Here is a 57671-nt window from a genome sequence, read left to right as displayed (position 1 = left end):
AAATATGCCAGTATGAAAATAATTTCGAATTTAGAACAAATTGATTTAACCTCTGCTTTTGCGATTGAAAAAATGAGTCATGCTTTTCCCTGGAGTGAAAAAGTTTTTTACAGTAATCAAGGAAAGCAATATATTAATTTAAAAATCAGTGCGGAAAATCGACTAATTGGTTTCGCCATCACACAATATCTACTTGATGAAGCAACACTATTTAATATTGCTATTCATCCTGATTATCAAGGTCAAGGTTGTGGTAAGTATTTATTAAGCTATTTGATCGATCGTTTGGCAACTAAAAATATTCAAACTTTGTGGTTGGAAGTCAGGCAATCAAATTATGTGGCAATTCACCTATATGAAAAATTGGGTTTTCATATTGTCACAATAAGAAAAAATTATTATCCAGCGGCAAAAAAACGGGAAGATGCAGTGGTTATGGCGTTAACTATTTTGCCTGCTATATAAATTAGAAATACCTCAATTAAGTTAAAAAAATGGTTTATATTCGATAATAGTACCATTGATAGGCGCTATTAAGTGGTAATTTGCGTGTCAATATTAGCTTAATAGAGTCTATTTGTAATGAAACAACATAGAGAAATTATCCCACTTTTTTATAAAAAATTTAAATGCATTGGTGATCAGTGTCTATCTCATTGTTGCCGTGGCTGGACGATTAATGTTGATAAAAAGACGCATAAAAAATATAAAACCGTGCACCAAATTGAAATCAAAGAGATCACAGATAAACATCTAATTAAATATCCTAATAGTAGTGGTACTAACAATTATTCTTATATCTCAATGAATGAAGAAGGAAATTGTCCCTTTTTTGGGCATGATAAATTGTGTGGGATTTATAAAACATTAGGCCCTAGCGCATTAAGTCATACTTGCCAGACTTATCCACGATCAAAAACCCAACTGGATGGCTATACGCAACATTCCTTAAGTTTTTCTTGCCCTGAAGTGGTTCGTTTAGTGTTATTTCAACCAGATTCGATGAAATATGAAGAAAACACAGTGATTGAAAATGTTAAAATTACTGAAAAACGCGTGATTGATCAGAGTATAGCCGTCACGCAAGAACATCAGGTTATACAACTATTTTGTCGTCATTTGATTATGGCAGATAGCCCATTTATTGAGGATAATCTCTATGCACTTGCTCAATTTATGGTTTTTTTACAATCAATTGATTATCAAGTAGAGGCCAATTATAGCCAAGTAGAAAATATATTTATGTCGTTAGTGGAAAAATTAACTAACGGTGAAATATATCAACAAAGAAAACAAGTAACATCTACAGCCAGGCATCAATTAAAGTTTTCTTTATTACTCATTATGCTACGTTTTTTTACTACTACAGATCGCTCTAAACATTATTTATTACCGGCTTTTACCAATACCATGCACTTTTTTGGTTTAGAGTCAGAATCACTCAATGAGGATATGCTAGCTAATTGGAAAAAATTGGATGATGAATGGCAAAAGGTCTTATCAACCAGTTGTCTAGCTGAACCGCAGGTACTGAAAAACTATTTTCTTTATCGAATATATGACGAAAAATTTGGCTTATATAATTTGAAGCAGAGTTTACGATCACTTTATTATTGTTTTACTGATTATTTTTATATCAAAACATTACTGTCGGTTCAATCAGCTTATGATATTGAGGTATCGATGGAAAGTATTCAATTAATGTTTTGTCATTATTCGACCGTTACTCAACACTCCAATAATTTACGCCAGCAGCTGGATGAATTAATTGATAAACTTAATTTTGGTGATGATTTATCTTGTTTATTATTATTAAATTAGCGGATTTTTATTAGCAAAATTTTCCCATGCCATCTTTATTGATGGCATTTTTATATTATTCACTTTACTAAAGATAAATGATATTAATTTATTTATCAGAAAATTAATCAATTGAAATTGTTATATCAGTGAATTTAAGTTACTTGTTATATAATATTTTTTTGTTTACCTTTTATCAGTTTCAATTATCCCATTGTGAAAATCTCAACTTTATAATTAATGACTACTTATTAAAGTAGTCGGATTTGTTTTTAATATTTAATAAACTTACTAGGGAGAAATTATGCCGACAAAATATCCTATTATTTTAGTTCACGGATTATTTGGTTTTGATAAGATAGCTGGCTATCCATGTTTTTTTGCTATTGAAAATCGATTGAAAAAACAGGGCTATAATGTCTTTTCACCGATATTGTCTGGCGTTAATTCAAATGAAGTAAATGGAGAGCAATTATGGCTCTACATCGAGGAACTCAAGCGAAACATCGGTTGTGAGAAAGTGAACTTGATTGCTCATAGTCAAGGTGCTTTATTCGCACGCTATGTTGCTGCCAACTATTCAGCCAGTATTGCTTCAGTAACCTCGATGAATGGTGTTAATCATGGTTCTGAAATAGCGGATCTTGTTAGAAAAGTATTGATACCAGGTAAATTAACCGAAACAGTGGTTGTTACCGCTGCTGAAATATTTTTCACATTTATTTCTTTAATATCCTCAGGCACATTAAAACCGCAAGATGGTGTTGAAGCATTAAATTCATTGACAACAGAGGTCGTCAATGAATTTAATAAAAAATATCCACAAGGTTTGCCAAAAGAATGGCGAGGTGAAGGTGATGAAGTTGTTAATGGCGTGCATTATTATTCATTCGGTAGTTTTATTAAAAAATCATTAATTAATTCGGGAATAAATGCATTTGATGTTAGTCATACTTCATTGTTGCAATTAAGTAGTTTTTTTTCTAGAGAAAAAGAAAATGATGGGCTTGTTGGGCGTTATAGTATGCGATTAGGCAAATTAATCTGTGATGATTATGATATGGATCATCTGGATATCGTTAACCAAATTGCTGGCGTCGTTTCAAATCAATATGATATACCCAGTATTTATGTCAATCATGCACAGATGTTAGCAAAAAAAGGTTTATAATATTTTATGCAGTGAAAATAAAAAATAGTCAATTGTAATAAAATTATTAGTCGCTTATTTTATAAGTTATATTTTAAATATAAATCGTCTATCTTATAAGAATAATATGTTGATATTTAACCTATTTTGTAAAGCCAGTTTTTATTTATAGCTCTATTTATTCTAGTATGTATGGATATATACCTATATCGATCAAAATTTATAAGATAAGATGTATTTTAATTAAATAAATTATTTCTGGCTAAAAATAATTTTTTTGATCTTTTTTATATTTAATTTCGCTGACTAACTAAAAAATATTTTTTAGTTAGTCGGTAATTGTTTTCAAAATGGTTTTGTCAGTGTAGAATTTTTGCCAATTTTTATACATCACGATGTGTGTGCTGGGTAGTTATAATGAAAGAGAATAGTTTTTGTCAGAAAATAGCACAACGGAGAACCTTTGCTATTATTTCTCACCCTGATGCAGGGAAAACCACGATCACAGAAAAAGTGCTGTTGTTTGGTCAAGCTATTCAAAAAGCAGGCACAGTGAAAGGTCGTGGTTCGAATCAACATGCAAAATCTGACTGGATGGAAATGGAAAAGCAGCGGGGAATTTCGATTACCACTTCGGTAATGCAATTTCCTTATCAGGATTGTTTGATTAATTTGCTTGATACGCCAGGACATGAGGATTTTTCAGAAGATACCTATCGTACTTTAACGGCGGTCGATTGTTGTTTGATGGTCATTGATGCGGCTAAAGGTGTTGAAGATCGTACGCGTAAATTGATGGAAGTGACCCGGCTGCGTGATACGCCTATTTTAACCTTTATGAATAAATTAGATCGTGATATTCGCGATCCAATGGAATTAATGGATGAGGTTGAAAGTGAATTAAGTATTGCTTGTAGCCCGATTACATGGCCAGTTGGTTGTGGTAAGTTATTTAAAGGCGTTTATCATCTTTACCGTGATGAGACCATTTTATACCAAAGTGGACAAGGGCATACTATTCAAGAAGTCGTTATTATTAAAGGATTAAATAATACCGAATTGGACAAAATCATTGGTGATGACTTTGCTGCTCAGCTACGTGAAGAGCTTGAGTTAGTAAAAGGGGCTTCTCATGAATTTAATTTAGACGCTTTTTTGCAAGGCAAGTTAACACCGGTCTTTTTGGGTACCGCTTTGGGCAATTTTGGTGTTGATCATATGTTAGATGGTTTGGTCAATTGGGCTCCAACACCGATGCCGCGCCAGGCTGATAGTCGTATTGTTAATGCGCAAGAAGAGAAATTTTCGGGTTTTGTATTTAAAATACAAGCTAACATGGATCCAAAACATCGTGATCGGGTGGCTTTTTTACGCATTGTGTCTGGTAGCTATCAAAAAGGTATGAAACTTTATCAGGTACGAAACAAAAAAGAGGTAGTCATTTCAGACGCACTCACTTTTATGGCGGGAGATCGCTCCCATGTTGAAGAAGCGTTTCCAGGTGATATTATCGGCCTGCACAATCATGGCACTATTCAGATCGGTGATACCTTTACCCAGGGAGAAGCGTTAAAATTTACCGGTATTCCCAATTTTGCGCCCGAACTCTTCAAACGGATTCGTTTACGTGATCCGTTAAAACAAAAACAGTTACTTAAAGGGTTAGTTCAGTTATCCGAAGAGGGTGCTGTCCAGGTATTTCGTCCTTTAGCCAATAATGATCTTATTGTTGGTGCTGTAGGAGTGCTTCAGTTTGATGTGGTGGTGGCACGTTTGAAGAGTGAATACAACGTTGAAGCTATTTATGAGCCGGTAAATGTGTCAACCGCACGCTGGATCGAATGTGATGATGTGAAAAAATTAGAAGAATTCAAACGGAAAAATGAACAGAATCTAGCTTTAGATGGTGGTGACAACCTCAGTTATATTGCGCCAACGATGGTAAATCTTAATCTAACCAGCGAGCGATATCCTGAAATTCGGTTCTGTAAAACCCGTGAGCATTAATGAATTGCATATTGATTTTTTATTATATTACCCTCACTTGTTATTAGTGGGGGGTATGACTTTTTTAGTTGTTGTATTTATTTCTCCCAAACTTTTAAGGCGATAAAAATATCAGGATTAAACACAATAGTAGATATTGAATAGCAGATTGCATTTTAAGGGTCTACTATCAGTTTTAGGGGGAAAGCAATATGGGAAGATATATACCAATCACATTGGGGAATATTGAACCTTTAACCTTAGACGATAATGCATCTGCTCTTGGCAAAATAGCATTAGTCTGTGAGGGGGGTGGGCAGCGCGGTATTTTTACCGCAGGTGTATTGGATGAATTTCTCCGTGTTGGCTTCAATCCATTTGATATTATGGTAGGGACATCGGCCGGCGCGCAAAATTTATCGGCCTATCTTTGTCAACAACGCGGTTATGCCCGTAAAGTGATTACTGATTATACCACTAAATCTCAGTTTTTTAGTCCATTACGTTTTATTCGTGGTGGCCATATGATTGATTTAGATTGGCTAATTGATATCACTTCCCGTGAATTACCTCTTGATTTCTCTAAAGGATTGTCTTGCTTAAATAGCGGACGTCAATTTTTAATTAGTGCATGTTGCTATGAAGATTTTAGTCCGGTATATTTTCAACCCACGCAAGATAGCTGGTTAGATATTATTCGGGCGTCAAGTGCTATTCCCGGATTTTATCGCCAGGGGGCGGTATTTAATGGCCAGCTTTATCATGATGGTGGTATAACGGCTTCAATTCCTGTTGAGGAAGCTTATCGCCGTGGCGCAAAAACAATTGTAGTGATTAGAACAGTTCCTTCGGGAATTTATTATACCTCCGAATGGTTAAAAAGGATGACCCGCTGGTTGGAACACCGCAATATACGGCGGATGGCTAAGATGATCAAAGTACATATTAAAAGCTATCAACAGACCCAGAAATTTATTGCTGCGCCCCCGCCAGGTATCCAAATTTTTGAAATTTATCCACCGAAACCTTTAATGAGTTGTGCATTAGGTAGCCGTGCTGCAAATTTAAATAGTGATTATCATATTAGACGTCAATGTGGCCGCTATTTTTTAACTAGCTTAAGTGACTATTTTGCTGCTAATGATTTAGTATCTTACCCGTATTCTATTGAAAATAATCAAGTGGTTAATTCAGCATCTTTGTCAGCTGATGTGATTTCGAATCAACAAGATGAAGACCCTAAATCAGGTGATGAAGGATTAGTCATTGATGTTCGTTGACACTCATTGTCATTTTGATTTTCCTCCTTTTATCCATGATATTGAAGATAGCTTTTTGCATGCTGCAAAAGTTCGCGTGACCGATATCATTATCCCGTCAGTGGGTATTGAGAATTTAGAGCGAGTATATTTACTGGCACCGCAACATCCGCATTTATATGCTGCATTAGGCTTTCATCCTTTGTATATTGCCAATTATTTACCCGAGCATTTTACTGAATTAGTGGCATTACTGCAGGAAAACAGCAATAAATGTGTTGCTATTGGTGAAATAGGCTTAGATTATTTTGTTACTAATGCTGTGGTTAAGCAACAACAAACATTGCTGATCCAGCAATTAAAGTTGGCTAAACAATATGAGTTACCGGTTATTCTACATTCGCGTAAAAGCCATGATCAGCTAGCTGCTTTATTAAGACGATTTGATGTGCCAAAAAAGGGAGTTATTCATGGATTTTCGGGCAGTTTATCGCAAGCAAATGCTTTTATCCAGTTAGGTTATTTTATCGGTATTGGTGGTGTAATCACCTATGAGCTAGCTAAGAAAACGCGGGCCGTAGTTGCGCAATTGCCGCTAAGGTCATTAGTACTTGAAACTGATGCGCCTGATATGCCATTAGCCGGATTTCAGGGGCAGATTAATCGTCCGGAAAGAATACGTTTGGTTTTTGAAGCACTATGTAACCTTCGGCAAGAGTCAACAGAAGAAATTGCAGGGCAGCTTTATAATAATAGTTTGCAACTATTTAATATCAAAAAAGGCAGACATAATATGAGTTAATTAATCATACTAATAAATTATTTAATTATAATTATGTGTCTATTTAGATAATTTTTGCTGGCAATATCGCTTTTCGTAAGTGATATGTGTCGCAAAATTTATTTTTTCGTGATTTTTCGTTATGATTATTTGTGATACGGACTGCGAGTTATTAATGTGAAATCGTTATAATGTCTGCGCATTAAACTGACAGTTTATTCTTTAAACAATAGAAATTTTTCATTTGAAATAAAATACACAGGGATATTATTCATGCAACTCATTATGAGCCTGCTAGGGATGGTAGTATTGATTTTTATCGCTATCATTTTTTCCAGTAACCGTCGAGCAATTAAATTCCGTACCGTATTTGGTGCTTTTATTATTCAAATGACTATGGGAGCATTTGTTCTCTATGTTCCAGCTGGCCGCCGTACTTTGGAAACTGTATCTGATGCAGTCTCTAATGTGATTGGTTATGGACAAGTTGGCATGGATTTTATCTTTGGTGGTTTGGTCTCCAATAAAATGTTTGAACTGTTTGGCGGTAGTGGTTTTATTTTTGCCTTACGTGTTTTACCGGTCATTGTTTTCTTCTCCTCATTAATCGCCGTCCTTTATTATCTTGGTATTATGCAGTTTTTTATCAAAATATTAGGTGGACTTTTGCAATGGATATTAGGTACCTCACGCACCGAGTCGTTATCGGCAACCGCTAATATTTTTGTCGGCCATACAGAGGCGCCTTTAGTTGTCAGACCCTATATTGCCACAATGACTAACTCTGAACTATTTGCTGTTATGTGTGGTGGATTAGCTTCCGTTGCTGGCTCAGTATTGGCCGGCTATGCGCAAATGGGGGTGCCAATGGAATATCTGATCGCAGCATCTTTTATGGCGGCACCAGGGGGATTGTTATTTGCCAAATTGATGGTACCGGAAACAGAGAAAACCCATGATGCTGTTAATATGGTCAGTGTGGCGAGTGGCGAAGAGCGGCCAGTTAACATTATTGATGCCGCCGCCGCCGGTGCCTCTTCCGGTATGCAACTTGCTTTAAATGTCGGTGCGATGTTGCTGGCATTTGTTGCATTAATCGCTTTGCTTAATGGCATTTTGGCGGTGGTTGGAGGCTGGATCTATATACCAGGCTTATCATTAGAATTGATCTTAGGTTGGATCTTTGCGCCAATTGCCTATTTGATTGGTATACCCTGGCATGAAGCGACGATTGCCGGTTCGTTTATTGGACAAAAGTTAGTGGTCAATGAATTTGTTGCTTATATGCACTTTGGCGAATACTTAAAACCTGATAGCGAGGTGATTGCCGCAGGTAAGCAAGTACTTTCTGAGCACACTAAAGCCATAATCTCTTTTGCATTATGTGGGTTTGCTAATTTGGCTTCCGTAGCTATATTACTGGGTGGTTTAGGCGGGATTGCTCCAAATCGACGTAAAGATGTTGCTCGATTGGGTTTGAAAGCGGTATTAGCCGGTTCATTATCTAATTTGATGAGTGCCACTATTGCTGGCTTCTTTTTATCGTTAGCGGCAATGTAACCCAATAAGCTTGATATAATTAAACGGTTGTTTAAACACTGAAGCAATAATGTCATTAGTTTTAGAGAATTATATAATGGAATTAAAACTTGCTGCGCAACGCGCATTAAATTTGATGGATTTAACCCTATTAAATGATGACGATACTGATGAAAAAGTGAAGATATTATGCCATCAAGCAAAAACCGCCCGAGGAAATACCGCTGCGATATGTATTTATCCACGCTTTATTCCATTGGCACGTAAGATTTTAACTGAACAAAATACCCCGAATATTCGAATTGCAACCGTAACTAATTTTCCATTTGGCGGGCAGGATGTCGCGATGGCATTGACTGAAACACAAGCAGCTATTGCTTATGGAGCAGACGAAGTTGATGTTGTTTTTCCTTATCGAGCCTTAATAGCCGGTAATAAGCAAATTGGTTTTGAACAGGTTAAAGCGTGTAAAGAAATTTGCCGAACGAGTAGTGTTTTACTGAAAGTTATTATTGAAGCCGGTGAATTAAAGCAGGCTGATCTTATTCGTCAAGCGACAGAAATTGCCATTACTGCCGGCGCTGATTTTGTTAAAACTTCAACGGGTAAGGTAGCGATAAATGCCACCTTAGAGAATGTTGAAATTATGCTTAAGGTTATTCGAGATATAGGGGTTGCTAACCAGGTGGGTTGTAAGGTGGCAGGTGGCGTTCGCATAGTAGAGGATGCGGCGCAATATTTGGCATTAGCCGATCGCATCATGGGAAAGACGTGGGCGGATATTCGTCATTTTCGTTTTGGTGCATCAAGCTTATTGTCTAGTTTATTAAATACATTAGGATGCCAAATAGATAATTTTGCTGGCGACTATTAATTTTATTGATCTTTTTATTTCGTGTTTCAGTAATTATTGGTTGGCAAAAAAATGGAAATGTCTATTTTAATAATCTGTGTAAATCAACATTAATAAAGCAGTTTTTAAATAGTAGCATCGATGAATATTTTGTATTTATTGGCGCCAGTGAATAGTTATTGTGAACTCGGATTATTCTTTGTTTAATAATAAATTAATTGAATTTGAACTAACCAAGGGTAGTTATGAAACGTGTATTTATTATGGTTCTTGATTCTTTTGGTATCGGTGCTACACCTGACGCTGATAGATTTGGCGATGCTGGTGCGAATACGTTAGGGCATATTGCGGCCGCTTGTGCACAAGGGAAGGCGGATAAAGGTCGTAAAGGGAAACTCTATTTGCCTAATTTAACACGTTTAGGGTTAGGAAAAGCTGCTGAAGGATCATCAGGGACATTTCCAATCGGCCTGGATGAAGATGCTGAGATTATCGCTGCCTATGGTTATGCCAGTGAGTTATCTTCCGGCAAAGATACTCCATCAGGTCATTGGGAGATTGCCGGGGTACCAGTTTTATTTGAATGGGGATATTTTGCGCAGGAAAAAAATAGTTTTCCGCAACAATTATTGGATAAGCTAGTTGAAGCAGCCAATTTGCCCGGTTATCTGGGAAATTGCCACTCTTCTGGTACCGTGATCTTGGATCAATTAGGTGAAGAGCATATGAAAACAGGTAAGCCTATTTTCTATACTTCAGCCGATTCAGTGTTTCAGATAGCCTGCCATGAAGAGACTTTTGGGGTTAAAAATCTTTATCAGCTTTGTGAGATAGCGAGAAAGACGCTAGATGATGGCGCTTATAATATCGGGCGGGTTATTGCTCGACCTTTTATCGGCAATAAAGCGGGCTGTTTTCAGCGTACAGGTAATCGGCGGGATTATTCTGTTGAACCTCCGGCACCAACTGTCTTGAAAAAACTGGTTGAAGAAAAAGCTGGCGAGGTAGTTTCAATTGGCAAAATTGCTGATATTTATGCCAATGTAGGCATTACTAAGCAAGTAAAAGCGACCGGCATTGAAGCACTATTTGCAGCGAGCCTTGAAGAGATCAAAAAAGCCGCCGACAACACTATCGTATTTACTAATTTTGTTGATTTTGATTCTTCCTATGGACATCGGCGTGATGTTGCTGGTTATGCGGCTGGACTTGAGTTACTTGATCGCCGTTTACCTGAAATGTTGGAATTAATAAAAAATGATGATGTTTTAATTATTACCGCTGATCATGGTTGTGACCCGACCTGCCCAGGAACTGATCATACGCGAGAAAATATTCCTATTTTAATTTATGGTCCGAAAGTAAAACCGGGGGCATTAGGTCATCGACAAACCTTTGCTGATATTGGTCAAACCGTTGCGCAATATTTTGGTTTGTCGCCAATGGCATATGGCAAAACGCTATTTTAAGTATGATGGGGAATATTCATTTATATTCCCGATATTATTGATAAGAAATAAAAGGAAATTTATTTATGGCCACTGCACATATTAATGCTGAGATGGGCGATTTTGCTGATATTGTTTTGATGCCAGGTGATCCGCTACGTGCAAAACATATTGCAGAAAATTTTTTGACTGACAGCCATCAAGTAAATGATGTTCGTGGTATGTTAGGTTTTACTGGTAATTACCGAGGCCGAAGTATTTCTGTGATGGGACATGGAATGGGCATCCCCTCTTGTTCAATTTACATGACAGAGTTAATTACTGATTTTGGTGTTAAAACCATAATACGAGTTGGATCCTGTGGGGCGATTAGTCCTCAAGTAAAATTACGCGATATTATTATTGGCCTCGGCGCATGTACCGATTCTAAAGTTAATCGACTAAAGTTTGATGATAATGATTTTGCTGCTATTGCGGATTATAACTTGGTACATAATGCGGTTAGCGTGGCTAAAGCAAAGAACATTAATGTTCGGGTAGGTAATATTTTTTCTACTGATCTTTTTTATTCACCTCAAATGCAAGTTTTTGATACAATGGAAAAATATGGCATTTTGGGTGTAGAAATGGAAGCCGCTGGTATGTATAGCATAGCGGTTGAGTATGGTGTGAAAGCACTAACTATTTGTACCGTTTCTGATCATATTCGTCTTGGTGAAAAGACAACTTCAGCAGAACGGCAGACGACGTTTAATGAGATGGTTGAAATTGCGTTAGAATCAGTATTATTACTGGATTAAAAAATAGATCATTAAATTTAAATCAAGTAAAAAAGCAGATTTTAATCTGCTTTTTCTTTTTAGTAATTTTTATTTTTTTGCTGATTGCGACTATTGCTTGTTGATAAAAATGATAATTTTAGCCAACCTATTGGCATCGATCTTGATAAGATATTAGCCAGAATAAAACCGATAGCGAGTGCTAGCAATAACAAAATCTTTAATAAATTAGCCATATTATCTATTTGTTTAGATCCTATACTGAATTGATGAGTATCGATGGTTAAACGTAAAAAACCTTTTGGTTTTTCTGTATCAAAGATTGGAACAACCAATTGATAGTTTACATAGTTGTGGCATGAGGGTTGATTAAGAGATAACCGCTCTCGTAAAGCAACCTTTTCACCCGCATGCTGAATTTGGGTACCATCATTAAGATAAACGCTTGCATCAAGAATATGTTCATTAATTGTTAATTGATTAAGAATGGCAAGGATCTGTTCATTATTAAAACTCTTACCATTACTTTGAATATAATTGGATAAGCTAAAAGCGACTTGTTCAGCAAGGGTAACCACTAGTTCTTTAAACTGCTCAATTCTGATTTGCTGATGTGAACGACTAAAATAGGTAACTCCTTGGATTAGAATAACCAGTAAGGAGAAGCAAATTAAAATGATAACGGTTTTATGTAATCGAAACTTTAATTTCGTTTTAATCATAATCGGCTCTTTTAAACTTAGTTCATTATCATATTGCCAGAGGTTGAGATGATAGGGTAGTTTAAAAAGTTATTTTTTTGTTGGCTAATTGTCGCAATTGGATTACAGGAGTATGAATTAATGTCGACCAGTTTAACCTATTGTTATTTGCCTAATGAGATCCAAAAGTGGCCTGGATTACCACTTTCATTGAGTGGTGAAGAAATTATGCCATTGGATTATCGGGCTGGTGATAGTGGTTGGTTGCTTTATGGGCGAGGGCTTAATAAACAACGTATTAGTCACTTTCAACAGCGCTCTGGTAATGCTATTGTCATTGTTTCTTCTTGGCGAATTGATGATTATCAAGTCGTTCGTATTGCAGGTAGCTTAACTGCAAAAATAAAGAAAATAGCTGAAGAATGTAGTTTAGATGTTGTACCGCTGGGTAATATTCCTCGTTTACGTGCGCCAGGATTGTTGGTGATGGATATGGATTCAACAGCGATTCAAATTGAATGTATTGATGAAATTGCTCGTTTGGCCGGAGTTGGCAAGCAGGTTGCTGAAATTACTGAACGCGCCATGCTAGGGGAAATTGATTTTAGTGAAAGTCTAAAAGCCCGAGTAAAATTACTTGCTGGCACCGACATCCAAATTTTGCAAAATGTATTAGCGCATATGCCCCTGACACCAGGTTTAACGAGTCTTGTCCGTAAATTGCAGGCGTTTGATTGGCATGTTGTTATTGTTTCAGGTGGATTTAATTTTTTTACTCATTATTTAAAGGAAAAATTAAAATTAACCGCCGCGGTAGCCAACAAACTAGAAATTAAAGATAACAAATTGACCGGTAAAGTGAATGGCAATATCGTGGATGCAAAAGTTAAAGCACAAACCTTGATAAAATTAGCCAGACAATTCTCTATTCCAATCGAGCAAACCGTTGCTATTGGTGATGGCGCCAACGATGTAAAAATGATCCGTAAGGCGGGGCTGGGTATTGCTTATCATGCGAAACCTAAAGTACAGGCCAGAGCAAAAGTAGCGATTCAACATGCTGATTTGATGGGGGTACTTTGTGTGTTAAGTGGTGGTTTAAAGCATGAAGAACGTTAATTATTAGAACCATAAATAAGAGAGGCAATGGCGGTGGCAAAAGCAGTAAAAAGAGCATTTGTCTGTAATGAATGTGGTGCAGATTATCCACGTTGGCAAGGCCAGTGCATCGCTTGTCATACTTGGAATACAATCACAGAGGTAAGGTTAGCTGCCAGTTCTTCCTCACGAGCAGAACGCTTTAATGGTTATGCCGGCGGGGCTGGCGGTAATCAAGTACAGAAATTGTCTGCTATTAGTTTAGAAGCATTGCCACGTTTTTCTACCGATTTTAAAGAATTTGATCGCGTGCTGGGTGGTGGAGTAGTACCGGGTAGTGCAATCTTGATTGGTGGTAATCCAGGTGCAGGTAAAAGTACATTGCTGCTGCAAACTATGTGTCGGCTTTCATCACAAATGAAAACTTTATACGTTACCGGTGAGGAGTCTTTACAGCAGGTGGCGATGCGAGCTCACCGATTAGGGTTGCCGTCCGATAATCTCAATATGCTATCTGAGACCAGTATTGAGCAAATTTGTTTGCTAGCAGAGCAGGAACAGCCAAAATTGATGGTGATTGATTCTATTCAAGTCATGCATATGACGGATATACAATCATCACCGGGTAGTGTGGCACAAGTGCGAGAAACTGCCGCATATCTTACCCGATTTGCTAAAACACGAGGGATCGCCATTATCATGGTAGGGCATGTGACTAAAGATGGTTCTTTGGCCGGCCCAAAAGTGCTTGAACACTGTATTGACTGTTCAATAATGCTTGACGGTGAAGCAGACTCACGATTTCGTACTTTAAGAAGTCATAAAAACCGATTTGGTGCGGTTAATGAACTGGGTGTATTTGCCATGACGGAAAAAGGGTTAAAAGAAGTCAATAATCCTTCTGCTATTTTTCTTAGTCGGGCAGAAGAGATCACTTCGGGCAGTTCGGTGATGGTGGTTTGGGAAGGAACACGCCCATTGCTGGTGGAAATTCAGGCATTAGTGGATTATTCAATGTTAGCTAATCCACGGCGGGTTGCTGTCGGTTTAGAACAAAATAGATTAGCAATTTTGCTGGCTATTTTGCATCGGCATGGTGGATTACAGATGTCGGATCAAGATGTTTTTGTTAATGTTGTTGGTGGCGTTAAAGTAACGGAAACGAGTGCCGATCTTGCTTTGCTGTTTTCTTTAGTGTCAAGTTTCCGTAATCGTCCACTGCCGCGTGATGTTGTAGTTTTTGGTGAAGTCGGTTTGGCTGGTGAAATCCGTCCAGTACCGAGTGGCCAAGAGCGGATCATTGAGGCAGCAAAACATGGTTTTAAACGCGCGATTGTCCCTTATGCGAATGTACCCAAAAAACCATTACCTAATATGCAGTTATTTGGTGTGAAAAAACTGTCAGAGGCATTAACGGTTATGGAAGACTTTGATTAACCGGAGAGGCGATGAAACAGTTTGATTATTTGAAACAGGCAATTAAGCAAACGGGTTGTACTCTACAACAAATTGCTACAGCTTGCAGCATGACTAAAGGTTATTTAAGCCAATTAATTAATGGTAAAATTAACAATCCTAGCGCGCGAAAAATTGCCGCCTTACATCGTTTTTTAAATATTGAATATCCATTAAAGCCTAAACGGATTGGCGTAGTATTCGGTAAGTTTTACCCCTTACATACTGGCCATATTTATTTGATACAACGCGCATGCAGTCAAGTCGATGAATTATATGTCATTCTTTGTCATGATGAACCACGTGATCGAGCGCTTTTTATTGACAGTTCTATGTCACAGCAACCGACAGTAAGCGATCGGCTACGGTGGTTATTACAAACTTTCAAATACCAAAAAAATATTTATATCCATTCCTTTGATGAACAAGACATCGAGCCATACCCACATGGCTGGCAAGTATGGAGCGAAGGAATGAAGAAATTTTTAATGGCAAAAAATATTCAACCACAATTTATTTATTCAGGTGAAGTGGATGATATTGCGCATTATAAAAAATATCTTGGTGCAGAAGTGGTGCTGATTGATCCTGAGCGCACATTTATGAATATTAGTGGTCATCAAATTAGGCAAGCGCCATTTCGGTATTGGGAATATATTCCAACAGAAGTAAAACCTTTTTTTGTCCGTAAGGTAGCCATATTAGGAGGTGAGTCGAGTGGTAAATCGACTTTAGTTAACAAGCTGGCAAATATTTTTAATACCACCAGTGCCTGGGAATATGGTCGTGATTATGTTTTCTCTCATTTAGGGGGCGATGAGATGGCGTTACAATATTCTGACTATGACAAGATCGCATTGGGTCATGCAAAGTATATTGATTTTGCCGTTAAATATGCCAATAAAGTTGCGTTTATCGATACTGATTTCATTACCACCCAAGCTTTTTGTAAACGATATGAGGGGAAACCACATCCTTTTGTGCAAGCATTGATAGATGAATACCGTTTTGATCTGGTTATTTTACTAGAAAATAATATCCCATGGGTGGCTGATGGATTACGTAGTTTAGGGAGTGATGAGGAACGCAAAACATTTCAAAATTTATTGACTGAACTACTGGTTGAAAATCAAGTGCAGTTTGTGGTGGTTGATTCGCCTAATTATGATGAGCGTTTTTTACGTTGTATTGAGCTGGTTCAGCAATTACTTATGCTGGATGAAAAATCTCCGAGACTTTAAATGATAAGGCTCGCTTTAGCAAGCCTTATGCTATTAGGATTATTTATTTGCTCATCTTTTTATATTTGATGCGATGAGGTTCTAGCGCATCAGCGCCCAATGTCCGTTTTTTATAATCTTCATATTCGCTAAAATTACCTTCAAAGAAAGTGACTTTTCCTTCATCCTGATAATCAATAATATGAGTAGCAATCCGGTCAAGAAACCAGCGATCGTGGGAAATAACTAATGCACTGCCAGGAAATTCCAGTAATGCATTTTCTAACGCGCGTAATGTTTCGACATCCAAATCGTTGGTTGGCTCATCCAGTAGCAGCATATTTCCACCAACCTGGAGTAGTTTTGCCAAGTGTAAACGGCCACGTTCACCACCAGAAAGTTCGCCAACGCGCTTACCCTGGTCAACGCCTTTGAAATTAAAACGCCCGACGTAAGCTCTACTTGGAATTTCAAAATTACCGATGCGCATAATATCTTGCCCGCCGGATACCTCTTCCCATACTGTTTTATTATTGTCCATCGTGTCCCGGAATTGCTCAACCGAGGCTACTTTAACGGTTTCACCCAAAGTGATGGTGCCAGAGTCAGGCTGTTCTTGACCTGAAATCATCCGAAAAAGGGTTGATTTTCCTGCGCCATTTGGACCGATAATACCTACGATAGCCCCTTTAGGGATTGAGAAACTGAGGTTATCAATTAAAATTCGATCACCATAAGATTTACTGAGATTTTCAACCGTTAAAACTTTGTCACCAAGACGCGGTCCTGGCGGAATGAAGAGCTCACTAGTTTCATTACGCTTTTGATAGTCAACACTGTTTAACTCTTCAAAACGGGCTAAGCGGGCTTTTCCTTTTGCCTGACGACCTTTAGGATTTTGTCGGATCCACTCAAGTTCTTTTTCGATCGATTTGCGGCGAGCTGCTTCGCTGGAAGCCTCTTGTGCCAGGCGAGTCTCTTTTTGTTCCAACCAAGAAGAATAATTACCTTCCCATGGAATACCCTCTCCTCGATCAAGTTCCAGGATCCAACCGGCAACGTTATCTAGGAAGTAACGATCGTGAGTGATAGCAACAACGGTACCTTCGTAATCATGTAAAAACCGTTCTAACCAGGCAACGGATTCTGCATCCAAATGGTTAGTTGGCTCATCAAGTAATAGCATATCGGGTTTTTCCAGCAGTAGCCGACAAATCGCTACTCGACGTCGCTCTCCACCTGAAAGTTGTTCTATTTTTGTCTCCCAGGCTGGTAAGCGCAATGCATCGGCTGCACGCTCCAACTGGTTATCCAAATTATGACCGTCATGTGATTGCAAAATAGCTTCTAACTGACCCTGTTCTTTGGCCAATTTATCAAAGTCAGCATCAGGTTCAGCGTAGGCAGCATAAATTTCATCAAGGCGAGTAAGGGCATTTTTTATTTCACTAACTGCCTCTTCGACTGCTTCACGTACAGTATGATTAGGGTTAAGTTTTGGTTCCTGAGAAAGATAGCCAATTTTGATCCCTGGGTTAGGGCGTGCTTCACCTTCAATTTCAGTATCGATGCCAGCCATAATGCGAAGTAAGGTTGATTTACCCGCTCCATTAAGGCCTAGAACGCCAATTTTGGCACCTGGGAAGAAACTTAGAGAGATATTTTTTAAAATATGCCTTTTCGGTGGGACAATTTTTCCCACTCGATGCATGGAATAGACGAACTGTGCCAATTTATTCTACCTTTTTGCTTATTGAATAATTTTAGATATCAACGTGTTGCTTATCTCATTTGAAGAAATATATTCAGGCACTTAGTTAAATTCTGCCTAAATTGCGATTAATAATATTAATAAGATCTTAATCAAGATTTATTGCTGATTTTTAGCATAAAGTTTTGTTAAAATAAATGATTACCTTATCCATATTGTATTAAGCCATTTAATTGAGCGGGTAGATTGCTGAGTGCATATTATACACGATTCTATTTACTATCATTAGTAGTTTAGTTTTTAGCTAGGATATTAATTGTCAAGGGTACTGACAATCATTTTGCCATTCTATGGAATTGTATTTTTATGATCTATTTTTAATTATCTCAGTGATTATATCTGTTTTTGATAATAATATTTCTATATAGATATTGTTATCTTGAACAGGAGTCAACAGCGATGTCGAAAAAATGGTGGCAAGAGATAATATTGCTGATGATACTCTGGTTATCTTTCCATGCTCTGGGGGACTCATTAACTGCTCAACGTGAGCGTTATCAGGCAATTAAACAAGCCTGGGATGCTAATGATAACCAGCGAGTCTCAAGTTTGATGCCAACATTAACAGAATATCCGCTTTATCCCTATTTAGAATATCGGCGATTGACACAAGATCTTAATACAATCTCGATAGCGCAAGTTAAGAATTTTATTAATCGATATCCTTATTTTCCTCTCAATCAAAAATTATCTACCCTTTTTATCAATCAGCTTGCCGAGCGCAGCGAATGGCATAGCCTGCTAACTTTTAGCCCTACACCACCGAGCCCAGTTATGGCTCGTTGTAATTATTACTATGCCAAATGGCAAACGGGTAATAAGCAAGCGGCGTGGCAGGGAGCAAAACAGATTTGGTTACACGGTTATTCACTACCTAAAGCGTGCGATCAACTTTTTACCCTTTGGCAACAAGCGGGTCAATTAACGACTGAATTGATTTTGCAACGTATTTTTTTAGCTATAAAAAACAATGATGCTGCTCTGATCACCCGCTTAGTCAATCGTTTACCCGCTAAGGATCAAATTATCGGTCAACGCTTGGCTAAATTACAGCAAGATCCCACTTTAGTCCTGGAATTTGCTAGCAAGGTCAAGCCATCAGAGTTTAATCGACAAGTGATATTAGTGATCTTTAGCCGTTTTGCGCGTCAATCGGTAGAAAAAGCCAAGCTAGCGATCCCAATGATAACGCAAGCCCAGAAAATGAGCCATTTACAACAACAGCAATTAAAGGAGGATATCGCCTGGCAATTATTCGGTGATGTGACGCTAACACAAGCAAAGTGGCGCGATAGTGTTATTCAACATTCATCTTCCATTTCTTTGCGTGAACGGAGGGTACGTTTAGCGTTAGCAAGCAATGACATGCATTCGCTTGCGCAATGGTTAAAACGATTACCGAAAGAGAGCAGAAATAAGGAAGAGTGGCAATATTGGCAGGCGATCACCTTAATCGCTCAAGGCAAACATAGCCAAGGTAAAAAGATATTATTCAATTTGGTCAAGCGACGCGGATTTTATCCCATGGTTGCGGCACAAAAATTAAACATTCCGTATCCTATTAATATTGCGCTTGCCACTAAACCTGAAGAAGATATCGATTCATTGCCTGAAGTGCAGCGAATTGGCGAATTATTGTTTTGGCAAAAGGAAAATTTAGCTCGGACTGAATGGATCAATCTGCTTATCAGGCAGAAAAAAAACCACCAACAGCAACTAGCACGCTATGCATTTGAACATCGGTGGGCTGATTTGAGTGTACAGGCGACAATTATTGCCAAACTATGGGATCATTTAACAGAACGTTTTCCTATTGCCTGGTAACAGGAATTTGAGCGCTACACAAAAGATAAAAAAATTGATAAAAGTTTTGCTATGGCGATTGCCAGGCAAGAAAGTGGTTGGAATCCACAAGTGCGTTCCGCGGCGGGTGCGATTGGTTTGATGCAATTAATGCCACAGACAGCACAACAAGTGGCAAAATCTAATGGCATTTTAGATTATACCGATAGTCGTAAATTGATTGATCCAGCAAAAAATATTGAGCTTGGAACCGCATATTTAGAGAGCGTTTTTCAGCAATTTGGTTTTAATCGCGTATTAGCTTGTGCAGCTTATAATGCAGGTCCTGCCAGAGTGACACGTTGGTTGGCCGTAAGCGACGGAAAACTAAATGCTATCGCTTTTATTGAAAGTATTCCATTTTCTGAAACCCGACGTTATGTTAAAAATGTACTAGTCTACAATCTTTTTTATCAACATTTACTCGGCAAATCAATTAAACTATTGACAGAAAGTGAATGGCTGATGAACTATTAATGCTCTTTGTATCCATCACCGAGCCATTTATGTTATGCTATTGTACTAGTTAAATAGTATGGCGGTATATATTATGGAAAACTATCTTATTGATCCAGCCCTTCAACCTGAAGAAAATAGTGATTGGCAACGTTTTGTCGAATTATTACATAGTGCTTTTCAACATGAGTTACAACAACCCATTTTACAATTATTTTTAACCCCAGATGAACGTTTGGCGCTCGGGACAAGAGTGCGGATTATCCAGGCATTAATGGAAGGAGAAATGAGTCAGCGGGAGCTTAAAAGTGAGTTAGGAGTCGGGATTGCAACCATCACACGAGGTTCTAATAGTTTGAAGAGTGCGACTAAAGAAGTGAAAGTTTGGTTGGAACAGCAGTTACTCAAGCCATAAAAATGTTTTATTAATTGTCTAAATATACATCTTTAGCCAATCTTTATACGATTTGGTATAGATGACATGACTTAGTCGTCATGCATCATATTAAGTTCTTTATAAATTTCATGTTGGATAGGTGCTAATGCTAAAATAAGCGCTTGCTGGTAGACACTGGCACGGCTGAGTAAACCATTGGTAAAAAAACCAATTGCCCCTTCGTTATGTTTAATATTAGCCATACCAGTGATATTCGCCATTACATCGCCTAACTCGCTGCCTTGCTGGATGCTAAGCAGAATTTGCTCGGGCAACATAATACTGGCAGAACGCGATTCACCTCGAATTTGTTTATGCTCAATGCTAATCCAGGCAAAAGTCATTTCATCTTCGATGCCAGCTTCTATACCGACCCAAAAATCTGCTTCAGGTCGAACTTGGCGTAAGGCCATAACGCGCTGGCGTGCACCTGTGCGAGTTTCTATATTACCAATTGGTTGCTTGGCTACGTTACTACTCACATTGATGCTCTCGATTTTATAATTGTTTGTACCAAAAACCGCTTCGAATGCTAAGTGAATAGCGTTTATTTTGGCCGGATTTGCGGTTGCTGCGATTACTTTATACATTAATTAGTATCCTCTAGAATATTATTATGTGCAGTATAATGGAAAATTATTATGTTACAGGTCTATCTTGTTCGCCACGGAGAAACTGAATGGAACGTGGCTCGGCGTATTCAAGGACAATCTGACAGCCCACTCACTGAAGTTGGTATTAGACAAGCTAATTTGGTTGCTGAAAAAGTTAAATCAATAGGCATCACTCATATTGTATCCAGCGACTTAGGGCGCACACAGAAAACGGCAGAAATTATCGCGCAAGCTTGCCATTGTAACATTATTCTTGAGCCACGGTTAAGGGAATTGAACATGGGAATACTAGAAGGGAGGGCAATTAGTTCGTTAAGTGATGAAGAAGAGCGTTGGCGTCGTAGTTTGGTTAATGGATCTCCCGGGGCACGTATTCCCGATGGAGAATCTATGGGAGAGATAACTAAACGCATGTTTACTGCTCTAGAGGAGTGTCGTTCTTTGCCAGCGGGGAGTTTACCTTTATTGGTTAGTCATGGGATAGGGTTAGGTGCGCTTCTTAATCGCATACTGGGTGTACCGACTTACGCTGAAAGACGTTTACGTTTACGTTTACGTTTACGTAACTGCTCTATTTCAAAGGTAGATTTTCAGGAAACGCCTTGGTTGGCGAATGGTTGGGTAGTAGAAACCGCGGGGGATATATCTCATTTAATTGAACCTGCATTAGATGAACAGCAAATTTAACGTTAATAATTAAATAATGTAAGAATAATTTTGCCAAGGGAAAAATTCCCTTGGATTTGATCAACTAGCAACTATTATAATCAATTAGTTTTCAGTGGAGGGAGAAGTGTTCTTTTAATCGGCACAAAATAATCAAATGCGACCATATGGTTTTCCGGATTATCGTAGTTACATTCAGGGTTATTAGGATCTTTGAGGTGATAATGTTCTATATCATGTCCCGCGCGGCGGGTTAGATTGAGATTAGGCATATAAACACCATAAATCATATACAAAAACTGTTGTAGATCGCTTTTTGTTGGTTTTCCTTCAAAAGTAAACCGGGCATAATCACCGCCTTCGATGATAATTGAATGATATAAATTATTTTTATTATCAGCATATTGTGGTTCGACTGCAGTGATATATAAAACAGTTTGTTCCTCGTCCTTTTCTGAACTATGTACGACCCGATGTAATCCATAAACTTCATTAGGTATATTTTTTGCTTTATCTTGATAATATTGCCAGAAATGTTTGCGCATTTCGGCACATGCAGTAGACCACTCTTCTAATATATATGAACAAGTTTGTTCTATTCCCATTAAATGTTTGGGTGTCAGTGTGACAAAGGATACATTAGGTAATTTTTGTTCTTCTAAAGTAATGGGTGGTTGCATACCTGTAGCACACCAATCTTCACTACGACGATAGAGAGCCGGTGTAATGCCAAATTGTTTTTTAAACGCACGGGTAAAAGTTTGCTGTGAATCAAAACGGTATTGCAGTGCAATATCAAGAATTGGTCGACTAGTCAGCCTAAGAGCAACAGCTGCACGGGAAAGTCGGCGAGCACGGATATAAGAGCCAATTGCTTGCTGAGTAATGTTTTTAAACATCCGCTGTAAATGCCATTTTGAATAACCCGCTTTAGCCGCGACGTTATCAAGAAATAGTGGTTGATCTAGATGCGTGTCGATCCAATATAGTAAATCGCGGATAATATTGTTTTGATCCATAGAAGTACCTAGTTTAAATAATCATCTATAAATAGTATAAAGACTTTATAATAAACATCCATTTAATACTAAGTTGATTTATATTGCTATTTTATTATTTTTATAGATATTAATAATGTAAAAATAATTTTATTATTAAATGTGTATTAAGGAAAATTAATATCATGCGAGATTTATCAAAATTACTATCTATTTTAATAATATTTTTTCTACCAATTACCATATATGCAGAAGAAATCGGTTCTGTTGATACTGTATTTAAGCTCTTTGGTCCTGATAATAAAATTGTTATTGAAGCATTTGACGATCCGGATATTAACAATATAACTTGTTATCTAAGTCGAGCAAAAACAGGCGGTATTAAAGGGGGTCTTGGCCTGGCAGAAGATACTGCTGATTCGGCAATTTCTTGTCAGCAAGTTGGGCCAATAATTATAGATGACAAAATTAAATTAAATAATAAAAAGGGACAAGTTGTTTTCCAAAAACGTACTTCATTGATTTTCAAAAAACTACAGGTAGTACGTTTTTACGATAAGCAACGGAATGCACTTATTTATTTAACTTATTCAGACAAAATAATTGATGGCTCGCCTAAAAATGCGATTAGTGCCGTGCCAATTATGCCATGGCATTAAAATATATTAAAACCCCAATCTAAATAAAAGGGGTTTAATATTCTATATTTATTCTTCAATATCACCACAGAAACGATAACCTTCACCATGGATGGTGGCAATAATTTCGGGTGTGTCAGCTATCGATTCAAAGTGTTTACGAATACGGCGGATAGTCACATCAACCGTTCTATCATGTGGCTTTAATTCACGTCCGGTCATTTTTTTCAATAGTTCTGCACGTGTTTGAATTTTACTTGGATTTTCACAAAAATGTAACATAGCTCTGAATTCACTACGTGGTAATTTATATTGATCACCGATCGGGCTGATTAAAGAGCGACTATTAATATCCAGTTCCCAGCCGTTAAATTTATAACTTTCAACCTGACGGCGTTCGCCACTGATTTGGCAAAGATTCATGGTGCGCGAAAGCAAATTTCGGGCACGAATTGTTAATTCACGAGGATTGAAAGGCTTAGTTATATAATCATCAGCCCCAATTTCTAATCCTAATATCTTATCAACTTCATTATCACGCCCAGTAAGAAACATCAGCGCGACATGAGCTTGTTCACGTAATTCGCGTGCAAGTAGCAGACCATTTTTGCCTGGCAAATTAATATCCATAATGACCAGGTTAATATCATTATCAGATAAAATATTGTGCATTTCGGCACCATCAGTAGCTTCATGTACAATATAGCCTTCTGCTTCGAAAATGCTTTTTAAGGTATTGCGTGTGACAATCTCGTCTTCAACAATCAAAATATGTGGGGTTTGCATATGTGCTACCTAACTCTCTACAATATAAATTACCAGATTTACACACTAATGTTTCAAGAGCATGCTTTCTCTAATTTCGTTTTATAATACTAATGAAAGCTTAGCGAATATCATTAAAGTTCATATAAATTTTTTGTAACAAAAAAACAATTATGCCGAACCTAAAAGAAATTTACTAAACAATTCTTTTCTCATTTTATGTTAACAGCAATATAACAGCTAAAAGGTTATTTACCACCTAAAAAAATGACTTTTGTTGATACACGTCAAAATCGAAATAAAGCTATTATAAAGATTATTTCTTAAATTATATGATTTTTTGTGTCATAAAATATTGTATTTATATTAAATTAGGCGCTAATGTAATTTATTTGAAAAATATAAACGCAAAGCCTCGTATTATTATTTATCTGTTTACATACTAGCATTCGTGACGGCAAATAGATAAAAATTCTTATTTATTCGGTTATGGATGTTTTTTTATCTACTTAAAGTGAAATGTATTCTGTACGTGAAGTTACTTAACAAAGATATAAATATGTTTAATAGGTTTTAGTAATTAAAGAACAGATTATTTGACTTTGCATTAAAATTGCTTTAACCAGTATATAGCTAAACATTTTTTATAAAAAGTTAGGACTGTGATGCGTAAGACCAGCTTCAATACTACCACCATTACCACTACCGTAACCATTGGTTATGGGGCGGGCTGACGCATAACTAAAATCGAAATCGAACAGAAAGCCCGCATCCAAGCAAATGATGCGGGTTTTTTTTTAACCCAATTCCAGGAGGAAAAATCAATGCGTGTGCTCAAATTTGGTGGAACGTCGGTTGCCAATGATAATAAAATGCTTAACGTTGCTAATATTGTTGCGGATAAATTTACAGCAGGGCCGGTGGCGTTAGTTTTGTCAGCACCTGCTAAGATCACGGATTATCTTATTGCTATGATCGATGCAGCGACGTCGGGCGCTGATATTACTCCACATATCAAAGGGGCTAATGAAATTTTTTCTGCGTTGATCTCCGGTTTGCAAGAAAAGCAATCTGATTTTGCCTATGAAAAAGTCAGGCAAATGATTGAAAATGAGTTTATTCAAATTCAGCAAATATTGCAGGGTATTGAGCTATTAGGTTTGGGGCAATGTCCAGCAAGTCTCTATGCTGGATTAATATGCCGTGGTGAAAAAATGTCAATTACGATTATGGCATCGATACTGCGTGCACGTGGTTACCTAGTAACGATTATTGATCCAGTAAAAAATTTATTCGCTGAAGGTCCTTATCTTGGTGCGACAGTCGATATACGTGAATCTAGCCAGCGCATTAGTGCTTTGAATATACCTAAAGATCATCTTATTTTATTGGCGGGATTTACTGCCGGTAATGGGCAAAATGAACCGGTAATATTGGGGCGTAATGGCTCTGATTACTCAGCGGATGTTCTAGCCGCTTGCTTACGGGCAGATTATTGTGAAATTTGGACCGATGTCGCTGGGGTTTATACTTGTGATCCTCGTATCGTGCCAGAAGCTCAGTTGCTAACAGAAATATCTTATCAAGAAGCGATGGAACTCTCCTATTTTGGAGCTAAAGTCCTGCATCCTCGAACAATTGCTCCGATTGCCCAATTTCAGATCCCTTGTTTAATTAAAAATTCCTCCGCGCCTGAGGGTAAGGGTACTTTAATTGGTAATATTGAAAATAGTGAATGTATGCCAATTAAAGGGATCACTAGCCTAAATAATATGGCGATGATTAATGTCTCAGGACCTGGCATGAAGGGTATGGTAGGTATGGCTGCTCGCGTCTTTTCCGCGCTGTCCCAAAAAGGGATTTCAATTATATTAATCACGCAATCTTCTTCTGAGTACAGCATTAGTTTTTGTGTATATCAGGAACAGTTATCACAGTCATATCAGGCACTGAATGAAGAGTTTTATTTGGAATTAAAAGAAGGTTTACTTGGTTCATTAGATATCATCGAGCAGTTAGCGATTATCTCAGTAGTTGGTGATGGTATGCGGACTTGCAAGGGAATATCGGCCCGTTTTTTTGCTGCCTTAACGCGTGGTAATATTAACATTGTCGCTATTGCACAAGGCTCTTCAGAGCGCTCAATCTCTGCCGTGATTGATAATAATATGAGCACCATTGCGGTGCAGTTATGTCACCAAATGTTGTTTAATACCGATCAAATTATCAATGTTTTTGTTGTTGGTGTTGTTGGCAATGCTTTACTTGAACAAATTTATCGGCAACAAAATTGGTTGAAAAAGCAACAGATTGATCTGCGAGTTTGTGCAATTGCTAATTCGCGGGTGATGTTAACGGATATTACAGGATTAACGTTGGATAATTGGCAAATAGCGTTATCACAATCTAAACGATCTTTTAGTTTACGTGATGTGTGCCAATTACAAGATAAACATTGTTTTCTAAATCCCGTTATCGTTGATTGTACCGCTGATCAGCAAATAGCGAAGCACTATGTTTTTTTGCTCAAGGCAGGATTTAATATTGTTACGCCAAATAAAAAAGCTAATACCGATAGTATGCATTATTATCGCCAGATCCGATTAGTTGCTGAGCAATCAAAGCGTAAATTTCTGTATGAAGCGAATGTCGGTGCTGGTTTGCCTGTCATTGAAAATTTACAGAATTTACTCAATGCAGGTGATGAACTGCTAGCGTTTAGCGGGATTTTATCTGGCTCACTTTCCTATATTTTTGGTTTACTTGATGAAGGAATGTCTTTATCGCAAGCAACACAGTTAGCGAAAGAAAAAGGTTTTACTGAACCGGATCCTCGTGATGATCTTTCTGGTATGGATGTTGCACGTAAGTTGCTGATTCTGGCGCGTGAAGTAGGTTACTGTCTTGAGCTTAGTGATATTGAAATTGAACCGATCTTGCCTATCTCTTTTGATACCAGTGGTAACGTTAACCATTTTCTTCAACGATTAACCCAATTAGATCAAGATTTTAAGATAAGAGTTGCCCAAGCAGCGGCACAGGGAAAAGTCCTTCGATATGTCGGGTTAATTAAAGACGGTCGTTGTCAGGTAAAAGTGGTAGCCGTCGATGAACATAATCCTCTTTATAAAGTTAAGGATGGTGAAAATGCTTTAGCATTTTATACCCGCTATTATCAACCAATTCCATTAGTATTAAGAGGTTACGGTGCAGGTAATGAAGTTACTGCCGCAGGGGTATTTGCCGATATATTACGGGCACTAACAAGGAAAATAGGAGCATAAAATGGTTAAAGTTTATGCACCCGCATCGATAGGCAATGTCAGTGTTGGGTTTGATGTATTAGGTGCGGCTATCTCTCCAATAGATAATCAGCAATTAGGCGATTGTGTCTCGGTCGTAAAGGCGGATAAATTTAATTTGAAAAATAGTGGCTTTTTTGTTGCTAAATTGCCCCAGCTGCCACAGCAAAATATCGTTTACCAGGCCTGGCAACTGTTTTGTCAAAAATTGGGCGAATCTCTCAATGTTGAAATGACATTGGAAAAGAATATGCCAATAGGTTCTGGATTAGGCTCGAGTGCCTGCTCAGTGGTAGCCGCACTGATGGCATTAAATGAGTATGCCGGTTGTCCTTTTGATAAAAACAGCTTGTTATTAATGATGGGGCAATTAGAAGGCCGTGTGGCTGGTAGTATTCATTATGATAATGTTGCGCCTTGCTATTTGGGCGGTATGCAGCTTATCGTCGAACAAAATAATATGATTAGTCAAGCAATCCCTACTTTCGCTGATTGGATTTGGGTGATGGCTTACCCTGGTATCAAGGTTGCGACAGCAGAAGCGAGGGCTATTCTGCCAACGCATTATCAACGGCAGGATACGATTAATCATGGTCGATTATTAGCTAGTTTTATTCATGCTTGTCACACACAACAAACTGATTTAGCGATCGATATGTTGCAGGATGTGATTGCTGAGCCCTATCGTGCTCAAATATTGCCCGGTTTTATATCCGCCCGCGAAAAAGTAAAAAATCTCGGTGCAGTCGCTTGTGGCATCTCTGGCTCAGGACCGACATTATTTGCAATTTGTTATGAAAGAGAGACGGCAGAAAAAGTAATGCAATGGCTGACACAACATTACCTACAAAATAGTGAAGGTTTTGTACATATGTGTCGTTTAGATCAAGTTGGAGCAAGAGTGATAGGCTAAAAATGAGATTATATAATTTAAAAAATCAAAACCAGCAGGTCAGTTTTGTGCAGGCAGTAAAACAGGGGCTTGGTCTGCAGCAGGGTCTTTTTTTCCCGCTTAATTTACCAAAACTAAATGATGAGCAGCTAACTAAATGGTTACAGTACGATTTTATCACCCGTAGTAGCCATATCTTATCCACCTATATTGGCGATGAAATGCCGTTTGAACAAGTGACAGAAAGCGTCAAAAAGGCATTTAATTTTCCGTTAGTTGTTAGGCCAATAGAAGAAAATATCGCCAGCCTGGAGTTGTATCATGGTCCAACCTTAGCATTCAAAGATTTTGGTGGGCGGTTTATGGCACAAATATTGGCACAAATTGCCAGCAATGAACCTATTACTATTTTAACTGCGACTTCAGGTGATACTGGCGCAGCCGTTGCCCATGCTTTTTATGGTCTCAATAATGTTCAGGTAATTATTCTCTATCCGGAAAATAAGATCACCTCTTTGCAGGAGAAGTTATTTTGTACACTCGGGGAAAATATCCATACTATTGCTATCAACGGTGACTTTGATGATTGCCAAACACTGGTAAAACAGGCATTTGATGATGAAGAATTAAAACGGATATTATGCTTGACCTCCGCTAATTCGATTAATATTAGCCGCTTATTGGCACAGATTTGTTATTATTTTGAGGCTGTTGCCCAGCTACCGGTTGAAAAACGTCAGCAGTTAGTTATTTCGGTACCCAGTGGTAATTTTGGTAATTTAACTGCCGGCTTATTTGCCAAAGCTATGGGGCTACCGGTGAAACGTTTTATTGCCGCCACTAATGTTAATGATACCGTTCCACGTTATCTGTCCGAGGGGCAATGGTTACCACATCAGACAATAGCGACCCTGTCAAATGCGATGGATGTTAGTCAGCCAAATAATTGGCCACGGATAGAGGCGCTATTCCTGTACCAAAAATGGGCGCTTGATGAGCTTGGTTATGGCGTTGTTGATGATAAAATGACCGCAAAAACCATGCAAGAACTGGCGAGTAAAGGTTATATTTCTGAGCCACATGGCGCAGTTGCTTATCGTATTTTACGTGATCAGCTGCAAGATGATGAATACGGACTGTTTTTAAGTACCGCACATCCAGCTAAATTTAAACAAAGTGTAGATTCTATTCTCGCTAAATCATTACCATTACCAACTGCTTTAGCAAAACGGGCTAAATTGCCGCTATTTTCCCATCAGCTACCCGCTGATTTTGTTTTATTACGTAAATTTTTGCTCAAGCATGTGACTAGATAACAAAGTACTGCAATGGAAGCATTAGCTTCCATTGTTAACCCTGTTGAGATCGTTTAAAAACTAGCTCATTATCTTTGGAAGCAGCGTCATCAAATTGATAACCGGCTAAATTAAATTCAGTCAGTTGCTGAATATTTTTTAGTTGATTTTGAATAATAAAGCGACTCATTAGCCCACGGGCTTTTTTAGCATAGAAACTAATAACTTTATATTTGCCCTGTTTTTCATCTAGAAAAATAGGTTTAACAATATAAGCATCCAGTTTTTTGCTATTAATGGCTTTAAAATATTCATCTGATGCTAAGTTAATTAGAATATTATCACCTTGACTATTTAGGGCTTGATTAAGATTTTCAGTAATAATATCACCCCAAAAAGCATAAAGATCTTTTCCTTGTTTATTATTTAGTTTAGTTCCCATTTCTAATCGGTAAGGTTGCATCAGATCAAGTGGACGTAATACACCATATAAACCGGATAGAATCCGAAGATGTTTTTGGGCAAAAGTAAAATCTTTTGGCGTAAAACTGTCCGCTTGCAGGCCGGTATAGACATCACCTTTAAAGGCTAAGATCGCCGCTCGGGCATTCTCTAGCGTAAAAGTAGCATGCCACTGTCCAAAACGAGCGGCATTTAAACCAGCCAATTTGTCACTAATATGCATTAGACTAGCAATTTCCGCTGGTGTAAGTTTACGGCAGATCTGAATCAATTGCTCTGCCTGTGTTAATAGGGTTGGCTGGCTATATTCAGTTGTAGCCAACGGACTTTCATAATCAAGTGTTTTGGCTGGTGAAATCGTGATAAGCATAATTACTACCCAGTAAAATTCAAAAATAAGCGACTTCATTAAAATGATGTATTGCTATCATTGAGGTTATTTGTAGCATTTATCGTTAATTATTGCTATTCAAACGACAGTAGGTTATGAAAAAAGGCAGGCTAAATATGTTATCGATAACAATGGTTGCTGCACTTATTTGTTGTAATATCAATGCATGATATTATCACAGCAAGATAGGATTGTGAGCCTCGGCTTCATCTCAATAACGACAGGATTAAAAAATGAGCGATAAATTAACCTCTTTACGTAAAATAACGACGGTTGTGGCAGATACAGGGGATATTAGCGCAATAAAGCTTTATAAACCTGAAGATGCAACCACTAACCCCTCTTTGATCCTTAATGCGGCTCAGATCCAAGAATATCAGCCACTCATTGATGAAGCGATCAAATGGGCACGTGAGCAAAGTAATTCACGCGCGCAACAAATTATTGATGCATGCGATAAGTTGGCAGTTAATATTGGGTTAGAAATCTTACAATTAATTCCAGGAAGAATTTCAACAGAAGTTGATGCGCGTCTTTCCTATGATAGCGATGCATGCATTAAAAAAGCGCGCCGTATTATTAAACTTTATAATAGTGCCGGCGTTAAAAATGATCGTATTTTGATAAAATTAGCTTCAACTTGGCAAGGTATTCGCGCAGCAGAACAGTTGGAAAAAGAGGGTATTAACTGTAACTTAACCCTATTATTTTCTTTTGCTCAGGCACGTGCTTGTGCTGAAGCCGGTGTTTATCTGATCTCACCCTTTGTCGGTCGTATTCTTGATTGGTATAAAGCGAATACCGATACAAAAGAGTATGCTCCACAAGAAGATCCTGGTGTTATTTCTGTTACACAAATTTACAATTATTATAAACAACATGACTACCAAACGGTGGTAATGGGAGCCAGTTTCCGCAATAGTGGTGAAATTTTGCAACTGGCAGGTTGTGATCGTTTAACGATTGCGCCGGCATTACTTAAAGAACTTTCTGAGTCTCAAGGTGAAGTTGTTCGCCAATTGGCATTTGATGGTCAAATACAGTCACCACCTAAACCGATGACGGAAGCCGAATTCTATTGGCAACATCATGCTGATGCTATGGCGACCGACAAACTGGCTGAGGGTATTCGTAAATTTGCTATCGATCAGGAAAAGTTAGAAAAAATGGTTGCACAACAACTGTAATTAATATTTCTCTGTTATAAATAAAAGCCTAGTGGACTATCTTACTAGGCTTTTGAGTTTTATTTGTTGGGCTAAGGGTGCTTAAGGGAATAATATTATTTATCTTTGGGTTGCTACAGCAAAAGTTGAATAGATTTAGTATTAAACATCTTGTTTTCAATATCAAATTTGAGGATCTCATGGATAAATTGCGGATAGGTTTGGTTTCTGTTTCTGATCGGGCAGCGAAGGGAATTTATCAAGATCTGGGCATCCCTACACTTAAAAATTGGCTTTCCACAGCACTTAAAACCGCTTTTACCATTGAGTCACGTTTAATCCCTGATGAGCAAAAAATTATTGAACTCACACTTTGTGAGCTAGTTGATGATCTAGCTTGTCATTTAATTTTAACTACCGGTGGTACTGGGCCAGCGCTGCGTGACGTAACACCGGATGCGACACTAGCGATTGCCGATCGGGAAATGCCGGGTTTTGGTGAACAAATGCGGCAAATCAGTTTGCATTTTGTCCCAACGGCGATCCTATCACGTCAAGTTGGCGTCATCCGCAAGCAAACATTGATTTTGAATTTACCCGGACAACCAAAATCAATTACAGAAACATTAGCCGGTTTAAAAGATCAGCAGGGAAGCGAAATTGTTGCTGGAATTTTTGCTAGCGTACCTTACTGTATCCAGTTATTAGAAGGCCCCTATGTTGAAACCGATCCCAGCGTTATTAAAGCATTTAGACCTAAATCAGCGATGCGTTAGCATTGATCAACCGGAGGACTTTTGCATTACAGAATAATGTTAGTCATGATTACAACAACAGTTAATTGCGTTGCCATCAAATAGTGGCAATTGTTAAATACAAAATTTCTTCATTACTGTGATAGTGATGGCTGCTGTTGCCCAGGCGTTATTTTCGGCTTTATTCACACTATCGAAAGGCAAAAGATCCTGCCATATCAACATCAATTCAGGCTAGCTAAATTTTTCCGATATTTATAGCTTCACTGCCAGTTTGGCAGTCATAAGAACTAATATAAGCCATGGTGCGCAGTTTTTGTGCCACACTGGCGAGTGCTATTGCAACTGCTTTATTATTCAGCCCCGCTATGCCTAAAATATAGGTTTAACAAGCCACACTATTTTGTGCGGCTGGCAAGGATTGAATACCCGTTTTACGACCATGCTGGATAATAATATCAGCAGTCGTTTCGTCTTCGGTTTCGCCTTGTTTAACTCTTACTACAACTGTTATCAGGTTTTGCTTGATCGGCAATTACTTGCAATGCGGGTGCCAGTATGCCCGTTTTCCAGGCTTGACTTATCGCACCTTGCACATCAGTAATCAGCACCGGTTTATTCAGTGGAAAGGCTTTTTCATCGGTTTCTCTCGTGGTACAAACCATACCAATAATCGCGGCGCGAATGTTACCGATTGGGCGGTTGCCATCATTGAGTTCAATCATGCGCACGCTGTGGCGATAATCCTGCGCTATACAATAACTTCTTTTTGATCTCTTTTTATGCTGTTATTTGACGCGATAAGTTGCATGAGATTGTATTTGTTTGAAGGTTGATACAAAAAATGAAAGTGAAAAAGCATCATTAATTAAGAATAACATCGATAGGGTTACATTATTTGTCAATAATATGTTTATAGTGAAGTTGTTTATCATTGTGAGGTGTTGTTGAAATTTAATTAATAATAATTGACACCAGAGTTATAGATTTTTTTTATTATAAACTGTATAAAATCTATTTTCAGATATCATTAAATAATGAAAAATAATTGAGAGCTTTTATCTATAAATGATTTCAAGCTTGAGTAATTAATGTTTACTTTTTTACTGAAAACAACAAAATAATATTGCATTAAAAAGATTAGTTATAATTAATTACATTATTTTCACTTTCCGCAAGTTAACTTTAAATATAATTAAAGTTAAGCCATTTAAATAATTAAATCATTAAACAATCAAACAATCAAACAATCAAACAATCAAACAATAACTATTTTTAATGTAACTTAAGTCAATTAATTTAGTTAGCCATATTTTATTAATTCAAATTTCTTTCCAATATTAACTTCAAAAATTAAAAATAATGAAATATAAATACCAGAAGTTATTTATCTTAATTTATTAATTTCTAAAACTATTACTTATTAATACATATTTAGCATGATTAATTTTCTTAAATTAAATTAAATTAAATTAAATTAAAATATATTAATTTTTTTTGTGGTATTTTTGATTGAGTAATAATTTATTTAATAGCTTTTAGTGTTAAATGTCATTAATAAATAATTACATAATAATGTTATTTTATTTAACCAAATGTTACACCTAATAAAACAAATATAAATAATAATTTGTTTTTCATTAAACCTAAAAATGACTAGTTAGAATGCAACAAATATTTTTTGCCATCTATTTAGATATATATGAATAATTTATTCGTAATTAAATTAACACAAATAAAGGGGTATAGAATGATAATCTGAGATAATTTTAAGCATTTGTAAAAATTCAAGCTTTTGTTATCACACGTTCTGAAGATAGCATTTTTTGGTAAATAAATGCTTAAGAGGAAATGTTTATGAAAAAAATAATTTATACAGCAACTATCATTTCGATTCTAATTAATGCTGAATTTGCTTTAGCAAATGATAATATTGTTAAAGCTTTTAATGGAGCAGAATTCCATTTGACAGGTAATTATTATCATGCAAACACAACAGATATTATGCAAAAAAACACACCAGTTATCTCATTTGAAGGTCTAACTAAAGAAGGCGGAAAACAAATAGTTAACGGTTACAAGCAATTTTTTAAAAGTGATGTAATGGGCGATTACATCAAGCTGCAACTCGGTTTAGTAAAAAAACAAATATTAGAAAGTGACCAACGTACTATTCTTAAAAATATTGATGTTATAAAAAAACAATTTCCTGAATTAATTAGTTTTTGGCAAGGACTGGCTGCAGCAACCAATCATACTTTAGACGAAATTTATTTGGTTGCCTGGGCTGAAGAGGGATTATTTGCTAAGGAAATTCAAAAAGAGACGGATAATGCGCTAAAAAAAATGGCTGAGCTGAAGAAAAATGGTTCCGCATGTACCGCGATAGGATGGTCAAATGGTATTTTAGGTCAAACCCAAGATATGAATGTAGCATATTCTGGTTGGGGCGCTATTTGGCAAAGCCCAGACTTAATTGTGCATGCACCAACACCCTTCTTTACCTCAATTGTAATGGGGAAAAAATTAGCTACCACAACAAATATTATTGAAGGCTTACGTCAAGGTAGTGGTAAAAATGGTGTGCCTATAAGTGCGGTGCTGATGGCAATCGTTGCCAAAAATGATAATGTCTATAAAATCCCTGCTATTTTCACTGATTTGAAAACCAATGGCGCATATTCACCAAGCTTTGTCGATTTAAATAACCAAATTATTACCATAGAAATAACAGATAAAGGTAATAAAGTGATTGATGGTACACAGAAAGGCTATATTGTTCATACCAATCATCCCATTGGTGAAGAAAAATGGATGGTGCAAAAATATGCTCAAGGTAATTGGCGGTTGTTTGATAATTTATTTGCCAATACATTATGGCGGCTCAATACGGCTAAATTACGTGCTATATATAGCCCAGAAAAAAGTATTGATGCATTAAAAGATTTATTTCGTTCTAAACCTGTCTTAATGCAGGGCTATAAGGGAAACGCTTTTGTTACTACAAATGCCATAATACATGATCTAAGAGCGGGATGTACCTATGGCACTACTTGGTCGCCAAAACTGCAAGAGTTTACTAAAGTTTGCTTTGAAGTAAATAGTAAATAAAAATTTAATTTAACTATCTTAGTATATTAATTTTACCATTCATTATTCCTGAATATCTTAAAAATACTCAGGAATCTTTTTAATTTAATAAAATATACTAGTGTCCGCTCATATTTTTAATTGCCGATGCTGTCCTCGCCAGAGAAAACGTAACGCGCGCAATACGGTTACAAAAAAATCGACTTATAAAGCCTGTCGCAGTGAAGAAGCCAGCCACTCTGATCTGGCCTGGGCCACCATGCATGCGCTGTATAACGAACCGATCACCGGCGACAGTGCCACGCACCGTAATATTATTGAGGTTTTTTAAATGGCAACTAATGCTAAACAAGGTAAGCAGATTGAAGCGTTTATTTTTGGTGAGCCGATCTCCGCCCTTGAGCGACGGGAAATATTTGATTATCTGGAATGTGTGTTAATCGATAACTACTATAAGCCGCCGATTAGCTTTGAGGGCTTGTCCCGCCTTTTCGCGCCGCGCCGCATCACAGCAATGCGATTTATGTCAAACGTAATATTCTCACCAGTACCTTTATCCCACATCCGTTATTAAGCCGGCAGGACTTCGACAGTTTTGTACTGGATTTTTTACTGTTTGGTAATGGTTATTTAGAGCGCCGCACCAATGGCTTGAAACGGCCATTACGGCTTAAACATATTCCGGCCAAATTTACCCGACGCGGGGAGGATTTAGTCACTTACTGGTTGGTGAAATATGGCTATGACTGTGAGCTGTATGATTTTCCGGCTGGACAGGTTTTTCATCTGATTGAAGCCGATATCAACCAGGAAATCTACGGCTTGCTGGAATATTTAGCTGCGCTGACGTCGGTATTACTTAATGAAGCGTCGACGCTTTTTCGGCGCAAATATTATCTTAACGGCTCCCACGCTGGCTATATCCTCTATATCAGTAATCCCTCACAAAGCCCGCAGGATATTGACAATATTCGTGAGGCATTCAAAAGCAGTAAAGGACCGGGAAATTTTCGCAATCTGTTTTTGTATTCGCCGGACGGTAAAAAAGATGGTATCCAAACCATCCCGTTGTCGGAGGCGGCCGCCAAAGATGAATTTTTAAATATTAAAAATGTGAGCCGGGACGATATGTTAGCCGCTCACCGCGTGCCGCCGCAGATTATGGGCATTATCCCCGGTAATGTTGGTGGCTTTGGCGATGTGGAAAAAGCGGCCAAAGTGTTTGTGCGCAATGAATTAATACCGCTACAAAGCAAGCTAAAACAGCTCAATAGCTGGCTCGGTGACGAAGTGATCCGGTTTGCTGAATATTCGTTAAATGATAAAAATTGACAGATCCAATTCTATTTACTGTATAACAAAAAATAGATTGGATAATCTATTTGAGGCATTGCTGTTATTTCCAACAATGCCATTTTATTTATTTCTAAGCGATTCTATTTGAAGTGTTTATCGCCAGGCTGGTGGGATAATTTTTTGTAATATGGGCTTGCAGCGCTGGTTAGCATAAACAGTCATCTCATCAGCCAGCAGGGCGCTACAAGTGAAGGCGCCATTTTGACCAAGTAAACGATTTTTCCAATCATTAAATGTATTTTGACCAATTAAGCTGGGATCAAGTTTATGCGCTTTTTCTAGTAAAGCATAGGCATAATATCGCAGCATCACAGGAGAATCCTCTTCGATGCCAAAGATAGCGCTGGAAGAATAACGGGTAAAAACTGTCGATAACGAGAAGAGATGTTCGGCTTTTTTTCTATTTGAACTTGATGTTAGATTGTATAGATTAATAATCTGGTTATAATTTTCATTTTTCAATATGTGGCCCTGTTCAAAATCAAGCACACGAGAAAAGATTGTGCTTAACTCTTGGTGATCAACATCATCTACCAGTTTTATGGCAAAGGTGTTAGATTTTTGGGCATTTAAGAATAGAGGTTTTAATCGGCTTCCTAAATCTAAACTTTCAATCAAGTTATCAAATAAATACTGATGCAAATTATAAGAGAAAGGTGAGGCAAAAAGAGGAAACTCTTGCATGTAACACTGTTGCAAATTATATTCTGCTGGACTTAAATTCTTGCCATCCTGAAAAAGGAAAATGTTATTCCATTTTGTTTCATCATTAGGATGCAACATTTGATAGAGGTCATTTTCAGCAACCAGTAATACTCTGCCGGGTTTAGTTGGCGACAATAGTAGATAATTTGTTGCTTGATTATCTGCCCAGTCTGCATGGCCAGCATAGTCACCAAAGATCCCCTCAATTTCTGCATGTTGTAGTTGTTGCTGAATAGCAGGTAAATCCAGATACTTTTGATATAATTGCTGCGCTGCGGTTTTCACTCCCTCAGTTCCTTTTATTCGGGCTGCTAGTATGGTTTGAATAAAGGCGCTATTAAATTCTGCTGAAACCATCAGTTCGGGTTGTTGGTCAAAATATTTGATAAAAGTATGGGTTATTTGCGGGTTAGTTTCTAGTTTACTGAGTAGCTGCAATGCATTATTTTCTAAAAAGTTACGCATAAGTTTGTTAACAAACTGATTAATTACTTGATTTTTTACAAAGGGTTCTTTCGCTAAAATATCTAACAACGGTAACCTGACATGGGTAAGGTTAATTGCAGGACGGTCAAGAGAGTCAATTAATTGCAGTGCTAACTTGGTTTTTAACGCACTATATTGATTATCAATACTATCAATCGCAGTTAGAATACTGTTTCTGCTATTATTAAAATGATTCAAATCATGATCCAGGTTAGCCTCGTTCCATTTAGGGAGATTAAGCGTAAAAGTATCAACTGTATTGTCCAGATTGGCGCCCGAGAAGTTAGCTCCCAAAATAGATACCTGTTTCAAATTGGCATGACTTAAATTAGCTTTAGTGAAATCAGTATTAATCAAAATAACATTTTCCATAGTGACCCCAGTCAGATCTGCTTCACGCAACTTAGCATACTTCAGATTAATATTTTTAAGGCTGGCATCAGTTAGATTAGCTCGATCTAAAAAACCCCATTCGAGATTAACTGTATCTAAAACAGCTTTATTCAAATTGGCTTCAGCCAAGTTAGTATGTACTAAACTAACCCTAGAAAGATTAGCTTCCATAAGATTAGCTTTATTTAGGTCACTATCAGTTAGGCTAACTCTATGTAAATTAGCATTTTTAGGTTAACTTCAGACAGCTTACAGTCATCAAACGCGATTGAGGAGATTTCGATTTTTTCATTAAAAATACGGCTGACATCCAGGTTACTCAAATCTTTTCTGTATATATAAATATCTTTGCCATTTTGTGATTGTGCTAATTTTTTTCTTAGCTGATTAAGCGTCATTTTCTTTAATGGCTTTAGTACGTCTTCTTGTTCTACCCAAAGTCTATCGGCCATTTTAGATCCCAATCCGCCCAACCCCTGCGTTTTGAGATGGTAAAGACGCTCACCGATTGGCACTGGCGCTAACTCAAGATTACCAGCAGCATCCCGCAGATATTTGCGGCCATATGGCTCGCCAGTTGCCGGATTTACCTGCACATAAATCGCATTGCCCCGTTCATAACCGATGTTAATGACCGAAACCTCTTTTGCCAGATCAGCACGATAAGCGGTTTCTATATCAATTTTTTCAGTTGGCACAACCGGAAAATCAGCCGCCTTTTTTTCTAGTGCCTTTATTAGCTTGTTTAATCCACTGATTTCTATTTTTGACTGACTTGCGGCTTTTTTTAACGCATTAATACTTTTTATTCCCCCGGATGCCAGTAATTCAAATCCTGGATCAGCACTGCGCAAAAAAGCGGTGCCTAATTTAGCTACCACATTGGGCGGTAGGCTATTTGCTATATGAGGAATACCCGATTTGAGTAATTGTTTGCCTCCTTGGCTTAATGCCTGGCGGAATGTAGCCTGCTTTAATGCGGTTTGTAGTCCGTTAAGGGCAGCTTCTCCCGCGGCTATACTAAATCGCCCGCCAATTTGTATGGTTAAGGAGATAAAAGACAAAAAACCGGCCATATCCCACAGTCCTGCTTGAACGGCTTTGCCGGTATTCCCTTGTTGTGCTTCAGTAATTACCGTGTAGAAAGGAATAAGACTCAAGAAAAAAGCATCGACTTTTTGGCGGGTGGTTTCCTGATAACCTTCTTGATGTGTCAACGATCACCGAAAACTGATCCACTTTTTATCTAAATCCGATCAATCAAAATTGATCCACTGTTTTACTCAGTTATTGCTCCTGAGCGCCGCTTATCTTTCAATCGGTAGCTTTCACCGCTTAATTGCAGTACATGCGAATGATGAAGTAAACGATCAAGCATAGCGGCAGTTAATGTTGCGTCATCAGCAAAAGCACTTGGCCATTGCCCAAATGATAGGTTACTCGTCAATATGACACTGCCATGCTCATAACGCTTGGCAATCACATTGAAAAACAGGTTTGCTTCTTCTCGCCCAAACGGCAGGTATCCAATCTCATCGATAATCAACAACTTCGGGGCCATCACCGAACGTGATAGATATTGTTTGTGCTTATTTTGTCGTTTGGCAGTTGAGAGTTGCAACATCAGTTCAGCTGCCGTGGTAAAGCGGGTTTTCTTCTTGGCCTGTACTGCTTTTAATCCTAACCCAATAGCTAAATGCGTTTTGCCTACACCGCTTGGGCCAAGCAACACGACATTTTCATTACGTTCAATAAACGTTAATGCGCTTAATTCCTGTATGTGTTGTTTGGGGATCCCCGTTGCAAACTTAAAATCGAACGTATTAAGTTCTTTATGTGCTGGGAATCCTGCCATCCGACTCAAAAGATTACGAGTTCGTTCATCTCGTTGTTGTTGCTCACATTTTAACAGGGACAGTAAAAACTCTCCGTAGCTTTTGTCTTGGGCAATGCATTTTTCGGCAAGTGATGACCAATGAGTCGGAATAGAATTTAATTTCAATGACTCACACAGGTGTTCAATTTGTTCATGCAATAACATGTTCACCTCCCAGTAATGCTTCGTATACGCTGATTGAGTGTTGCAAACTGACAGATTCAAGGGGCGGTACGATAGGGATATTAAGCGTATTAGTCTGTGGGATAGATTGGCAAACCCTTGCTGGTAAGGGTAGAAGAGACTTAACTTCCTTAGCTAATCTATCTGCTGGCTTCTCTAACGTTGTTCCATGAATTCGCTGATGGGCAACGCGTTGTAACCATGGACCCACTTTTGCATTAGCTATTTCAATATCCAGTTCAAGATTATGAGCACGAAGGTCGGTGTTTAATGGCACGATAAAGCTGTTTTTTAAATAGTGGTTAAAGCGCTCTACTTTCCCTTTCGTTTTTGCCCTGTAGGGCTTGCAAGCCTTCAATTTAAACCCGTAATCTTTCGACATTTGAAGCATTTCGACATGTAATTTATGATCACCTTCTGCATAAGCATCCCGTTCGATGATGAGGGATTTTGCGTTATCACACAATACTTCCTGTGGTACACCACCAAAGTAGTCGAAAGCTTCTCTTAAACCTTGCTGCCACGATTCTGCTCGTTCATTATCAAAGAACTTTACATAACTCGCACGCGAATAGCCTAGCGTTGCAACAAACGCTTTCAGCGATTTTTTACCTCGCCGGATGCTGGTGAAGTCGATTTGCATTTGTTGACCTGGCTGTGTTTCAAAACGGACGACTACTTCGGGAACAATGCTTGGTTTAAATTGACAAACAAATCGGCGTAATTGAGCAATACCACCTTGATAGCCGTTTTCAACTACCTCATCAAATAAGACTGTTGCAGGGATCCAATCAGGTTTAGCCAGTTCAATTCGCTGAAGCAAATAAGGTTTAAAGGGGGATAATTTAGTCGGTTGTTGACTTCTTTTAGCATAAGTTGGCATTGTCTGTTGTTGTAAATGATGTTTTACGGTGTTACGGGATATACCCAACTCACTGGCAATTTTTCGAAGGCTTTGTCCTTGTGCAAAGCGAACATGAATATCCACAAATATCTCCTTGGTTAACATAAATTATCCGTACAAAAATGTGCGAATAATACCAAGTGGATCAGTTTTAGATGATCGTTAGTGGATCAGTTTTGCATGATCGGTGACATTGATGTAGCTTATCAATTAATTTGTCGCGATGTAATGTCGCTAGTTTGTTAATGAAGACTTGCGGTTTTTCAGCGGCTTTTTTTAGCAAAGATGCGGAATGAAACTTTAATTGATACTCATTGTCAGTGCGAATTGCAGGATCATGAGGAAACAGATCAAGGATGTCATTTTTATTATTATCGACTCGAGAGAGTTTATAGCGTCCTATTTTTGTATTCGGTTCTTTTTGTAATGCATAGATCCGTTCTTCACCGTTAAAGGTACATTTAAGCATATCAATTGAATTGGGAACCGGTGTAATTAATGCACCCGAAGCCATTATTCCATGCCAAGTTGATGATGATTGCGGAACGCCTCGAATACTGGCGCGGGCATTAAATTCGGCTTTTACTAGCTCTATTTTTGCACTTTCAATAAACTGCTGTTCTGACTCTTTAAGCGTATTAAAAACCTGAGGTAACAAGGCGAGTTCCGTTTGTTTTGAAAAATCGGCAAGTTGCTGATTTTGTTTTTCAAAAGCAGCATCGATATTGGGTAATAATACCGTCTCACCCTGTCGGTTTTGATATTCCACCACACTATTTTTATATAGATAGTTATTTAACCAACTCTCATCAATATCATTCTCTTTTAGTTGCTGGCGGGCCAGATCTGGCCGGCTTTTCCAGTTTTGTGATAAATTACTGAGCTGGATAAATGGATTATTATTGTTATGGTACTGGGTTAAATGGTCAAAATAAGCGTGATAAACTGAGGCCATCGCTTCTTTATCACTCTCATCCACTTCCGCTTGATGACCATTTGTTAATACATCATGGATCAGGGCGGGTAATTTGAAATAGTGAACATAGCTAGCCGGTACGGTTTCCTTCGATATAGAGGTTTCAAGCCACATACCGGTATCGATAATTTCATCCAGACTCATGCTATTTAAATCCGCACCGCTTTCACTCAGTAATGTGGCACCTGCATGTAAGTAACCCCATTTTGGTTCATCTATCGCCATTTTTTGCAGCCGTTGCCTTTCAGCTGGGGTTTTAGGTTGCAATATCAGTATTGGCAGAATGCGATTTAATATCCGTTGTTGATAATAATCACGAATTTCTGCATAAGGCAAAGTTAATTCGATGTGGTTGTGGTGATCATTTTTTAGATCTTGATGGTGTAACAGAAAATTTTCTGCCGATTCAATCTGTTTTTTCTGCATTAAACGCCAGTTATCTAATGGTAGCCCGGCTGTTATAATTTGCTGCAGTTTATCGGTGATGGTGGCCGTTTGAATAAAGGCATTCTGCTGTGGTTGATATTTTTTTATCTGTGCTAGCAGCCAGTTATCAATAGGCATACCAAAAATTGCGTATTGCAGCCAGTTAGTAATCGCTGTTTGCTGACGTGCATAAGGTGCAGTCTCACCGTTGCTGCCACCATATTCTCCTAAAGGTTTTAACAGTAACCAGGCGAGCTCTGCTATCTTATCTTTGCTATAATCATAACGGTCAAGATAATCAATAACACCGTTAGCCAGCTCCCGAGTCGCTATCGCCTTATCTTCTTGATTAATTATCTTTTCTTTAATTAACAGTGCACGCATTAGTTGATTTTGTTCATCATGGGCAAGCTTATCAAATTCTTCAATAGGTATTGATAGTGGTTGGTGAATAAATTGATTAATTAAACTGAGGGTATCACTATTATGCTGAACTTGATTTTTATTTGACAATATAGTTATTGGTTTTGCTTGTTCGTTATTTATTTGTTCTTGTGAGTTTGTTTTGTTATTCGCTGGATCCTTATTCAAGATACTTTCGAGATTTTTTTTGTCATTTTGTGAAAAATCTAGTATTGATGCCATCCAGACTGTTGATGAGGCAGGTTTCGTTATGCTTGTCATTAGTAATCCTATATTTAAATTTAACAAATTTATTATATTGATAATTATTTGTTAAAATAAAATAGAAAACGATCTTTTTTAATAAAATAAATTATTACAAATAATTTACTAAATGTTGTTTTAGCAGTGTTTAGTGTTTTATTTAAGTAATATTTATGGTTATCATCTATGGTAGTGAGTTGAGGAAAGTGAGAAACCTATGATTAAGTTTTTTATAATCATTAGAATGGCAGTAAGTTTTATTTTTAATTTCTTAGGTTAGATAGAATTTGACAATAAAAGAATACGCATGTATTCCATGAATTTTTTCTTCTTTAATAACGCCGACTTTTCTCTTGGTATTTAACTATATGAAATTAAAACAATTTTTTTAATAATATATCTTGCTCATAATCACTATAGTTAAAATTTAACTTATTATTTTGCTACAATTTCTTCAGTATATAGCTCTATTCATTACTATTCAATAATTGAGAAAAATCATCTAAAACCTCATAAATCGCAGTGGTAGCCCCGCCTCGCCTGCCCGCTAAATGTAGTGTTTTTTATGCAGTTGCATGATGTGTTTAAACTTAGGTTATACCTTACTTATTCTGTAGCCGTATGGTATCCAAAATGTAGGCAAATTTATGCGGAAACTTGCACTTTCATTTTTAGACTCAAAATCTTTTTTAAGAGCTATTTTATGTGAGTACTTAAGACTATGAATAATATATTATTAAATAATAAATTAAATTTTAAAGTTTATTTTTTTGACCATGTTCTAAAAAAATATTAAATTTATATGTTATAAAAAATAACTATTATATGTATTTATAAAAATTAAATTTTATTGATGTGGTTAATTTTTGGGATAAAGTATGGAATATTTAAAATTAAGAAATGTAGCAAGTTATTGTAATGAAGATGTTACTATTAATTTGTCGAAACAAATCAATCTTTTTTATGGACAAAATGGCAGTGGGAAATCTACTATTGCCAATTATTTTTATGATACTAATGCCAATAATGAAAATAGCCAATATTTATTATGTAGTAAAAGTTTTTATAAGAATTATAAATTTCTAGTTTATAATAAAAAATTTATTCAAGGATATTTTTATGAAGATACACAAGCAGGTATATTTACTTTAAGTAAAGAAAACAAAGAAATAGAGGTTTTGATTGGTAATAAAGAAAATGATAAAAATAAATTACAATTAGAATCATTAAATATTTTGAATAAAATAAAGAGAATGATTCAAGAAAAAAAGATAATTATGAAAAACTTAAAAATAATATATATGGAAAGTTTTCAAAATTAAGAAAGTCTGAATTAAGACCTTTATTAAAAAATAACTTTCATAGTGAGAATTTTTGTGAAAAAATATTATCTTTGGATGTGTCAGATGTATCTAAAAATATTAATTTAAAAGAATTAGAAGATGAATATGTAGAACTTATCAAAAATAAAGGTCATTATATAGAAAATATTCCAGAGTTGAGAAAATATATATTCAATAGTAAGGATATTTCTCTTTTAGAAGAGCCAATATTACCAATAAAAGAAAATTATCGAATTGAAATAATAAAAAAATTTAATAGTTATGATTGGGTTAGACATGGACTTAAAAACTACATGGATAATGATATATGTCCATTTTGCCAATCTAATACAATAGATGAAAATTTCAAATTGGAAATGCATAATATTTTTAATGACTCGTATGATAATTTAATAACTGAAATAAAATATTTAAAAGAAAACTATCAAAATTACTATAATGAAGTTAATTCTTTTTTTAATAAATTATCTGATCATCCAAAATTATTCGAAGATGATTTTGATAAAAACATAATAGATTTAATTAAAAGAGAAATTAGTGATAATCTTTTAAAATTAGATGAAAAAATAAACTCTCCAACAAAATCAATAAAACTAAATTCAATGAGTGAAATTGATAAATTTATCAATTTGATTGTTAAGAAAAATAATGCTTTAAATGCTTTAAATGAAAAAGTAAAAAATTTTGTTGATAGTGAAAGAAAAATTGTATCACACATGTGGAAAAAAATAAGAGAATTGAGTGAAGATTTCATTTCTATATATAAAGTTGATGAGGAAAAATTAGATAAAGAAATAAAAAAATTAAAAAAAGAAGAAATAAATATTGATTCTCAACTAAAAATTATAACTCAAGAAATAACAGAATTAAAAAGCAATTTTTCTAATATTGAAACTACAATTGAAAATATAAATAAAAATTTATTACTACTTGGTATAAAGAGCTTTAAAATAATAAAATCTGTTAGTAATGATTGTTATACATTAGAAAGACACGGAGAAAAGCAGAGTGGATCTAGTGTTTTTTCTTCGTTAAGTGAGGGCGAGAAAACTATAATATCATTTCTATATTTTATTGAATTATGTAAAGGAAGAACGACCAAAAATGATCTAGAAAATCAATCTTCTTGATGGTTAGGAATCTCAATCAATACAGTAAGGCATTAATGGAGGTGTTTTGAACTCAATATTTCTATTAAATTCTGACAGTTTTCTCGTTGATTAACCATGAGAACAGTAATTCGGTTAAATTATCATCTAAAAGCCTAATAATAGGCACACTGCTCCTAGGCTGCGGTTTGTAACCATCGTTTTTTGACCATTTTATCCCGCCTTTCTGACAGTAAAGTGACGGCGTGTATTCCTTTTTCCGCACTCATAAACCGCAATCGGTTTCCACATAAAATACATTGGTACGGGTCAGTATTTAAAAAACCTTTGATAAGGGCCCCAAACCCAGGTTTTTCAGGCACATTAGGAGATATCATGTCTAACGCCTCATACACCTTCGGTAATAAGCACCCGCGTTTGCGATTGGCTAAAAAACCGTAATAACGGATCATCTTAAAATGTCGCGCAGGGATATGACTGACATAACGCCGTATCATTTCTTCTTGGGATAAGGTCTGTCGTCTGTATTGTTGGCTGTGGTGGTCATAGTAATGATGAACCACGGTGCCGCCGCTGTAGTGTTTCAATTGAGAAGCGGAGATAGGGGGACGTTTAAGATAACGGCCCAGATATTTCACATTATGCCAGGCCCCGCGTGTCTTTTTGGCAAAATGTACTTTCCAATAACGTTGAAACTGGGCATTGAGGTAACGGCACCAGGTCTGATAATTGCGAATGTGCCCGAAGCCAGGCAATTTATTGGGTTGTAACTGAAAATAGTTATCCCTAAGGAGTCGAATGACCGCACTGCGCCAGACCTTTTCAACGTCTTTCTTTTTAAAGAAAATCGGTTTCCAGGTGTCATATTGAGTGAGTCCCCCACGCGTGACGGATAAATGAATATGCGGATGTTGATTGAGTTGGCGACCGTAAGTATGCAGCGCACAAAAAATGCCAATTTCGAGGCCTTGGCGCTTGGCGTGTTTGAGCATGGCGCGGGTTGCACAGCGAAAGAGTTGGTTGAGCAAGTACCAGTTATTGTTAAAAAAAGGCCAAAGTAGGTGAGGCATAGTGAGGGTAATATGTTGCCATTCGCAATCCGGCAAAATATGGCGCTGCTGGGCAATCCACTGTTCGGTGCCTTTGAGGCCACACGCACTGCAGGCTTTGGATTTACAGGTTTGACAAAAGAAGCGTGAATGAGAGCATTCAGGTGAAGAACAGCAATAACGGCGAACGCCCATAGCGCAGGTGCTGCAGGCGAGCATCTTTTCGACAGAGAGTAGTTGCCATTCATCTATGTGATTATTTTCGATGAAAAGGTTCCATCCGTCATCGTATTGAAATAGCAGTTTTGCAGGTCTGGGGATGTACATAGAGCAGAGTATAAAAGACGAGAAGGGAATTGCCTAGAAATAGAGCGCCTTTGCCGCGATGCTCACGCCAAAGGCGTGCTTATGTTCTGTTGTTATAGATGATCCTATATCAAGTCTATCACAAAACTATATTTATGATATAGCATCTTTTATTCATTATAAAATTATAAATAACGAAATGATTTCTAAAGTTATTATTCTGACGCATAATCTATTCTTTTTTCATGAGCTAATTAAATTAGGCCCTGGGGAGAAAAAATTTACTAAAAAATATAATTTATATAGAGTATATAAAAATTCAAACTCAAAAGTTGAGGGAATGGAAAAAGAGCAAATTAAGAATGAGTATCAGTCTTTTTGGCAAATTATAAAAGATGCTAGTGAAAATAAAGCACCAACTGCTATATTACCTAATGTAATGAGAAATATATTGGAATATTATTTTTCATTTGTGTATAAAATTGATGATCTAAATAAACAACTATGTAATTTATTGAGTGAAACTGAAGATCAGAACTATCGTGCTTTTTATCGATTTATAAATAGAAGTTCCCACTCTGACTCTTTCAACGTTCATATGTTAGGAGAGATGACTGCTAATCATTATTTAGATTTATTTAAGAAAATTTTTGAAAAAACAGGAGACTTAAGGCATTATAATAAAATGCGAGGTATTGAATAAAAGGAGTTACCGATGAGGATAATTCTTTAGCGTCTAGGCCATGATCGACAGTGCTGGCACACCGTTTCCCAGCGGCCAAATCTAAAACGCAAGTACTGCCGAACAATAACTGGCTTTAGCATGGCTTTTCTCCCTTACAAGATTATTAATGTTGCCATTAACAGCCTTTATACACTTCATATAAAGCAATATATTATGTGAATAGGAGATAGAGAAGTTCCTCATGCGGTAACCCAAATATATTAATATGGTTTTTATTATTTTTAAAGGATTATTTTTAAGAAACTATATTATTGTATAAATTAAATTTTTTATCATTTTATTACTTTTTACTAACAATAAATAATCAAGTTTATATCAAAAATATTGCATTTAATTATTAATAAATATATTCAATTTTTTAATGTTATTATTTTATGAATAATAATATGTTAACATGAATTAATAAATGAAATTATTGCCTTTTGCGAAAAATTTTTATCTGTTTTTTCATTGTCATGTTTCATTTGCTGGTAATAATTCTCTTTAAAATCAAACTCCTCACCAAACCTCCCTTCCCCCAAAACACCCTATCTAACCCCCCTGCAAACCCCCATTTCTACAGTTATTGCCAGAACTCCGAGGCGCGCCGATGGCGCTTTTTAAAGGCTCCTCGTCCTCGCTAGCAGGGACTTTCTTTACTAATCGGTATTTGCGGCAACGGGTTTTTATTATCTCGGCGGCGGGGTTAAGTTGGGCATAAATGCCGACCACTTTTTGCACTTCTTCATCGTAAGCGTTGAGCTGGTCGTTGGTTTGGTAGGCAACGCGCAGGGTTTGTTGATTGCGTGGAGTACAGGGGCCGCCTTGGGCTTGAATATAGGCAGCAAAATCACCTTCATCGGCCGCTTTTCTGACCTGTTCGGCAATTTCGCCTAATTTGTCGGCAACGGATAGGCTTCTTAAGCGGCGACATTCACGGTAAACCCCTTTTGAAGGAAGATTATAAAAATGAAATTGTGGGATCCGCCAGGTCGATGCCCAGGTAGTGACGGCAGCGGCCATTTCAGTCAGTGGCTTGCCAGTTTCAAAGTCAACATCCCCGTCTAGTGCGTAACCGTCGATATTTTTAGCGATGTATTTAGCAATGTAGCCAACGGCACCACCTCTATTCATATGCTTACATGCAAAACGATGTTGCTGCGCCCCTTTTTCGTCAGGGTCATCCGCCAGTGCTTTTTGGCGCATAATTTCAATCGCTTTGGCGCGACTAGCCTTATCGGTAAAAAGTAGCAAATGCCAGTGCGGGGTGGCGTCATGATGAGTTTCTACCACCCGGACACCATAAACATTGACTTCGTTGTCAGCGAAGGCGGCACGAATACGTGACCAGACTTTAACTAAATAGCGCTGGCCATCTTTCGGCGTAAAAGCTTCATTTTTCCATTTATGGTTGATCACGGCAATGTTGTTTTTTCCGCGCTGACGTAATTTGGTAAGCCAGCGTATTTTAAATGGACAGAAAACAGGCTAATGAGTTACTTCCTTTCATCCTGTCATTGCTGTTTTATTATTTGTTCCATCGACAAAGGATTCGGATCGATAGTCGTGTTCATGCGCAATTGTCCTTTTTTAGCTAAAAAAGCCCCTGGCGTTGTGAGTGGCATTAAATTTCTAACGGTAATTTAAAGCGGCATTGCGATATGCTTGGGGAGTAATGTCGATAATGCTTTTAGTTGATTGATGGCCTGAATAATGGCCTGTTGCTGTTGTTTATTAATAAAATCACATCTAACCAGTAGTTAACAAAGCAGCATAAACTGCTTTATTAATATCGCTGGATGCTATTTAAGAATGATGACCAATAGGTAATATTGTGCGGCCAAATTGTTCATTAATGACTTCAGCCATAGCAAGGTAAAAAGCGCTGGCGCCACAGATAATGCCTTCAAAACCGGCAATAGTAAGTATGGTTTTGTTTTCATACAAATTACCAATCGCTAACAGCGCAAAAAGTACCGTCAGACTAGCAAAAACAAATTGTAGGACGCGATTGGCTTTTAATGTGCCGATAAACATAAACAAGGTAAAGATACCCCAAAGTGCTAGGTAAACTGCGAGAAAATTTGCTGATGTTGCTTGTACGGACGCGATATTAGGCAGCATTAGTAAGCCAACTAAACTTAGCCAAAACAAGCCATATGATGAAAATGCAGTTGCGGCAAATGTATTTCCTTTTTTATATTCAAAAATACCGGCAATAATCTGAGCAATACCACCATAGAAGATACCCATACTTAGTATTACTGAAGTTAATGGAAAAAATCCTGCATTGTGAATATTTAATAAAATGGTTGTCATACCAAAACCCATCAAACCTAATGGGCCCGGATTGGCAATATTATTTGCACTCATAAATTCCTCTAAATGTCATTAAATATATAATATTCAATAGGATATAAATTAATATATGCTATTGGGGGTTACGAAAAGCAAGTATAATAGGTAGTGTTAGGTTCAAAACAAAGATTAAAATGACTTTTCATCTAAAAATAATTTTTTACTTTCCCCTTGATGAATATTTTTATGTCCCCATTTTAATGAAAAGCGTAGTTACCAATGGTCAATCTATCAACCTGTCACAAGGTGCCTCGTTAGATAGATTTTTTTGAGGTCAGGGAAAAAATCCCTTGAAAAAAAGTTCAATGAACCTCATATAGGTTGGTAACTAGATTGGTTAAGAATTCCCTTTGGAGGCTGTTTAGATGGGTAAAATTATCGGGATTGACCTGGGTACAACTAACTCTTGTGTAGCTATTATGGATGGCGCAAGTGCGCGGGTATTGGAAAACAGTGAGGGTGATCGTACCACACCTTCTATTATTGCTTATACACAAGATGGTGAAATTCTTGTGGGGCAGCCGGCAAAACGACAGGCAGTGACAAATCCACAAAATACACTTTTTGCCATTAAGCGTCTGATTGGACGTCGCTTTGAAGATGAAGAAGTTCAACGTGACGTTTCTATTATGCCTTATAAAATCATTGCCGCAGATAATGGTGATGCATGGTTGGATGTTAAGGGGCAAAAGATGGCTCCTCCTCAGGTTTCCGCTGAGGTGTTGAAAAAAATGAAAAAAACGGCGGAAGATTATTTGGGTGAACCTGTTACTGAAGCTGTTATTACTGTGCCTGCTTATTTTAATGATGCTCAGCGTCAAGCAACTAAAGATGCGGGTCGCATTGCTGGTTTAGATGTAAAACGTATTATTAACGAACCAACTGCAGCGGCGCTTGCTTATGGTTTAGATCGTGAAGTAGGTAACCGTACTATCGCGGTATATGACTTAGGTGGTGGTACTTTTGATATTTCAATTATTGAAATTGATGAAGTCGATGGTGAAAAAACCTATGAAGTGCTGGCAACTAATGGTGATACTCACTTAGGTGGTGAAGACTTTGATAATCGTCTGATCAATTATTTGGTCGATGAATTTAAGAAAGAGCAAGGGTTTGACCTACGCAATGATCCGTTAGCAATGCAACGCTTAAAAGAAGCAGCAGAGAAAGCTAAAATTGAGCTCTCCTCTGCTCAGCAGACCGATGTCAATCTGCCTTACATTACCGCAGATGCCAGTGGTCCGAAACATATGAATATTAAGGTGACGCGAGCAAAACTTGAATCACTGGTTGAAGATTTGGTTAAACGCTCAATGGAGCCATTGAAAGTTGCACTGCAAGATGCAGGTTTAAATGTTAATGATATAAATGATGTCATTCTTGTTGGTGGTCAGACGCGTATGCCAATGGTGCAAAAAGCGGTTGCTGACTTCTTCGGCAAAGAACCTCGTAAAGACGTTAACCCTGATGAAGCGGTTGCTATTGGTGCGGCGGTACAAGGTGGTGTCTTAGCGGGTGATGTGAAAGATGTCTTGTTACTTGATGTAACTCCACTATCTTTAGGTATTGAAACTATGGGTGGTGTAATGACAACGTTAATTGCCAAGAATACCACTATTCCGACTAAACACAGTCAGGTGTTTTCAACAGCAGAAGATAACCAGTCGGCAGTTACCATTCATGTATTGCAAGGTGAACGTAAACGTTCAAATGATAACAAATCATTAGGACAGTTTAATTTGGATGGTATTCAAGCGGCACCGCGTGGTATGCCACAAATTGAGGTTACCTTTGATATTGACGCTGATGGTATTTTACATGTGTCAGCCAAAGATAAGAATACTGGCCGCGAACAGAAGATTACCATTAAAGCATCTTCTGGTCTGAAAGAAGATGAAATCCAAAGAATGGTAAGCGATGCAGAAGCCAATGCGGAAGCAGATCTTAAGTTTGAACAGTTAGTTCAGGTACGTAATCAGGCTGATCAATTGATTCATGGTACGCGTAAACAAATTGAAGAAGCAGCTGACAAGTTACCTGCTGATGATAAAACTAATATAGAGAAAGCTATTTCTGAGCTGGAAACTGCGATCAAAGGTGAAGATAAAGCTGTCATTGAAGAGAAAATACAAGCTTTAGTTCAAGCTTCTGCCAAACTACTAGAGTTAGCTCAACAGCAAGCTCAAGCAGGTACAACTGATGCAGGCGCAGGCGCCCAGCCTAAGCGGGATGATAATGTTGTTGATGCTGAATTTGAAGAAGTCAACGACAAGGATAAAGATAAAAAATAGTGGCCCTTAGCGGGCACAGTAATAGTGTTAGGATTATTTCCTCTGTTACTGAAAACCGAGTACGGGCGTTGGGGGAACTCTACGCCCGTTTCCGTGTGTTAAGGGTAAAATAAATATGGCAAAAAGAGATTATTATCAAGTTTTAGGCGTTACTAAAACAGCTGACGAAAAAGAGATCAAAAAAGCATATAAACGTCTGGCGATGAAGTATCATCCAGATCGTAATCAGGGAGATAAGGAAGCAGAAAGTAAGTTTAAAGAAATTAAAGAAGCTTATGAAATTTTAACTGATGCGCAAAAACGCGCTGCTTATGATCAATATGGACATGCTGCTTTTGAACAAGGTGGTATGGGTGGCGGTTTTAGCGGGGGTTTTGCTTCTGGCGCTGATTTTAGTGATATTTTTGGTGATGTATTTGGTGATATTTTTGGTGGTGGTCGACGTCAGCGGTCGGCTCGTGGGGCAGATCTTCAGTACGAAATGACATTAACCTTAGAAGAAGCAGTTCGTGGTGTCAGTAAAGAGATCCGTATTCCAACCCTGGAAAAATGTGATGTTTGTAACGGAAGTGGCGCTAAACCAGGCACCAAACCAGAAACTTGCTCAACTTGTCATGGTGCAGGCCAAGTGCAGATCCGGCAAGGATTTTTTGCAGTTCAACAAACTTGCCCAACTTGTCATGGTCGTGGCCAAATCATCAAAGAACCTTGCATTAAATGTCATGGCCATGGACGAGTAGAGAAATACAAAACTTTATCGGTAAAAATTCCTCCAGGAGTTAATACTGGCGATCGGATCCGCTTAAATGGTGAAGGTGAGGCCGGTGAAAATGGCGCTCCAGCCGGTGATCTCTATGTTCAGGTCAATGTCACACGGCATGCTATTTTTGAGCGCGATGGGAATAATTTATATTGCGAAGTGCCAATTAATTTTACGATTGCAGCATTGGGTGGTGAAATTGATGTACCGACACTTGATGGTCGGGTGAGCCTCAAAATCCCAGCTGAAACACAAACAGGAAAAATTTTCCGTATGAAAGGAAAAGGTGTTAAGCCTGTTCGTGGTGGTATGACGGGTGATTTGATGTGCCGCATTCTGGTGGAAACCCCGGTTAAATTAAATGAAAAACAAAAAGCATTGCTAAAAGAATTTGGTGAATCCTTGAATGGCGAAAGTGGTGGTAAGAATAGCCCTCGTTCAAAGAGTTTCTTAGATAGTGTGAAAAAGTTTTTTGATGATCTGACTAAATAAGGGTAGTTGGCTAAATTAACAGAGCATCGATAGTAAATGATCGATGCTTTTTTATTAATTAGAAAACAAGATTATTTAATTTGTTTAATAGAATAATAAAAGATTAATGAGATGTATTATAAAGGAAATTAATTTATTGCCTTTAATTTATTATTTATAGTTATTTTATTAATATTACTTATGCAAATTATATTTAACAGTCTAATTTTGAAGACAAATTTTGCCTGTTTTATATAAATTTCTTGCTTAAATTTTGTTATAAAAATAAATTGAGATTAATTCCAACATGTTAAACGTGTGCTTAACAGAATTTTCTATACAATTTAGTTTTATTTTTAATTAATTTATTGGATAGGTGTCACCGATCATGCAAAACTGATCCACTAACGATCATCTAAAACTGATCCACTTGGTATTATTCGCACATTTTTGTACGGATAATTTATGTTAACCAAGGAGATATTTGTGGATATTCATGTTCGCTTTGCACAAGGACAAAGCCTTCGAAAAATTGCCAGTGAGTTGGGTATATCCCGTAACACCGTAAAACATCATTTACAACAACAGACAATGCCAACTTATGCTAAAAGAAGTCAACAACCGACTAAATTATCCCCCTTTAAACCTTATTTGCTTCAGCGAATTGAACTGGCTAAACCTGATTGGATCCCTGCAACAGTCTTATTTGATGAGGTAGTTGAAAACGGCTATCAAGGTGGTATTGCTCAATTACGCCGATTTGTTTGTCAATTTAAACCAAGCATTGTTCCCGAAGTAGTCGTCCGTTTTGAAACACAGCCAGGTCAACAAATGCAAATCGACTTCACCAGCATCCGGCGAGGTAAAAAATCGCTGAAAGCGTTTGTTGCAACGCTAGGCTATTCGCGTGCGAGTTATGTAAAGTTCTTTGATAATGAACGAGCAGAATCGTGGCAGCAAGGTTTAAGAGAAGCTTTCGACTACTTTGGTGGTGTACCACAGGAAGTATTGTGTGATAACGCAAAATCCCTCATCATCGAACGGGATGCTTATGCAGAAGGTGAGCATAAATTACATGTCGAAATGCTTCAAATGTCGAAAGATTACGGGTTTAAATTGAAGGCTTGCAAGCCCTACAGGGCAAAACGAAAGGAAAGTAGAGCGCTTTAACCACTATTTAAAAACAGCTTTATCGTGCCATTAAACACCGACCTTCGTGCTCATAATCTTGAACTGGATATTGAAATAGCTAATGCAAAAGTGGGTCCATGGTTACAACGCGTTGCCCATCAGCGAATTCATGGAACAACGTTAGAAGCCAGCAGATAGATTAGCTAAGGAAGTTAAGTCTCTTCTACCCTTACCAGCAAGGGTTTGCCAATCTATCCCACAGACTAATACGCTTAATATCCCTATCGTACCGCCCCTTGAATCTGTCAGTTTGCAACACTCAATCAGCGTATACGAAGCATTACTGGGAGGTGAACATGTTATTGCATGAACAAATTGAACACCTGTGTGAGTCATTGAAATTAAATTCTATTCCGACTCATTGGTCATCACTTGCCGAAAAAATGCATTGCCCAAGACAAAAGCTACGGAGAGTTTTTTACTGTCCCTGTTAAAATGTGAGCAACAACAACGAGATGAACGAACTCGTAATCTTTTGAGTCGGATGGCAGGATTCCCAGCACATAAAGAACTTAATACGTTCGATTTTAAGTTTGCAACGGGGATCCCCAAACAACACATACAGGAATTAAGCGCATTAACGTTTATTGAACGTAATGAAAATGTCGTGTTGCTTGGCCCAAGCGGTGTAGGCAAAACGCATTTAGCTATTGGGTTAGGATTAAAAGCAGTACAGGCCAAGAAGAAAACCCGCTTTACCACGGCAGCTGAACTGATGTTGCAACTCTCAACTGCCAAACGACAAAATAAGCTCAAACAATATCTATCACGTTCGGTGATGGCCCCGAAGTTGTTGATTATCGATGAGATTGGATACCTGCCGTTTGGGCGAGAAGAAGCAAACCTGTTTTTCAATGTGATTGCCAAACGTTATGAGCATGGCAGTGTCATATTGACGAGTAACCTATCATTTGGGCAATGGCCAAGTGCTTTTGCTGATGACGCAACATTAACTGCCGCTATGCTTGATCGTTTACTTCATCATTCGCATGTACTGCAATTAAGCGGTGAAAGCTACCGATTGAAAGATAAGCGGCGCTCAGGAGCAATAACTGAGTAAAACAGTGGATCAATTTTGATTGATCGGATTTAGATAAAAAGTGGATCAGTTTTCGGTGATCGTTGACAGATAGGAAATAATTATGGCAGAATCGTTAGCTATAAGAATAAAAAACTCATTTCCTTTTAACAAATCAGTTATCACTGAACAAAATTGCCAGCAATATTTTAAAAAAGAATTGCTTAATAGTTTGAAATCTATAGCAAATAATAGTAAAGCAAATATTAAAATTAGCGAGACATTCGAGATAGCAGCGGGAAAGTATTGTTCATTTTCCGCTGAAGGATTAGAGGCAATTTTAACTCATAAATATACTTGGAATGCGGTGGAGAAAATAAATAAAGTTAACTTACAAAAGTTTGGTTGTTGTCTTTTTGATTGTATAAAAGAGATAAAAAATTTAGATAATTTAGATAAATTAGATAATATACGATTACAAATAGGTGAAAATATTATAAATGTAATTGATTTAAAATTTTCAAGTAAGCATGAGAATGATAAGGACTTTAGTTATGTAAAAGAATGTAGCAATAAGATTGTTGACATGACAGATGAAGATAAAATAAACAAAGAAATTATAAAATGTTTTAATAAATTTATAACTATAAGTTATGTAGATGAATCAGCTATGAAAAATAAAACAAAAACGTCAGAGTTAACATTCGTTGAAAGCAGGACAGAAACAGCAGAAGAAATATTGGAATTATGTCCAGAGGAAGGAGAGAAAAAAAAGGAAATAGCACAAGGTGGAGGGGGTATGTTGAATAAAGCGGCAGAACAATCTCAGCAAAAATTAGAAATACGAGATAAATCAGGTTCATTGCGAGAAAACACTCCCAGTTTTTGGCAAAAATTAAGCCAAAAAACGACGCAACTTTTGGCTATATCGTGGGATTTTATCAAAAATAAACTCATCGGGTCTTTATTCCCTATTTTTTTTAGCACCAAGATTAACTAATCATTTTTCAATGTTAAGTGTGTCTTAAACAGCTAACCAGTAAAATAGCGTCTATATTGTTAGTAATTACTCGGTATAACTGTGTTATTTAAGCTTAAAAAAATGATTTTCCGAATTGTATGTATTAGCGTAAAATTAATTTCGTTAATTAACACTGAGGTTATAGTAATGACAGCAATTATACGACAATTTTTAAAGTTAGAAGCAGCAAGTGGGGTGCTGTTAATTATTGCTGCCGTCTTAGCTTTGATTATGGCAAATACCCCATTGCAAGCTATTTATCAGCAATTTCTTAATATTCCTGTTGCGGTTAAAATCAGCGCATTAAATATTGATAAACCTTTTTTATTATGGATAAACGATGGCCTAATGGCCATTTTCTTTTTGGTTGTAGGTCTTGAAGTTAAACGAGAACTGATTGAGGGCTCGTTAGCCGGTCGTGATAAAGCGATATTCCCTGCTGTTGCTGCGG

At 37.3% G+C, this 57671-nt stretch carries 44 protein-coding genes, 7 pseudogenes and 1 other annotated feature (2 of these 52 cut by a window edge); of the genes and pseudogenes, 35 read left to right on the top strand and 16 right to left on the bottom strand.

Annotated elements, in window-relative coordinates:
- From ArsFIN_RS16610 to deoD, 11 genes are all read left to right on the top strand, one after another.
- A protein-coding gene (locus ArsFIN_RS16610; protein WP_026822500.1) for a DNA polymerase III subunit psi crosses the window boundary here: on the top strand, positions 1–44 show its 3' portion. 367 nt of this gene lie to the left of the window's left edge; 44 of the gene's 411 nt are visible here — the last part of the coding sequence; the start codon falls outside the window, past its left edge; it ends in the stop codon at positions 42–44.
- Positions 13–465 carry a ribosomal protein S18-alanine N-acetyltransferase gene (rimI, locus tag ArsFIN_RS16605; RefSeq protein ID WP_026822499.1) on the top strand — a complete coding sequence of 151 codons (453 nt, stop codon included), beginning with the start codon at positions 13–15 and terminating at the stop codon, positions 463–465. Before ArsFIN_RS16610 ends, rimI begins: the two co-directional genes overlap by 32 nt.
- A 117-nt stretch (positions 466–582) precedes the next feature.
- On the top strand, positions 583–1821 hold the full coding sequence (fliB, locus tag ArsFIN_RS16600) for a flagellin lysine-N-methylase (RefSeq protein ID WP_026822498.1): 1239 nt from the start codon (positions 583–585) through the stop codon (positions 1819–1821).
- Between the two features lie 283 nt (positions 1822–2104).
- Positions 2105–2971 (top strand): lipase family alpha/beta hydrolase, encoded by an 867-nt coding sequence (locus ArsFIN_RS16595; RefSeq protein WP_026822497.1) that lies wholly within the window; start codon positions 2105–2107, stop codon positions 2969–2971.
- Positions 2972–3367: 396 nt separating this feature from the next.
- Positions 3368–4957 (top strand): peptide chain release factor 3, encoded by a 1590-nt coding sequence (gene prfC / locus ArsFIN_RS16590; protein ID WP_034249462.1) that lies wholly within the window; start codon positions 3368–3370, stop codon positions 4955–4957.
- A gap of 191 nt (positions 4958–5148) precedes the next feature.
- Positions 5149–6216 carry a patatin-like phospholipase family protein gene (locus ArsFIN_RS16585; protein WP_051296985.1) on the top strand — a complete coding sequence of 356 codons (1068 nt, stop codon included), beginning with the start codon at positions 5149–5151 and terminating at the stop codon, positions 6214–6216.
- Entirely contained in the window at positions 6206–6997 is a 792-nt protein-coding gene (locus tag ArsFIN_RS16580) for a TatD family hydrolase (protein ID WP_034249461.1), read from the top strand. The genes ArsFIN_RS16585 and ArsFIN_RS16580 overlap by 11 nt, the downstream gene beginning before the upstream one ends.
- Positions 6998–7249: 252 nt before the next feature.
- Entirely contained in the window at positions 7250–8536 is a 1287-nt protein-coding gene (locus tag ArsFIN_RS16575; protein WP_026822494.1) for a NupC/NupG family nucleoside CNT transporter, read from the top strand.
- Between the two features lie 76 nt (positions 8537–8612).
- The gene (gene deoC / locus ArsFIN_RS16570; protein ID WP_407061993.1) at positions 8613–9389 is read left to right on the top strand and encodes a deoxyribose-phosphate aldolase; all 777 of its coding nucleotides are present in this window, start codon (positions 8613–8615) and stop codon (positions 9387–9389) included.
- A gap of 224 nt (positions 9390–9613) precedes the next feature.
- On the top strand, positions 9614–10837 hold the full coding sequence (deoB, locus tag ArsFIN_RS16565) for a phosphopentomutase (protein ID WP_026822492.1): 1224 nt from the start codon (positions 9614–9616) through the stop codon (positions 10835–10837).
- A 65-nt stretch (positions 10838–10902) separates the two neighbouring features.
- Entirely contained in the window at positions 10903–11616 is a 714-nt protein-coding gene (gene deoD, locus ArsFIN_RS16560) for a purine-nucleoside phosphorylase (protein WP_026822491.1), read from the top strand.
- Positions 11617–11675: 59 nt separating this feature from the next.
- On the opposite strand, the gene ArsFIN_RS16555 is transcribed toward deoD, so the two are convergent.
- Positions 11676–12317 (bottom strand): AhpA/YtjB family protein, encoded by a 642-nt coding sequence (locus tag ArsFIN_RS16555; RefSeq protein WP_026822490.1) that lies wholly within the window; start codon positions 12315–12317, stop codon positions 11676–11678.
- 120 nt (positions 12318–12437) lie between these two features.
- Between ArsFIN_RS16555 and serB the strand changes: the two genes are divergently transcribed.
- From serB to nadR, 3 genes are read left to right on the top strand one after another with little or no spacing between them, the layout of a single operon-like run.
- Positions 12438–13415: a phosphoserine phosphatase gene (serB, locus tag ArsFIN_RS16550; RefSeq protein ID WP_026822489.1), complete on the top strand. Its 978-nt coding sequence runs from the start codon at positions 12438–12440 to the stop codon at positions 13413–13415.
- Between the two features lie 33 nt (positions 13416–13448).
- Positions 13449–14831, top strand: coding sequence for a DNA repair protein RadA (radA, locus tag ArsFIN_RS16545; protein ID WP_026822488.1), 1383 nt, complete (start codon positions 13449–13451; stop codon positions 14829–14831).
- Between the two features lie 11 nt (positions 14832–14842).
- Positions 14843–16090, top strand: a complete 1248-nt coding sequence (gene nadR, locus ArsFIN_RS16540) for a multifunctional transcriptional regulator/nicotinamide-nucleotide adenylyltransferase/ribosylnicotinamide kinase NadR (protein WP_026822487.1) — start codon at positions 14843–14845, stop codon at positions 16088–16090.
- A gap of 43 nt (positions 16091–16133) precedes the next feature.
- On the opposite strand, the gene ettA is transcribed toward nadR, so the two are convergent.
- The gene (gene ettA / locus ArsFIN_RS16535; protein WP_034249459.1) at positions 16134–17801 is read right to left on the bottom strand and encodes an energy-dependent translational throttle protein EttA; all 1668 of its coding nucleotides are present in this window, start codon (positions 17799–17801) and stop codon (positions 16134–16136) included.
- Between the two features lie 438 nt (positions 17802–18239).
- On the opposite strand from ettA, the pseudogene sltY reads away from it, so the two are divergent.
- Both sltY and trpR read left to right on the top strand, forming a co-directional pair.
- Positions 18240–20159, top strand: a pseudogene (gene sltY, locus ArsFIN_RS16530) (murein transglycosylase).
- A gap of 73 nt (positions 20160–20232) precedes the next feature.
- The gene (trpR, locus tag ArsFIN_RS16525; RefSeq protein ID WP_034249457.1) at positions 20233–20553 is read left to right on the top strand and encodes a trp operon repressor; all 321 of its coding nucleotides are present in this window, start codon (positions 20233–20235) and stop codon (positions 20551–20553) included.
- 71 nt (positions 20554–20624) lie between these two features.
- On the opposite strand, the gene yjjX is transcribed toward trpR, so the two are convergent.
- Positions 20625–21164 carry an inosine/xanthosine triphosphatase gene (yjjX, locus tag ArsFIN_RS16520; protein ID WP_026822484.1) on the bottom strand — a complete coding sequence of 180 codons (540 nt, stop codon included), beginning with the start codon at positions 21162–21164 and terminating at the stop codon, positions 20625–20627.
- 51 nt (positions 21165–21215) lie between these two features.
- On the opposite strand from yjjX, the gene gpmB reads away from it, so the two are divergent.
- Positions 21216–21875: a 2,3-diphosphoglycerate-dependent phosphoglycerate mutase GpmB gene (gpmB, locus tag ArsFIN_RS16515; protein WP_026822483.1), complete on the top strand. Its 660-nt coding sequence runs from the start codon at positions 21216–21218 to the stop codon at positions 21873–21875.
- An 80-nt stretch (positions 21876–21955) separates the two neighbouring features.
- On the opposite strand, the gene robA is transcribed toward gpmB, so the two are convergent.
- Entirely contained in the window at positions 21956–22873 is a 918-nt protein-coding gene (robA, locus tag ArsFIN_RS16510) for an MDR efflux pump AcrAB transcriptional activator RobA (protein ID WP_026822482.1), read from the bottom strand.
- A 164-nt stretch (positions 22874–23037) separates the two neighbouring features.
- Here robA and creA point away from each other — a divergent pair, with 164 nt between their 5' ends.
- The gene (gene creA / locus ArsFIN_RS16505; protein WP_026822481.1) at positions 23038–23511 is read left to right on the top strand and encodes a protein CreA; all 474 of its coding nucleotides are present in this window, start codon (positions 23038–23040) and stop codon (positions 23509–23511) included.
- Positions 23512–23559: 48 nt separating this feature from the next.
- On the opposite strand, the gene arcA is transcribed toward creA, so the two are convergent.
- A complete protein-coding gene (gene arcA / locus ArsFIN_RS16500) occupies positions 23560–24276 on the bottom strand; it encodes a two-component system response regulator ArcA (RefSeq protein WP_026822480.1) in 717 nt (238 codons plus the stop codon).
- 644 nt (positions 24277–24920) lie between these two features.
- On the opposite strand from arcA, the gene thrL reads away from it, so the two are divergent.
- The 4 genes from thrL to thrC all read left to right on the top strand — a co-directional run bounded on the left by thrL (position 24921) and on the right by thrC (position 29765).
- Entirely contained in the window at positions 24921–24989 is a 69-nt protein-coding gene (gene thrL / locus ArsFIN_RS28890; protein WP_135678238.1) for a thr operon leader peptide, read from the top strand.
- Positions 24928–25055, top strand: a sequence feature (Thr leader region). (Overlaps the previous gene by 62 nt.)
- Before the next feature lie 24 nt (positions 25056–25079).
- On the top strand, positions 25080–27539 hold the full coding sequence (thrA, locus tag ArsFIN_RS16490; protein ID WP_026822479.1) for a bifunctional aspartate kinase/homoserine dehydrogenase I: 2460 nt from the start codon (positions 25080–25082) through the stop codon (positions 27537–27539).
- A 1-nt stretch (position 27540) separates the two neighbouring features.
- Entirely contained in the window at positions 27541–28470 is a 930-nt protein-coding gene (gene thrB / locus ArsFIN_RS16485) for a homoserine kinase (RefSeq protein WP_026822478.1), read from the top strand.
- Between the two features lie 2 nt (positions 28471–28472).
- A complete protein-coding gene (gene thrC / locus ArsFIN_RS16480; RefSeq protein WP_026822477.1) occupies positions 28473–29765 on the top strand; it encodes a threonine synthase in 1293 nt (430 codons plus the stop codon).
- 34 nt (positions 29766–29799) lie between these two features.
- Here thrC and yaaA read toward each other — a convergent pair whose 3' ends face one another.
- Entirely contained in the window at positions 29800–30576 is a 777-nt protein-coding gene (gene yaaA, locus ArsFIN_RS16475; protein ID WP_026822476.1) for a peroxide stress protein YaaA, read from the bottom strand.
- Between the two features lie 254 nt (positions 30577–30830).
- Between yaaA and tal the strand changes: the two genes are divergently transcribed.
- Positions 30831–31784 (top strand): transaldolase, encoded by a 954-nt coding sequence (gene tal, locus ArsFIN_RS16470; protein WP_026822475.1) that lies wholly within the window; start codon positions 30831–30833, stop codon positions 31782–31784.
- Between the two features lie 179 nt (positions 31785–31963).
- Positions 31964–32539 (top strand): molybdopterin adenylyltransferase, encoded by a 576-nt coding sequence (mog, locus tag ArsFIN_RS16465; RefSeq protein WP_026822474.1) that lies wholly within the window; start codon positions 31964–31966, stop codon positions 32537–32539.
- 470 nt (positions 32540–33009) lie between these two features.
- On the opposite strand, the gene ArsFIN_RS16460 is transcribed toward mog, so the two are convergent.
- Entirely contained in the window at positions 33010–33243 is a 234-nt protein-coding gene (locus ArsFIN_RS16460; RefSeq protein ID WP_135678010.1) for a hypothetical protein, read from the bottom strand.
- A gap of 1132 nt (positions 33244–34375) precedes the next feature.
- On the opposite strand from ArsFIN_RS16460, the gene ArsFIN_RS16455 reads away from it, so the two are divergent.
- The 3 genes and pseudogenes from ArsFIN_RS16455 (at position 34376) to ArsFIN_RS16445 (ending at position 36940) form a co-directional block, all read left to right on the top strand.
- Complete coding sequence (locus ArsFIN_RS16455) at positions 34376–35629, top strand: C45 family peptidase (protein ID WP_026822473.1); 1254 nt, start codon at positions 34376–34378, stop codon at positions 35627–35629.
- A gap of 181 nt (positions 35630–35810) precedes the next feature.
- Positions 35811–35939, top strand: a pseudogene (locus ArsFIN_RS27650) (hypothetical protein); the annotation flags it as partial.
- Positions 35940–36940: pseudogene (locus tag ArsFIN_RS16445) on the top strand (phage portal protein). It abuts the pseudogene before it with no gap.
- Between the two features lie 117 nt (positions 36941–37057).
- Here ArsFIN_RS16445 and ArsFIN_RS16440 read toward each other — a convergent pair.
- The 5 genes from ArsFIN_RS16440 to ArsFIN_RS16420 form a co-directional block, all read right to left on the bottom strand.
- The gene (locus tag ArsFIN_RS16440) at positions 37058–38719 is read right to left on the bottom strand and encodes a pentapeptide repeat-containing protein (RefSeq protein WP_026822471.1); all 1662 of its coding nucleotides are present in this window, start codon (positions 38717–38719) and stop codon (positions 37058–37060) included.
- A 29-nt stretch (positions 38720–38748) separates the two neighbouring features.
- On the bottom strand, positions 38749–39765 hold the full coding sequence (locus tag ArsFIN_RS16435; protein ID WP_026822470.1) for a hypothetical protein: 1017 nt from the start codon (positions 39763–39765) through the stop codon (positions 38749–38751).
- 62 nt (positions 39766–39827) lie between these two features.
- The gene (gene istB / locus ArsFIN_RS16430) at positions 39828–40589 is read right to left on the bottom strand and encodes an IS21-like element helper ATPase IstB (RefSeq protein WP_135678008.1); all 762 of its coding nucleotides are present in this window, start codon (positions 40587–40589) and stop codon (positions 39828–39830) included.
- Positions 40576–41616: an IS21 family transposase gene (gene istA / locus ArsFIN_RS16425; protein WP_135677417.1), complete on the bottom strand. Its 1041-nt coding sequence runs from the start codon at positions 41614–41616 to the stop codon at positions 40576–40578. Before istA (ArsFIN_RS16425) ends, istB (ArsFIN_RS16430) begins: the two co-directional genes overlap by 14 nt.
- Positions 41617–41662: 46 nt before the next feature.
- The gene (locus ArsFIN_RS16420) at positions 41663–43597 is read right to left on the bottom strand and encodes a hypothetical protein (protein ID WP_026823962.1); all 1935 of its coding nucleotides are present in this window, start codon (positions 43595–43597) and stop codon (positions 41663–41665) included.
- 860 nt (positions 43598–44457) lie between these two features.
- On the opposite strand from ArsFIN_RS16420, the pseudogene ArsFIN_RS16410 reads away from it, so the two are divergent.
- Positions 44458–46052, top strand: a pseudogene (locus ArsFIN_RS16410) (AAA family ATPase).
- Positions 46053–46207: 155 nt separating this feature from the next.
- Here ArsFIN_RS16410 and ArsFIN_RS16405 read toward each other — a convergent pair.
- A complete protein-coding gene (locus tag ArsFIN_RS16405) occupies positions 46208–47407 on the bottom strand; it encodes an IS91 family transposase (RefSeq protein ID WP_135678003.1) in 1200 nt (399 codons plus the stop codon).
- Positions 47408–47465: 58 nt separating this feature from the next.
- On the opposite strand from ArsFIN_RS16405, the gene ArsFIN_RS16400 reads away from it, so the two are divergent.
- Positions 47466–48089, top strand: coding sequence for an AAA family ATPase (locus tag ArsFIN_RS16400; RefSeq protein WP_026823783.1), 624 nt, complete (start codon positions 47466–47468; stop codon positions 48087–48089).
- A 588-nt stretch (positions 48090–48677) separates the two neighbouring features.
- Here the strand turns inward: ArsFIN_RS16400 and ArsFIN_RS16395 are convergent.
- From ArsFIN_RS16395 to satP, 3 genes and pseudogenes are all read right to left on the bottom strand, one after another.
- Positions 48678–49565, bottom strand: a pseudogene (locus ArsFIN_RS16395) (replication endonuclease); the annotation flags it as partial.
- A 188-nt stretch (positions 49566–49753) separates the two neighbouring features.
- Complete coding sequence (locus ArsFIN_RS27645; RefSeq protein ID WP_246067446.1) at positions 49754–49813, bottom strand: hypothetical protein; 60 nt, start codon at positions 49811–49813, stop codon at positions 49754–49756.
- A gap of 103 nt (positions 49814–49916) precedes the next feature.
- A complete protein-coding gene (gene satP, locus ArsFIN_RS16390; RefSeq protein ID WP_026823785.1) occupies positions 49917–50483 on the bottom strand; it encodes an acetate uptake transporter in 567 nt (188 codons plus the stop codon).
- A gap of 350 nt (positions 50484–50833) precedes the next feature.
- Here satP and dnaK point away from each other — a divergent pair, with 350 nt between their 5' ends.
- The 6 genes and pseudogenes from dnaK to nhaA form a co-directional block, all read left to right on the top strand.
- Positions 50834–52759, top strand: coding sequence for a molecular chaperone DnaK (dnaK, locus tag ArsFIN_RS16385; RefSeq protein ID WP_026823786.1), 1926 nt, complete (start codon positions 50834–50836; stop codon positions 52757–52759).
- Positions 52760–52874: 115 nt separating this feature from the next.
- Entirely contained in the window at positions 52875–54011 is a 1137-nt protein-coding gene (gene dnaJ, locus ArsFIN_RS16380; protein WP_026823787.1) for a molecular chaperone DnaJ, read from the top strand.
- Positions 54012–54455: 444 nt separating this feature from the next.
- Positions 54456–55491, top strand: a pseudogene (istA, locus tag ArsFIN_RS16375) (IS21 family transposase).
- Positions 55478–56241, top strand: a pseudogene (gene istB, locus ArsFIN_RS16370) (IS21-like element helper ATPase IstB). The pseudogenes istA (ArsFIN_RS16375) and istB (ArsFIN_RS16370) overlap by 14 nt, the downstream one beginning before the upstream one ends.
- 82 nt (positions 56242–56323) lie before the next feature.
- The gene (locus ArsFIN_RS16365; RefSeq protein WP_026821427.1) at positions 56324–57199 is read left to right on the top strand and encodes a hypothetical protein; all 876 of its coding nucleotides are present in this window, start codon (positions 56324–56326) and stop codon (positions 57197–57199) included.
- A gap of 168 nt (positions 57200–57367) precedes the next feature.
- Positions 57368–57671, top strand: the 5' portion of a protein-coding gene (nhaA, locus tag ArsFIN_RS16360; protein ID WP_026821428.1) for a Na+/H+ antiporter NhaA. Its footprint extends 881 nt past the window's final position; the window shows 304 of its 1185 coding nt (coding positions 1–304); its start codon is at positions 57368–57370; the stop codon falls past the right edge of the window.

This window comes from Arsenophonus nasoniae, assembly GCF_004768525.1.
In the GTDB taxonomy this organism is placed as follows: Bacteria; Pseudomonadota; Gammaproteobacteria; order Enterobacterales; family Enterobacteriaceae; genus Arsenophonus; species Arsenophonus nasoniae.
The sequence above is the reverse complement of the archived record's forward strand: the minus strand, read 5'-3'. Positions and strand labels throughout refer to the sequence as shown.

What these genes read in the sequence shown, in the direction of transcription:
- rimI (WP_026822499.1), top strand. Translation starts at nt 13, where the DNA reads ATGAAAATAATTTCGAATTTAGAACAAATTGATTTAACCTCTGCTTTT.
- fliB (WP_026822498.1), top strand. Translation starts at nt 583, where the DNA reads ATGAAACAACATAGAGAAATTATCCCACTTTTTTATAAAAAATTTAAA.
- ArsFIN_RS16595 (WP_026822497.1), top strand. Translation starts at nt 2,105, where the DNA reads ATGCCGACAAAATATCCTATTATTTTAGTTCACGGATTATTTGGTTTT.
- prfC (WP_034249462.1), top strand. Translation starts at nt 3,368, where the DNA reads ATGAAAGAGAATAGTTTTTGTCAGAAAATAGCACAACGGAGAACCTTT.
- ArsFIN_RS16585 (WP_051296985.1), top strand. Translation starts at nt 5,149, where the DNA reads ATGGGAAGATATATACCAATCACATTGGGGAATATTGAACCTTTAACC.
- ArsFIN_RS16580 (WP_034249461.1), top strand. Translation starts at nt 6,206, where the DNA reads ATGTTCGTTGACACTCATTGTCATTTTGATTTTCCTCCTTTTATCCAT.
- ArsFIN_RS16575 (WP_026822494.1), top strand. Translation starts at nt 7,250, where the DNA reads ATGCAACTCATTATGAGCCTGCTAGGGATGGTAGTATTGATTTTTATC.
- deoC (WP_407061993.1), top strand. Translation starts at nt 8,613, where the DNA reads ATGGAATTAAAACTTGCTGCGCAACGCGCATTAAATTTGATGGATTTA.
- deoB (WP_026822492.1), top strand. Translation starts at nt 9,614, where the DNA reads ATGAAACGTGTATTTATTATGGTTCTTGATTCTTTTGGTATCGGTGCT.
- deoD (WP_026822491.1), top strand. Translation starts at nt 10,903, where the DNA reads ATGGCCACTGCACATATTAATGCTGAGATGGGCGATTTTGCTGATATT.
- ArsFIN_RS16555 (WP_026822490.1), bottom strand. Translation starts at nt 12,317, where the DNA reads ATGATTAAAACGAAATTAAAGTTTCGATTACATAAAACCGTTATCATT.
- serB (WP_026822489.1), top strand. Translation starts at nt 12,438, where the DNA reads ATGTCGACCAGTTTAACCTATTGTTATTTGCCTAATGAGATCCAAAAG.
- nadR (WP_026822487.1), top strand. Translation starts at nt 14,843, where the DNA reads ATGAAACAGTTTGATTATTTGAAACAGGCAATTAAGCAAACGGGTTGT.
- trpR (WP_034249457.1), top strand. Translation starts at nt 20,233, where the DNA reads ATGGAAAACTATCTTATTGATCCAGCCCTTCAACCTGAAGAAAATAGT.
- yjjX (WP_026822484.1), bottom strand. Translation starts at nt 21,164, where the DNA reads ATGTATAAAGTAATCGCAGCAACCGCAAATCCGGCCAAAATAAACGCT.
- gpmB (WP_026822483.1), top strand. Translation starts at nt 21,216, where the DNA reads ATGTTACAGGTCTATCTTGTTCGCCACGGAGAAACTGAATGGAACGTG.
- robA (WP_026822482.1), bottom strand. Translation starts at nt 22,873, where the DNA reads ATGGATCAAAACAATATTATCCGCGATTTACTATATTGGATCGACACG.
- creA (WP_026822481.1), top strand. Translation starts at nt 23,038, where the DNA reads ATGCGAGATTTATCAAAATTACTATCTATTTTAATAATATTTTTTCTA.
- arcA (WP_026822480.1), bottom strand. Translation starts at nt 24,276, where the DNA reads ATGCAAACCCCACATATTTTGATTGTTGAAGACGAGATTGTCACACGC.
- thrA (WP_026822479.1), top strand. Translation starts at nt 25,080, where the DNA reads ATGCGTGTGCTCAAATTTGGTGGAACGTCGGTTGCCAATGATAATAAA.
- thrB (WP_026822478.1), top strand. Translation starts at nt 27,541, where the DNA reads ATGGTTAAAGTTTATGCACCCGCATCGATAGGCAATGTCAGTGTTGGG.
- thrC (WP_026822477.1), top strand. Translation starts at nt 28,473, where the DNA reads ATGAGATTATATAATTTAAAAAATCAAAACCAGCAGGTCAGTTTTGTG.
- yaaA (WP_026822476.1), bottom strand. Translation starts at nt 30,576, where the DNA reads ATGCTTATCACGATTTCACCAGCCAAAACACTTGATTATGAAAGTCCG.
- tal (WP_026822475.1), top strand. Translation starts at nt 30,831, where the DNA reads ATGAGCGATAAATTAACCTCTTTACGTAAAATAACGACGGTTGTGGCA.
- mog (WP_026822474.1), top strand. Translation starts at nt 31,964, where the DNA reads ATGGATAAATTGCGGATAGGTTTGGTTTCTGTTTCTGATCGGGCAGCG.
- ArsFIN_RS16460 (WP_135678010.1), bottom strand. Translation starts at nt 33,243, where the DNA reads ATGATTGAACTCAATGATGGCAACCGCCCAATCGGTAACATTCGCGCC.
- ArsFIN_RS16455 (WP_026822473.1), top strand. Translation starts at nt 34,376, where the DNA reads ATGAAAAAAATAATTTATACAGCAACTATCATTTCGATTCTAATTAAT.
- ArsFIN_RS16440 (WP_026822471.1), bottom strand. Translation starts at nt 38,719, where the DNA reads ATGGAAGCTAATCTTTCTAGGGTTAGTTTAGTACATACTAACTTGGCT.
- istB (WP_135678008.1), bottom strand. Translation starts at nt 40,589, where the DNA reads ATGTTATTGCATGAACAAATTGAACACCTGTGTGAGTCATTGAAATTA.
- istA (WP_135677417.1), bottom strand. Translation starts at nt 41,616, where the DNA reads ATGTTAACCAAGGAGATATTTGTGGATATTCATGTTCGCTTTGCACAA.
- ArsFIN_RS16420 (WP_026823962.1), bottom strand. Translation starts at nt 43,597, where the DNA reads ATGACAAGCATAACGAAACCTGCCTCATCAACAGTCTGGATGGCATCA.
- ArsFIN_RS16405 (WP_135678003.1), bottom strand. Translation starts at nt 47,407, where the DNA reads ATGTACATCCCCAGACCTGCAAAACTGCTATTTCAATACGATGACGGA.
- ArsFIN_RS16400 (WP_026823783.1), top strand. Translation starts at nt 47,466, where the DNA reads ATGCTCACGCCAAAGGCGTGCTTATGTTCTGTTGTTATAGATGATCCT.
- satP (WP_026823785.1), bottom strand. Translation starts at nt 50,483, where the DNA reads ATGAGTGCAAATAATATTGCCAATCCGGGCCCATTAGGTTTGATGGGT.
- dnaK (WP_026823786.1), top strand. Translation starts at nt 50,834, where the DNA reads ATGGGTAAAATTATCGGGATTGACCTGGGTACAACTAACTCTTGTGTA.
- dnaJ (WP_026823787.1), top strand. Translation starts at nt 52,875, where the DNA reads ATGGCAAAAAGAGATTATTATCAAGTTTTAGGCGTTACTAAAACAGCT.
- ArsFIN_RS16365 (WP_026821427.1), top strand. Translation starts at nt 56,324, where the DNA reads ATGGCAGAATCGTTAGCTATAAGAATAAAAAACTCATTTCCTTTTAAC.